We start from the raw sequence: 57,671 nt of genomic DNA, 5'->3' as shown, positions 1-57,671 counted from the left end.
GGGAGGAAAAAGCAAAAATTATAATAAAAAAACGCAATTTTCGTTATTCTTTTTTCTCTTATCACCATTTTTCTTATATGCTTTTCTCGTATAAACTGGGGGCAACCGAGTACGAAGGGAGGGACAAAATGTTTAATCAGATCATGCTGGTCGGGCGTTTGACGAAGGACCCGGAGCTTCGGTACACACCGGACGGCGTCCCGGTGGCGAACATTACCTTGGCTGTCGGCCGGTATTTCAGAAATGCAGCCGGCGAAATGGAGACGGACTTTATCAATTGCACACTGTGGCGCAAAACGGCTGAGAACACGGCTGCATATTGCAGAAAAGGCTCGATCATCGGGCTGGCTGGAAGAATTCAGACCCGAAATGGGATTGATTCAGAAGGAAACCGGTTCTTTAAAACCGAAGTCGTTGCCCGTTCAGTACGATTTATAGGCGGAAAGGCCCGTGAACCAGCCGATGCCTAGGAAAGCAAAGCCCCCCTTTTACCCCTTTTTATAAAAAATCAATCAACCTCCCCGTTTTACCCCTCTTATGGCCGGTCTTACACGACCGGCTTTTTTATTTTAGACATAAAAAAGACAAATTTAAATTGACGGGGAAAAACCACATCTGTATAATGAAAGCGAATACACAACAAATGATCAATGTTTGCTCAAATGTGCAAAGTGAAGGGTGATCTCAGGTGGAGATGAAGGAAGATAAGCGTCTGTTAATCAAAATCTGCAAGATGTACTACGAAGAAGATATGACACAAAGCCAGATCGCAAAAGCGACAGGGATATACAGGACAACTGTCGGACGCATGCTGAAAAAAGCGCGGGACGAGGGGATCGTCAAAATTACCATTGATGACCACATCGGTGCGCACTATGATTTGGAACGCGAGCTCGAACAGCTGCTGGGTCTCAAAGAAGTATACATTTGCGAGACGAGTCCCGGCCAAACAGAGGAAGAAAAGAAGAAAGCCGTCGGCAAAGCAGGGGCCGATATGTTAAAACGCATCGTTAAAGACGGGGATACCGTCGGCTTCGCATGGGGAACGACGATGGCGGGAATGATCGGCGAATTCCACGGCGTGAAAAAGCGGAGCGCTTCTTTTGTTCCGCTTGTCGGCGGTCCGGGCGCAATGGACACGAAATATCATGTGAACAGCATCGTCTACTCCATCGCCAGCGATTTTGGCGGCACTCCCTATTTTATTGATGCGGCGGCCGTCGTTGAAAAAAAGGAAACGAAGGATGAAATCGTGAAATCCCACTATTTCAAAAAAATCGAAGGTTTATGGAACGACCTTACCGTTGCTGCTGTGGGAATCGGAGCCCCGCTCAGCTCATCCAATATGATCTGGACCGGATTTTACGGTGATCAGGATATGGAGCGCTTGGAAGAAAAACAGGCAGTCGGGGATATATGCTCCCGTTTTTTTGACCGTCAAGGAAGATTGGTAGAGACGGAGATTAATGATAGAACGATCGCGATCGACATCAATCGGCTCAAAAGTCTGGAGTATTCGATCGGTCTCGCCGAGTCCCATGAAAAGGTCCCTTCCATTATAGGTGCAGCTAAGGGCCGATACATCAATATTTTGGTGACAACTGCCGAAACAGCGAGGGAAATCGCCGAGGAGGTGAAAAATCAAACATGATCATTTATTTTATCATCGCCCTCGGGCTGGCCTGGCTTCTCCAAAGCATTTTTGGTTTTTGGCAGATCAGGCATTTCAATCGAACATTTGCGGAATACAGACGTTTGGGAAGGGTAGCGGTCGGCAAGCGGACCGGTTTATTCCGAGCCGGCACGGTCGTTTTGTTTGTCATTGATAAACGGAACAAAATTCTTAAGGCCTCCAAAATGCAGGGAGTGACGGTTTTTTCAAGGGTCAGGCCATTACCGGGCTTTGAGGGAAAATACTTGCTGAAAATCGGTCCTGAGGAGCTTGCCCCGCACGACCGTCTGACCAAGATGGCGATCGAAGATGCCTTAAGAACATTTGACATCGTCACGAAAGGGGGTGATATCCCGCCGAAGAAAACGCCGCTTCAAAAACTGATGAATCTTTATACAAAAAAAAGAGGTGAAACATGAAAAACGTAACATGGCTTGCAGAGAAGTTTATGGATTTGTTCAGACACGGCGGAGAAGTTTTTGTCAGCATGCTTACAGACATCGTTCCTTTACTGATCATGCTGCTTGTCGCCATGAACGCACTCATACGTCTGATAGGAGAACAGCGCGTTGAAACGCTTGCGAGAAAGTCGGGAAAAAACCCTTTGACAAGGTATCTGGTTTTGCCTGTCATCGGTACGTTTATGCTTGCCAATCCGATGACGCTGTCGCTTGGAAGATTTTTGCCTGAAAAATATAAACCGAGCTATTATGCGGCCGCTTCCTATTCTTGTCATACTCATAACGGACTCTTTCCCCATGTGAATCCCGGCGAGCTTTTCGTCTTTCTCGGGATCGCCGCCGGCATCACGACATTGGGGCATGACACGACAGAGCTGGCTTTGCGCTACTTTTTAGTCGGAATTTTCACAAACTTTTTGCGAGGCTGGGTGACCGATTTCACAACAAACTATGCGGCTAAACAGCAGGGCATTCAATTGAAAAACTCGGTGGATCTTAAATAAGGAGGGCGTGAAACATGAGTTCCTATCGTTCAGTTGTCGTTTCAAGAGGACAGGGAGGATTTGGCGGACCGCTTGTGATCACCCCTGATGGAGAGAAAAATAAAATCGTTTATATCACGGGAGGAAACAAACCGGAGATCGCCGACCGTTTGGCGGAGCTGACAGGCTGTGAGCTTGTCGACGGCTTTAAGACGACGGTTCCCGAAAAAGAGATGGCCGCAGTGATCATTGACTGCGGAGGCACGCTTCGCTGCGGTCTTTATCCGCAAAAACGAATCCCGACAATCAACCTCATGGCAACCGGGAAAAGCGGGCCGCTCGCCGCACATATTACGGAAGATATCTATGTTTCAGGCGTAAAAAAAGAGAATATTAAACTGCATGAGGCTGAAGAGGAGCCGAAACAGTCCAATATTCTAAAAGAAAATCATATTGAAAATAAACAAAACCATTATAGCACAGAGAAAAAAATTAGTGAACAGCAGGCGCCTAAAGGACTGATGGCAAGAATCGGGATGGCGATGGGATCTGTTGTCAGCGTCTTTTATCAGGCTGGCCGGGATGCAATTGAAACCGTTATCAAAACGATTCTGCCTTTCATGGCATTTGTCGCCTTGTTGATCGGCGTCATTAAAGAGTCGGGAATCGGCGATATTTTTGCCAAATTTCTGTCTCCTTTTGCAGGCTCTTTGCCGGGCTTGCTATTAATCTCGCTCGTCTGCTCATTTCCGCTGCTTTCCCCGTTTCTCGGACCTGGGGCGGTGATCGCCCAGGTTGTCGGTTCATTGATCGGGGTGGAGATTGGCAAAGGTAATATTCCGCCGAATTTGGCGCTGCCGGCCTTGTTCGCGATCAATTCACAAGCTGCCGCCGACTTTGTTCCCGTCGGTCTCGGACTTGCGGAAGCGGAAGTCGAAACGGTTGAAGTCGGAGTGCCATCCGTCCTTTATTCGCGTTTTTTGACGGGGGCGCCGACCGTTTTCATTGCCTGGCTGGCAAGCTTTGGACTATATGACAGCTAGATTTTTTATGGAGGGGAAATAGATGGTAATGCTCTATAAAACGACGGTAAACAAGATCGGAGTCCTCTCATCCGCTTTTGCAGATGAGAACATGCTCATCCTGTTCGGCGAAGGAGCGCCGGAAGAATTGGTAGACTACTGTTTATCTATAGATATCAATCCTGTGGAAAGTGACTTTAAAGAAGGCGATGAACTTTTGCTGGGCGGAAAGTCTTACAAAGTGACAGCCGTTGGAGGAGCCGTTGCCCAAAATCTGGCCAGCCTCGGCCATATCACGCTGAAGTTTGACGGATCCCACGCTGCTGAATTGCCCGGGACACTGTATCTTGAAGAAAAACCATTACCTGAAGTATTGGTCGGAGACACCATTCAAATTCAAAGATGGTCATAAGGAGCGCATGCGATATGAAAATAAATGAACGAAAAACTGCATTGATTTGCGGCGGAGGGCAGAGCCTTGGCGAAGCCCTTTCCTACCGCATGGCCGAAGCCGGTTATGATGTTGCGGTTGCAGATATCAACGGTGAAAACGCGAAAAAGACCGCTGAAGAAGCGGCTGAAAAATATGGCGTCAAATCATTGGCGGTCCAAGCCGATTTTACCAATGAAGCCGATGTCAGACAGATGGTTGAAAAAACGGCTGCGGAATTCAAGACGATCGATGTCATGGTGTACAGCGCCGGGGTCGCAAAAAGCAATAAAATCACAGACTTTCAGCTGAAGGATTGGGAGAAGACGCTTGAGGTCAACCTTACGGGATACTTTCTCTGCGCGAAAGAAACGGCAAATGTCATGATTAAACAAGGAAGCGGGTCGATCATTCAAATCAATTCAAAATCCGGAAAAGTCGGCAGCAAACATAATACGGCTTATTCGGCTTCAAAGTTTGGCGGGGTCGGGCTCACCCAAAGCCTCGCACTTGATCTGGCAGAGCACAATATCCGCGTCAACAGCATTATGCCGGGGAACCTGTTGAAATCTCCGATGTTTCAAAGCTTAATTCCGCAGTATGCGAAGAAGCTGGGCATCCCGGAAAGCGAAGTCGAGCGCGTATATACGGAAAAAGTTCCGCTGAAGCGGGGCTGCACGTACGATGATATCGCCAATGCCGTTTTATTTTATGCATCCGACCAGGCGTCCTACATGACGGGCCAATCAATCAATGTCACCGGGGGACAGGTCATGCATTAAGCGGAGGGAGTGATCAGGAATGAAAATGCTGGTTGATACAGCCGATATAGCAAAGATTGAACATTTGCTGGGTTCCTTTCCCATTGATGGAGTGACGACGAATCCTGCTTTAATTGCGAAAGAAAAACGCCCTTTTAAACAGCATATTCAAGAGATTCGCCGGCTTCTTCCAAGCCGCCTGCCCCTTCATGTGCAAATCATTGCCGAGGATTGTGCAGGCATAATAGAGCAGGCGAAATATGTGCATGACTGGCTGGACGGTAACGTGTGGATTAAAATTCCGGTAACGAATGAAGGTCTGCATGCCATTCAGAAGCTTACAGCAGACAACATCAAAACAACAGGGACAACGGTTTATACCCCTTTACAGGCGGTTCTTGCAGCAAAAGCCGGAGCCGGATATGTCGCGCCATATGTCAATCGGATTGATCAAGAATGCGGCGACGGGGCAGGTGTTGTCAAAACGATTGCCGAAGTATTTCATACTTACCGATTGAACTGCAAAGTGCTTGCGGCAAGTTTTAAACATAACGGCCAGATCATTGCCGCCATGGAGGCGGGGAGCCATGAGGCGACGATCAGTCCGGAGCTTTTGGCGAATATGCCTGGTCTGCCGGCTGTCAAACGTGATCTTGAAGGATTTCGCGACGTGTGGCAGTCTCAATATGGAACATTTTCACTTTAGTATGAAAGCCTGAGTGACGCTGGAAAAAATCCGGCCCTCAGGCTTTTTTTTGCTTAAAAACACTTATTTATTCTTGATTTATTAGCTGTATAAACTTATAATCACTTATAAATGATGAAATTCACTTAAGAAGGAATGATTCAGTGTATCAAGAGGAAAGGCTTATTTCTATCATTGACTATTTAAAGGAACATAAACGGATTTCCGTTGACCAGATTTGTTCATTATTTCAGGTTTCAAGGGATACTGCAAGGCGCGATCTCGTCAAGCTGAATGAACAGGGAGCGATTATCAGAACAAGAGGCGGAGCGATTCTTCCGACAATTCATGATGAAATCAAAGATTACTCAGGACGGCTGAATATCGTGTCTGAAGAAAAAAGCTTGATCGGCAAAGCGGCCGCTTCACTGATCAGGGAAGGCGACCGCATCATCTTTGACGCATCCACCACCGTTCAAGCATGTGCCGAGCATTTGCCTGATCTCAATTGCACAATCATTACCAACTCGATTAATCAGGCGGAGGTTCTTTCTGCAAAACCGGGGGCCTGTATCCACCTGCTTGGCGGAAAACTGCAAAAAGAGCACCGGTTTTTATACGGCGCTTCCGTGATTGAAAAGTTGTCGTGCTATCATGTTGATAAAGCGTTCATCGGAGTTGTGGGGATTTCTGAGCACGGGCTTACGATCGCCCATGAAGAGGATGGGATGGTCAAACGAAAAATCATTTCCCAGGCGAAACAAGTGATTGCGCTCGCCGACCATTTGAAAATCGGAAAATCGGATTTTTATCGATATGCTGAGTTAAGCGATATCGATCTCTTGATCACAGACCGGCTGCCGGGGGAAGCTTTTCAGAAGCTGCTCGATGAGAATGGAGTGGAGCTCGTCGTAGCGGGGCATGAAGGAAATGAAGAGGGGGAGTTTACGAGATGAGAATGATTGCGTTGGATTTGGATGGAACGCTTTTAAATAGTGGAAGCAAAGTCGCCGAAGAAAGCATAGATGCGATAATAAAAGCCAGGGAGCATGGGATTGAAGTGGTGATTGCCACAGGAAGGGCTTCATTTGATGTAGAGGCGATTTTTAATCCGACCGGCTTGAAGACATGGATCATCAGCGCAAACGGTGCGGTGATTCACGATCCAGAAGGCCGCCTGTACCATGCCGTTCCGATTGATCGGAACAAGGCGGAAGGAATTCTTCAGTGGCTTGAAGAAAAGAATTACTATTATGAGGTATTCAGCGATGATGCGATCTTTACACCGCAAAATGGAAAAGAGCTCCTTGAGATCGAATTGGACCGCTTAAAAAGTGCAAATCCCGAAGCCGACTTATCCAGGCTGCAGCTGGCCGCCGAACAGCAGCTCAGCCAGCATGGATATGCCTATATCGGCTCCTATCGCGAGCTTTTTCAGCCTGACCGGAATGTGAATGTATACAACATCTTGGGCTTTTCGTTTGATCAAGAAAAGCTTAAGAAAGGCTGGCAGCGATTTGAAGGTGAAAAAGACCTCACACTTGTCACTTCGGCAGAGCACAACTTTGAGCTGGAACACCTTCAGGCATCAAAAGGACTCGCTTTGGAAAAGCTTTCTCAAAAACTCGGCATTCCTCTTTGCGAAACAGCAGCCGTCGGTGACAGCCTCAATGATTATTCCATGCTGAAAATAGCGGGAAAAAGCTTTGCCATGGGAAATGCCCGTGAGGATATTAAAGAGATGGCGGATGAAGTGGCGCCGACAAACGATGAAAATGGCGTGGCTTGGGTGATCCATCAGCTGATTGAACAAGTAAAATCGGTTTAATTCGCATATCCCTTTAATCGGCGTGATGCCTTGTCAAAACGGCAGCGTAACGATGAGGGAGTGCGGTTAAGCAGCGGATTCATTTGATCCGCAGGCTGTCGACAATGTCGGCAGCCTTTATTTATGTGAAAACATTAGACAAATATACCTGTGAGCCAATATTTTTTGTTGCTTTTTATTCATTGTTTGCCCTGGTGATCTTTGTTACTATTTAACTATTATTTCTAGTTATTTAATAGATCTTGCCCTGAATCAGCAGGATCGCATGAAGAAGGATAGGCAATCAGAAGGAGGGCGAAAGAGATGGAAAAAGCGTTTCCATTACCTGAAAAAATGGCCGGATTCCGCGGACAATTTGAAAAATCAGCACGTGACTATTTGAATTTAAAAGTGAAAAAAGCAAAAACCGGCCGATATGACAGCAAACTGGCAGGTGATCCTTATTTTCCGAAATCTGAGCGCTATCCTGTAGACAGCCAGGGAAAACCGATGAAATTGCTTGCACAAATTAATTTTTCCGAAATGCCTCAGCTCGAACATTTCCCGGATTCAGGAATTCTGCTTTTTTTCATTTCTGTCAGCGATGATGTTTACGGTTTAAATTTTGACAATCCGTGTGAACAAACGAGTTTTTGCATTAAGTATTTTGAGGATCTGATTGACGATGAAGCCGAGCTTGTCACCGACTTTTCATTTGTCAAACTTGAGGACGAGCTGCAATTTCCGATTGGATGTGAGGCTTCAATTATACCTGAAAAGCGGTCTGAGTTGGTCTCTCCTGCTGATTTTCAATTTGAACAATACGCCGGACTGGATGTGTGGTCATTTTTTGAACAATTCGGAGATCAAGAGGAAGCGGTTTTCGAAGAGTATCATGACATGCACGGCGATTTCTCCCATAAAATCGGCGGCTATGCCTGTTTTACACAAACAGACCCGCGGATCTATGATAATGGGGAACATACGATGCTTCTATTGCAAATTGATTCGGATGATGACATTGACGCGATGTGGGGAGATGTAGGGATCGCCAACTTTTTCATTCGGCCCGATGATCTGAAGAAAAAAGATTTTTCAAACGTATTGTATCATTGGGATTGTTGTTAGGAATAAGCGGAAAAAAACAGCTGTCTTCGCAAGACAGCTGTTTTTTTAAGTTAACCCGTAATCGCCGAAGCGTTCAGTGTGAATAATTCTTCAAGCTCATCTTCAGAAAGCTCGGTGATCCAGTTTTCGCTTTGAATGATCTGATCATTCAATGATTGCTTGGATTCGAGCATCCGGTCGATTTTTTCTTCAATCGTACCGGTGGTAATGAGCTTATGGACGTGTACAAAGCGTTGTTGCCCGATTCGGTATGCCCGGTCTGTGGCCTGGTTTTCAACCGCCGGATTCCACCATCTGTCATAGTGGACGACATGGTTGGCGGCCGTCAGATTCAGTCCTGTTCCTCCCGCTTTTAAGGACAAGATCAGGATAGGGAACTCCTTATTTTGAAACTGTTCCACCATCTTGTCCCGTTCAGGTTTTGACAGGCTTCCGTTTAGAAACTTGACCGGTTCGCCCAACGATGTTTCAAGCTGGCGCTTCATCATGTCGCCCATTCCGATGTACTGGGTGAAAATCAGGCAGCTTTCATCGCTTTCACGGACGGTTTTCGCCAATTCGAGCAGTTTTTCCAGTTTGACGGATCTGCCGTGAAGAAGTTCCGATCCGAATTCCTTTAAGTAAAGGGCCGGGTGGTCGCAGATCTGTTTCAGCTTGCCGAGCATGCTGAGGATCAAAGCTTTCCGCTGCATGCCGGCAAGGCTTGTCATATGTTCGAACGTATCTTTGACGAGCTGCTCGTAAAGGGAAGCCTGCTCGGCGGAAAGCGGCACGAATTCTTTTTCCTCCTGTTTTTCCGGCAGGTTGAGCGCGACCTCCTGATCCCGTTTTGTCCTCCGCAATAAAAACGGCTTAATCAGCTGCTGGAGCTGCTCGATCCGCTTTTCATCACGATCTTTTTCAATCGGCAGGACGAAGCGCTTGTGAAAGCTGCCAAGACTTCCGAGGTAGCCTTTATTCATAAAATCGTAAATCGACCAAAGCTCTGTCAGACGATTTTCCATCGGTGTTCCGCTCAGCGCGATATGGTGAAGGCCGTTCAGCTTTCTGATCGAGCGGGATTGCTTCGTATGCGCGTTTTTAATGTTTTGCGCCTCGTCAAGGCAGATGCAGTTCCACGTCACAGAAGCGAGTTCGTCAAAATCGGACTGTGCAAGGCCGTAAGATGTCAAAATAATGTCCTGATCTTTGCAAAACTCGAGAAACGCTTCACCTTTCGGGCGTTTTGGCCCGTAGTGGAGCGCGGCCGACAAGCCGGGGGCGAACGTCTCAAGCTCGCGCTGCCAGTTGCCGAGGACGGAAGTCGGCGCGATAATCAGAGACGGCGCTTTTTGCCCCTGTTCTTTTAAATAGGCGAAATAAGCGATCATTTGAATGGTTTTTCCGAGTCCCATATCATCGGCGAGGCAGGCGCCAAAGCCGCAGTTTCTGAGAAAAATCAGCCAGTTTACGCCATCCTCCTGATAGGCTCGGAGCTTGCCTTGAAAGGTTTTGCCGATGGGATAGGCGGGAAGCTCGTCCCTGTGGCTCAGCTTTCTGATCATATTTTTGAGCTGATAGGACAGTTCGAAACGAACCTCGCTGAAAGCGGATGCGTCGAACAGGCCGTCTTCATCCGGCATGTCGTTTTTGTCCGTCAGTTCGCGCGCCAGAATATCTGACATATGAAGTCCTTCAGTTTCCGCCCGCTCCATCAGCTTTTTCATTTGTTTGATAAAATTCGGATCGATTTTAATCCATTGGCCGCGGATATTGACGAGCCGCCTTTTATTGGCGACAAGCTGATGAAATTCCTCCTCCGTCAGTTCAATTCCATTTGTCGCAAATCGCCAGTTGAAGTCCATGAGCGCGTTCATCCCGACAAAAGATTCTCCGCGGGGAGCCTGCGACACCTTCGCCTTCAGCATCATATTGCTGTCTTTAACAATTTGCCACCACGACGGGAGGAGGATTTCGATCCCCATATTGACGAGTGTTTCACTTGCCTCTGATAAGAAGATCCAAGCTTCTTCTTCTGACAAAAGCGTTGTACCCGATTCGATTGAAAGCCACGGCACGATTTGGCGGAACCGGTCCTGCTCACGGGCGATTTTGTCCGCGTAGGTTTTCCATGATTTTTTCAGGCTGTTCAAACCGTCAAAAAAGCGAATATCGCCGCTTTTTTTATCGCGCAGAAACAATTCGATTTTCCAATCGTCGCCGTCAAACTCAGGTTCGTTTAAACGGAGCCCGACGGTGAACGGCGCGGGATTTTCACGCCAGCCGATCGTTTCAAGAAAGTCTTCTTCATCAAGAAAATGCCCCTGGAATGTGGTGACCGCCGGGGAATGCGCCACGATCTCTTCCCATTTCGCTTTCAGCTCGTCATGATAGTCGATGTAATCTTCCACAGCGCGGGAAAACCATTCCGCCGTATAGCCCTCCAGCAGCCCTTCCTGGTCCTTAAAGCGTATAACACCTTGCTTCCATGCTTCATAGTCGGGGAGGAAATCTTGATCTTCGATGAATTCATAAATGGTTGAAGCGGTTTTCATTAAAGGCTCCGTTTCCTCGGTCAGGATGATCTCGCTAAAGGAATTAAACGAGTTTTTCCCGAGGAATTCGGCCGCCATCCAGGGAGACAGAACAACGGCCGGTGTTTCCAAACCGGCATCTTCAAGGAAGGTGCCGTAAAAGGATGATTCATGCCACTGGAATAAATGCCTTTCCATCTCACTTCGTGAGAGCTGCTGCTGCTGCTGATCATAACAAGATAAAATGAATGTGCAGTCTTCAGACTGTTCGACATGGATTACGATTTCTTTAAGACTCGCCATCAATCAACTTTCCTTTCTTTAGCTCCTCCTGAAATGCCCGCAGCCTTTTATAGCGGGCTGAAAGCTGTGCCATAAACCGGTCCCAGACAGCCTGTTTTTTCAACTTCTTATAAAACGTGCGCAATTTTTTTAAATATTTGACGGCATCTTTATAAGCGGAGCGGTTTTTCTGCTCAATCAGCTCGACAATTTCCCTGTGATAGGAAGGGATCAGCGCTTCAGGCGCTGCCGCCGCGATATCCTTTAAGGCATTTTGTCCGATTTCTGAAATGGAAAAACCGACGAGGCTGTGGATCTCCATCCATTCCATAAACCGCTGTTTGCCATAAAGAAATTGGCTGTACTCTGTAAATGTATATGGAAGACATTTTCGGCAATACCTTTCAAACACATGCTCGTCCTTTGTATGATGGCTGTAATCTCCGAGAAACAGGAAAAATTCGCTTAAGACATCTCGTATTTCCCGGTACGGTTTGTCGAGTCTGCAAAAGCCTTCCACAAGGTTTTCCAGCTGTTCATACCATTTTTTTAGACGCTTCCAGTCTTTTTTTGCCGTCATGATTCCGAGCCATTGAAATGTATACGGAAGGATTTCAGGAGAAAACGCGGCCGATTTTTCAAAAATGGCATCATCGTTTTTCAGCAGAAACTCAAGATGAAGCCGGCCGAATTGAACTTCGGGAGACGCCTTCAGTCCGCTTAAGATGTTCAGCTCTTCTTTCAGCCATTTCGGGCGTGAAAGGAGTGCGCTCCATACCTCTCCGAAAATCCGCAGTCTTTCGTATTGGAAAATGTCCCGTTTTAGAAGCAGTTCCCGCAGGACGGCGGGCGTCTTTTCCAAAAACGGGTCTAGGGAAAAGGACAGCGCATATGTCTTCAGTTCATCGATCGCGCTGTAGATCGTATCCATCAGCTGTTCGATGTAAGGGTTGAGCGAATAAAAATCTTTCTCCGGGTCGATCCGGCCTTTTTCAATTAATGTATGCATGGCCAGCCATGTCGCAAGGGCCGCATGGATCTGGTACATTTTTTTTAGTTCCGCCTCAGCCGGTGTCCGCTTTTTTAAACTTGAAAAATAGCCGTAATACAGGTATTGCATCGTCTGCTGGTTTTTCGGCGTATACTCCTCCCAACGCCTGAATTCGCTTTTGAAAAAGCTGATCCAGCTGTGCAGCGAATCTTTCCCAGACTTATGATGCATTTGCCCAACCAGCATGTCCTGGCGCTCGCGCCGTTTCTCTTCTTTCCAAAATTCCGTGAAAGTGCCCAATCGTTCATATTGTGCATATATATATAAGTAAACGGCAAGCACATGGCGGCAGATGTTTTGGGCAGGGCATGTACAGGTGCTTTTTTTGATATCGGATAGGTCGATTTCAACCTTAACCGGGACAACATCCTGAACGTAAGCGGAGACTGTATGCCCGTTCAGCGGCTTGACTCTGTAAACGGAATCTTGTCTGTATAAGATCAGCGCTTTTTTCATCAGCTGAATGTTCTCAGCAGTGCACGGCAGTACATGCTTAAACTGTTCAGCCGCTTCCATTACAACTGTCTTTGGGATCATACTTTGAAGCATGTCCATCGCTCCTAACCGAATGACTTTTAAAAAGTTTCCAATCTCTCTATTATAGCTTAATCCGTCAATCCAAAAAAGATTTTCCGGGGAAATGGACATAAAAACGAATCGGTGTCGAATAATGTAATAGACTATGGCAAATTGAATCCTTACATCATATAATTTGAAGTATGATCCGAAATATTTTTAATTCATGGAAGCTGAGAGGAAAAGGATATGGATGACAAGGAATTGAATCAGGAAGAATTTTTGAAAATTCTTATGCATGCTTATGATATTGGCGAGAAGTCGAAAGATATTACGACGAAAGAACTTCTTGAAGATTTAATTCTTCATATCAAAAATGGATATACAACGTAAAAAGTGCGATAGACTTGGTCTCTCGCACTTTTTCGTTCAGCAAAAAGCGCGCAGGTCCTGCAAAAGTCGATCTATAACACCATATAAAGACGAAAGATTCCCGCTATCTCCCGCTATTTGTCAAGAAGTTTCTTCCCTGAAACCGAACCATTATATGTATAATTAAGGTAGTTGTACAATTTGCTGAAAATTACAACAAATCCGCAAATCGTGGGGGGCTTCTATGGAAGATAAAATCGGTTTTAAAGACGTGTTCCTCGTGTTGAAAAAAAGGTTTGTTCTCATCACCGTGATGACCATAACGGCAGCTTTGTCCAGCGCCGCCGTCAACTTTTTTTTCCTTACACCGGTTTATCAGGCATCTGCTCAAATCCTCATCAACGGCCGTCAAACCTCTAATTTCGCCGACATTCAGACCAATCTCGAACTCATCAACACCTATAACGCCATTATGGAAAGCCCGATCATACTCAATCAAGTCAAAAAAGACCTCAGCCTGCGGGAAACGGCTGAAGAGCTGAAGAAAAAAATAACGGTTGTCAGTGAAAACGAGTCGCAGATTGTCAGTATATCCGCCACTGACAAGGATTATTCCAAGGCGGTGAATCTCGCCAATACCGTTGTTTCCGTTTTTAAGAGAGACATTCAAAATATCATGGGCGAAAAAACCGAAGTCAATATTGTGGCAAAAGCCATGCCAGACGCTTCACCGGTTCCGATCAGTCCGAATAAAACGTTTAATATCGCCGGATTTACAGCATTCGGTCTGCTGTTTGGAGCGGGGCTCGCGTTTCTTTTTGAACTTTTGAAAAACACCGTCAAAAACGAAGAGGACATTGAAAAGGAGCTGGAGCTGTCCGTCTTAGGAAACATTTTGTATATGAAGCCGAAAAAAGGCCAGGCTGTAAATCCGCATATCTTCAGCGGGAAAGATCAGACGTTTTAAATGCCTGACAGGAGGTTCGATTATGATCGATATTCATTGCCACATTCTTGCGGATGTCGATGACGGTGCAATGAGCATAAATGACAGTTTGGGAATGGCGAAAAAAGCCGTTGCTCAAGGGATACATACCATTATCGCAACCCCTCATCAAAACCGTCGATACAGGAATCAAAAAGAGAAAATCCTTGCCGGCGTCTCAGCATTAAGAGCCAGAATAGAGCAGGAACATATCCCGCTAAACATCACACAAGGACAGGAAATCCGTTTATACGGGGAATTGAAGGATGACCTCCGCCGCGGCAGACTGCTCAGCCTCTCTGATACGAAGTATGTGCTGATCGAGCTGCCTTATCATCATGTGCCGCGCTATGCGGAAAAACTGCTGTTTGATCTTCAATTAAACGGATATATTCCGGTTATTGCCCACCCTGAGAGAAACATAGAAGTAATGGAAAACCCCGGTGTATTGCACCGCCTTGTTAAAAATGGCGCATGTGTCCAGCTTACATGTTCAAGTCTGGCCGGACGCTTCGGCAGAAACGTTAAATGGCTGTCCCGCCGCTTGATCGAAGCAAATCTCGCCCATTTCATCGCCTCAGACGCCCACAATCTCACGACACGCTCCTTCTTATTTGATGCCGTAGAAAACGAATATGGCCGCGACTTCTTGAGTATGTTTATAGAAAATGCCGGGCTTCTTTTACAAAACCGGGTGATTCCAAAAGAGCCGCCGCTTCCCATCAGAAAGAAAAGGCTGTTGGGCCTGCTCTGAAAAATCCCGGGATGCTCCGTTTAAGCCGGCATTTTACTCAGTCAGAGGAGGAGCAGCATGCATATTTCGATTGTTGGCACAGGCTATGTCGGTCTTGTGACAGGCGTCTGTTTAGCGGAAATCGGCCATCATGTCACATGCATTGATATTGACGAAAAAAAGATCGCTTCCTTAAGAAATGGAGTGTCGCCAATCTATGAGCCGGGGCTTGAAGAGATGATTGACAAAAATATGGCCCGCGCCAGGCTGGCATTTGAAACAAGCTTTGAAAAAGGACTGTCAAAGGCCGAGGTGATATTCATTGCGGTCGGCACCCCGCAAAAGGAAAACGGCCAGTCCGACCTCCGCTACATTGAAGCCGCGGCGGAAATGATCGGCCGCCATGTGAAGCGCGATTGCCTTGTGGTGACGAAAAGCACGGTACCCGTCGGAACAAGCGAGTTGATTTCGGCGATCATCAAGCGGCATTTAAGGGAAGGGGTTCGCCTCACGATGGCGTCCAATCCCGAATTTTTGCGGGAAGGGTCTGCCGTCTATGATGCGTTCCACGGCGACAGAATTGTGATCGGCGCGGAGGACGAACAAACGGCTGACCTGCTTGAACAGATTTTTAAGCCATTGCGCATTCCTGTTTTTAAAACGGATATCAGAAGCGCAGAAATGATCAAGTATGCCTCCAATGCATTTCTTGCTACAAAAATCAGTTTTATTAATGAAATATCGAATATTTGTGAGAAGCTCGGAGCTGATATTGAAGCCGTCGCCTATGGAATGGGACGGGATAAAAGGATCGGCCATCAGTTTTTAAAAGCCGGCATCGGATACGGAGGCTCGTGTTTTCCGAAGGATACAAACGCGCTCGTCCAGATTGCCGGCCATGTCGAGCATGATTTTGAGCTTTTGAAATCGGTCATTAAAGTGAATAATGTGCAGCAAACCCTTTTGCTTGAAAAAGCCGTCAGGCGTTTCGGCGAATTAAAGGGCAAAAGGGTTGCCCTGCTGGGCCTTTCCTTTAAACCGAATACAGACGATATGAGGGAGGCGCCTTCCATCATCATCGCCGAAAAGCTGGTTGAAATGGGCGCATCGGTTAAAGCGTTTGACCCCGTTGCGGTAAAACACGCAAAACAGATGCTGCCCGGCTCTGTGCGATATGCGGAGACGATTGAAGACGCGGTTAAAGGAGCGGACGCGGTGATGATTTTGACAGACTGGGAGATCATTAAATCCTTCCCTTTAGCTTCTTATAAAACGCTGATGGATGAACCGGTTATTTTTGACGGACGAAATTGCTATCCGCTATGGGAAGCGGCTGAAGCGGGCGTTGAATACCATTCGATCGGCAGGCGGCAGGTTGTCCCCATCCATATTTAGCAGCATTTTGCTCAAAACAACGGCATGACAAGACCGCCGTAAGCGAATGCCGCAACAATGAGAAATGCGGGGTGGATGCGGAATTTCGTCAATGCCGCCCATGATAGCAATGCAATCACCAGCGATTGGATCCAACCGATCGATTGAACTGCGTTCCCGCCGATTTCCCATGTCAACAAAAGCATCATCACGGCAATGACCGGCTGAACGGACAATGTCATGCCTTTGATAACAGGCGACTGGCGAAAGCGGCGGATCAACTTCAGCAGCAAAATGAGCGCAATCGCCGAGGGCAAAACAGTGGCGGCGAGAGCGATGATGACGCCCGGCCATCCGAGTACACTGTAGCCGACGTATGCGGCAATTTTCGTGGCGATCGGCCCGGGCAAAGCGTTCGCGAGCGCAAGCATGTTTGAGAATTCGTCTTTTGACAGCCAATGAAAGTGCTGAACGACTTCTTCGAAATTGAGAGGAATTGAAGCCGGACCGCCGCCGTAGCCGAGCAGGTTTGCGATGAAAAAGGCCCAAAACAAATAAAAAAAGATCATGAGGCGGACACCCCTTTATCCTTTTTCTCCGGCAGTTTGCGTTTCAGTTTAAAGTGAAATGCGCCGTAAGCCAAAAAGATGATCACGATCACCCCGGGGTGTATCGCAAACACTTGAAGCCCCAAAAACGCAAGAATGAAGAAAAGGATGCCTGCTGCCGCTCCAAAGCCTTTCAATGCTTTTTGTCCAAATTCATATGCCATGATCCCAAGCATGACGGCGATCACAGGGGTGACCGCGCCGATCATGCCGCTGACGATTGTTGAATGGCTGAGCACGTTGACGGCCGCAAGCAAAGCGGCCATTGCGATGCAGGTCGGCAAAATATGGGCTGTTGTGGCGACGACGGCGCCCGGGACGCCTTTTACTTTATGTCCCAAATATGCCGACATTTTCGTGGCGATCGGTCCCGGCAGCGCATTGGCGATCGCCAAAATTTCTCCGAATTCATCATCATCTATCCATTTAAATTTCGTGACGGCTTCATGCCTGATCAGCGGAATAACGGAAGGCCCCCCTCCAAAGCCCAATATGCCCGTTCTCACCATGGCGACGATCAGCTCGCGGTAAGGGTGTTTCATAAGCATGTCTCCTCCTGTATTAAAGCTTCATACCCATGCGGCTTTTATAACGTTTGATCAGCATCTGGCAGTCAACGCTGACAACCCCCTGCAAAGGATAGAGCCGCTTTGTCAAAAATTCCTCCATCTCCTGATCATTGGCAAAGATTCCGTGCATATGGAGTTTGCTTGGGCCCGTCATATGATAGAGGCTTGTAACGGCGGATTCTTTTTCCAATGCGACGGCTACCGTCTCCAAGTATTGGGGCTCGACTTCGACATTAAAAAAGACGGATACATGAATGCCCACCTTTACCGGATTAATCACGGCTGTGAATTTTTCAATGATTCCCTCCTCCATCAGGTTATTGATTCGCGTCTGGACAGCGACCCTTGATAAGCCGACGCGCTTTCCTAAATCCGTATAGGAGATTCTCCCTTCTTCATGCAGGATCGATAGGATTTTCTTATCTGTTTCATCAAGGGTTAAATTTGGCATATGGTAATTGATACTCATCATCGGCACCTTCCTTGGATTTTTCTAGGTTGTTAAAAACGCAATGTGTTAATATTGATATGAAACGTTTTGTAAATTGTATCATAATTTTGATTGCGATATGAATAGTTTTTCTTGTTTTCTTCATCTTAATGAAAATGAATGGGAGCTTTTCTGTCGCAGAAGTAGCGTTCGGGAAGCCGAGCCGCTATACTTCAAAACACGAACAGGGATATAAAAGAAAGGAAGGGCGTATGGAGAAATTAAAAATCGGTACAAAACAAATGGTTGTCAGTCCTCATTATCTTGCTTCTCTGGCTGGGCACAGCATGCTGGAGAAAGGAGGGAATGCATTTGACGCGGCGGTGGCGGTCAGCGCCTGTCTTGCCGTTGTCTATCCGCATATGACCGGGCTTGGCGGAGATTCATTTTGGCTGATGTATCATCAAAAAAGCGGAGCTGTAAAGGGGTACAATGGAAGCGGAAGGTCAGGAAGGCTTGCCGTCCGTGAGAGATACGCAGGCGAGGCTGCAATCCCGGCCAGAGGGGTGCGGAGTGCGATAACCGTTCCGGGAATGGCCGACAGCTGGTGCGAAATAGTGGCGGCCTTCGGGCGCCTTTCCCTCAAAGATGTTCTCGAACCGGCGGTTATGTATGCTGAACAAGGATTTCCCGTCTCGCGCGATCAATGTGAAAACACTGAAAAAAACGCTCACTGGATGTGTGAGATACCGGTGACATCAGACATATACCTGCCCGGGGGAAAACCGCCTTCCCCTGGTGAGCGTTTCGTGCAAAAAGAACTTGCCGCATCATTAACGATTCTTGCAGAAAAAGGGAGACATGCTTTTTATCAAGGGGAGATCGCTCAAGTCTTAGCCGCTTATCTGCAAAACAACGGAGGTCTTTTGACCCTTGAAGACTTCGCCCGCCATAAAGGGGAATGGGTGGACCCCATTTCTACTACATACAGAGAATATGACATCTATCAAATGCCTCCCAATTCCCAAGGTTTCACAGGCCTCATGACGCTAAACATCCTGGAAAACTATGATTTTACCAATATCAAACACGGTTCTTTTGAATATTATCATCTGTTGATCGAAGCATTAAAACGAAGCTTTGCCGACCGCAATCAAGTATTAACTGACCCGGATTTTTCGCCGGTGCCGCTTGACCGTTTGCTTGACAAAGCATATGCCCGCAAGCTGGCAGCGGATATAGGGGCGCAGGCGATGCCTTTGGAAAGCCCGCCGGCCGGAAGTGATACAGCATATGCTGCTGTCATGGATGGAGAAGGGAATGCCGTGTCTTTTATTCAAAGTCTGTATTTTGAATTTGGCTCAGGTGTGACAGCTGGAGATACGGGAATCATCCTGCAGAACAGAGGGTCGTTTTTTTCACTTGATCCAGGACATGTCAATACGCTGGAGCCGGACAAAAGATCGTTTCATACATTGATGCCGGCGATGGCGTGCAAGGACGGCAAACCGAAAATCCTCTACGGAACACAGGGTGGTGAAGGGCAGCCTCAGACGCAGACGGCTCTATTGACGAGAATGATAGATTACGGGATGGATCCGCAGACAGCCGTCAATGAGCCGAGATGGGTGTGGGGCAGAACATGGGGGGATCAGGTTGAGGGTTTGAGAATTGAAAACAGAGTCGCGCCCGAGGTGATTCAAAAGCTGAGAGAGAACGGACACCGGGTGACGGCAGTCAATGATTATGACGGGATCGTGGGACATGCGGCGGTTATTCAAATGGATGATCACGGTTTCCTTCGGGGTGGAACAGACCCGAGAAGCGATGGCGCCGCCATCGGTGTTTGAACACAAGGCTGTTTTTCGAGACAACCCCCTTTGGCGAGGGTGTTGTCTCGTTTTCTGCCAGTCTATTGATTGTTTTGCTCGTTTGACACATCGATAAAATGCTTCAAAGCGGGATTTCGGTTGTCTTTTCTATGTGCGGTTATCCATTCTGCGTGAAGCGGCATGTCTTCGATTTCTTTGTAGATCACATCGAGATTAAAGAGCCGTTTGGCCGCCGCCGGCACGACCGCAACTCCCATTCCAGCCGATACGAGGCCGATCACCATCTGGTATTCGGTGGCTTCCTGGGCGATGTTTGGGATAAATCCGGCTTTTTCACACAAAAAGTTGAACTCTGTATACAAAGAGGGCCACGATTCTTTAGCGATGACAATCAGCGCTTCATCTTCAAGGTCTTTCAATTGAACCCGGGCTTTTTCGGTCAGCGGATGATATTTCGGAAGCGCGAGAACGCAGCGGCTTTTCTTCAATGTGTTTGTTTTCAGTTCATCGTTTCCCAGCGGGGGGTGCAGTACACCGATGTCAATATGCCCGTTTAATAAAGCTTTGATTTGATTGGGGGTTGAAAGCTCCCTCAGCTCAATTTTAACGGAAGGAAACTGGTTACGGTATTCCCTGATGATCGGTGGCATGATCTCAAACGTTGCAGAACCGACAAAGCCGATCACGAGTCTGCCAAGCTCCCCCCGCGCCGTACGCTGGGCCATGTCGACCGCCTGGTCAATCTGGGAGAGGCCTTCGGTGATTTGCTTTAAAAAAACACTGCCTGCTGCCGTCAGTTTGACGGCTCTTTTTGATCTCTTCAGCAAGGTTACGCCAATCTCACTTTCAAGCTGTTTTATTTGCTGGCTGAGCGGAGGCTGTGTCATTTGCAGCCGAAGAGCTGCTTTTCCGAAATGCAGCTCTTCGGCTACAACCATAAAATAACGAAGGTGGCGCAGCTCCATCATTCACTCATTCCTTTCTGAATGCGATTTCAGTCGTTTTACATATTAATTGTAAGACAAAGAAGTATTGGAAAACAATTTCCACAAGATGTATATTTAATAATACAATAAATTTATTAAAAATTCATTGTAAATGAATGAAAATGGAGGAGTGAGGGCTTTGAATAATCTAGCCGCTAAAAATGAAACTCTTACTGTAAGAGGAGCAGAGCTTGTGGTGGACAGTCTCATTCAGCAAGGTGTCACTCATGTTTTCGGTATTCCGGGAGCAAAAATCGATGCGGTTTATGACGTGTTGAAAGACAAGGGGCCTGAATTGATCGTTTGCCGTCACGAGCAGAATGCAGCATTTATGGCGGCGGCAGTCGGACGATTGACTGGAAAGCCCGGTGTTTGCCTGGTGACTTCAGGTCCGGGAGCGTCTAATTTAGCTACCGGTCTTGTAACAGCCAATACAGAAGGAGATCCGGTTGTTGCCCTGGCGGGTGCTGTAAAAAGAGCGGATCGTCTCAAGAAAACGCATCAATCGATGGATAACGCGGCGTTGTTTCAGCCGATTACAAAATACAGCGCAGAAGTAGAGGATTCTAATAATATTCCTGAAGCCATGACCAATGCGTTCAGAGCGGCGGCTTCTGGACAGGCCGGCGCAGCCTTTCTCAGCCTTCCGCAGGACGTGACGTCCGGCCCGGCAACCGCCAAACCGGTGGGAACCTTGCCGGCGCCGAAGTTGGGCGCGGCTCCGGATGAACTGATCAGCGCGGCCATCGCCAAACTTCATAATGCGAACCTTCCCGTCGTGCTTGTCGGCATGAAAGGAGGAAGACCTGAAGCGGCAGAAGCGGTCCGCCGTCTGCTTAGAAAAGTGAAGCTTCCGTTCGTTGAAACATATCAGGCGGCAGGAACGCTTTCCCACGATCTCGAAGACCAATACTTCGGCCGCATCGGATTATTCCGCAATCAGCCCGGTGATATGTTATTGGAAAAAGCGGATGTCGTCCTGACGATCGGCTATGATCCGATTGAATATGATCCGGTCTTTTGGAATGGAAAAGGTGAGCGCAGCATTATTCACCTTGATGAAATTCAAGCTGATATCGATCATGACTACCAGCCTGAAATTGAGCTTATCGGTGACATCGCAGAGACTTTAAACCATATTGAGCATGACTCTCTGCCTGTTTCAATCGACAAACCGCTCGCGCCTGTTCTTCAATACTTAAAGAAAGCATTGGCGGAACAAAGCGAACCGCCTAAAGAGAAAAAAGCGGATCTTGTTCATCCGCTGCAAATCATTCAAGATTTGCGCCAATTGCTGAGCGATGATTTGACGGTGACCTGTGACATCGGTTCCCATGCCATTTGGATGTCGAGATATTTCCGTTCCTACCGTCCGCTTGGCCTCTTGATTTCAAACGGTATGCAAACGCTCGGTGTTGCTCTGCCTTGGGCGATTGCGGCAACCCTTGTCAATCCGGGGCAAAAAGTCGTATCTGTTTCAGGAGACGGCGGCTTCTTGTTCTCAGCGATGGAATTGGAGACAGCGGTCAGATTGAAAGCGCCGATTGTCCACCTCGTCTGGAATGACAGCACATACGACATGGTGGCGTTCCAGCAGGAAATGAAATACAACCGGACGTCAGGAGTCGACTTTGGCAATATCGATATCGTAAAATATGCTGAAAGCTTTGGAGCAAAAGGATTGAGAGTCAATTCTCCTGATGAGCTGCAGGATGTGCTTAAAGAAGGTCTTGATGCAGAGGGACCTGTCGTTATTGATATCCCGGTTGATTACAGTGATAACGTGCATTTGGCAGACCAGCGTTTTCCAAAAGCATTTGAGGAACAATTCAATAAACAAACCTCTAAGCAATCTTGATCACACCATGTCCAATCACAACGAAAAAATCAAGGGAGTGAAAAGAGGAGCATGAAAAGTATAAGCAAGCAGAAAGTCATTTCATCGATCGATAAAAATCTTGACCAAGTCTATCAGGTCTCGACGATGGTTTCCCTATTGGACGGTATTTACGACGGGGATTTTTACATGTCGGAGATTAAGGAGCACGGAGACTTCGGGATCGGTACGTTTAATCAGCTTGACGGAGAACTGATCGGGTTTGACGGTGAGTTTTACCGACTCCGTTCAGATGGAAAGGCCTATCCCATTGAAGAAACGGACTGTTCTCCTTTTTGTTCGCTAACGTTCTTCCGTCCGGACATTTACCATGAGATCAATCAACGAATGACGCTTGAACAGTTTGAAAAAGAGATGAAAAAGGTCATGTCGAGCGAAAATCTGTTTTATGCGATTCGCATGGACGGTGTCTTTAAAAAAGTGAAAACGAGAACGGTGGAATTACAGGAAAAACCGTACGTCCCGATGGTCGAAGCGGTTAAATCCCAGCCGATCTTCGATTTTGACGACATTAAAGGCACAATCGTCGGCTTTTGGACGCCTGGGTTTGCTCACGGTATCGCCGTATCAGGCTTTCACCTTCATTTTATTGATGAAGAACGCAATGGCGGCGGGCATGTATTTGATTATGAAATCGAAAAATGTACGGTTCAGATTTCGCAAAAACTGAACATGAACCTCAGATTACCGAATACGAAGGATTTCTTTAAAGCGGATTTAGCAAGCCACGATCTTGTGGCAGGCATTGAAGCGACAGAAGGAAATCCGGAACAATGAAGAAAAGCCCTCTTTCAAAAAGAGGGCTTTTTCAGCCATTATCGCTTCTTTCCTAAAATTAAAATCCCTTTAAGGCAGAAAGACAGAGGACGGCCGTTTTCGTCCAGGACAATTTGAAATTTATCGCGGCATGCCTGCGATGATCCGGTCAAATGGGCGGCAATGTCCGGCCTTTTTTCCTCAGGCACGGCTCCCCGGTCAATCCAGCTGTCGTATTCAATGGGGATATTCCACTTTCCCTGTTCCATATAATCCAGCCCGTGTTCTTCAAACCATTTGTTCCATTCGGCAAGCGAATATTCGCGGACGTGCGACGGATCTCTCATCTGATTGAGCCGGTTGATAAACTTGTCGAGGGCCTTATTTTCAGGCGCGTGATGGTCCACGAGGATAAAGCTTCCGCCCGGCTTCAGAACGCGGGCGATTTCGGTCATCGCCCGGCGGATCAGGAAAATGGTGGGCCGCAAAACGGCATGTGACGATATCAAAGGAAGCGTCGGGAAAATCGAGGTTTTCTGCATCCCCTTGAAGAAATGTCACATTGCGGGCATTTTTTTCTTTGGCAAAAAGAGCGGCGGTCTTCACCATTTCTTCTGTGACATCGATCCCTGTGCACTGTTTGACAAACGGTGAAAAGGCAATCGCCGTATGGCCCGCACCAGTCCCGACATCAAGCAAGGTTTCATTTCCTTGCAGAACGGTGCTGTCGATCATTACATCAAGATCCTTTCCTGCTGAAAATATCGGTTCATCGCGATACTGGTCAGGGTTTTTTGAAAATTGCTGCTGAGCGCTCGTTTTCATGAACATCATCCTCCCATATGGTTATGGATTCATGGTATCGAAGTGACATATATAAGTCTAAGATATAAAATATATGAAAACGATAGTCTGAAACTATGGAGGACTTAAGGAACATGGAGATGAGACTTTTTGAATATACCGTTGAAATCTATCAGCAAGGCAGTTTTACGAAAGCTGCTGACAGCCTTCATATCGCTCAGCCATCGCTGAGCCAGCAAATCAAAAAACTGGAGTTCGAGCTTGGCTTTCCCCTCTTTTACCGGAAAAGGGGGGGCGTGTCTCCGACTCCCCAAGGAAAACGGTTTATTCAAAGGGCACAGGAGATGCTCAGGGCGAGAGATGAACTGCTGCGCGAAATGCGGGATCAGCGGCTGGAAATGGGGACAGAGCTGTCGATCGGGATGCCGGCTGTTACGGGAGCCTATCTGTTGCCCCCGCTGTTAAAAGCGTTTTTGGACAAACATCCGAATGTACATGTCCAGCTGATCGAAGAATCGCCAGCAGTGTTGGAGGAAATGACGGAAAATGGTGAAATTGATTTGTCAATTTTGCCGCTGCCGATTGAAAATGAACGGCTGGCAACCGTGCCAATCTTGACAGAGCCGCTTTTTCTGGCCGTCCCGTTTGAAAAGCAGAGCTGGATGACGGAGCCATTGCAGACGTTTATTTATTCCGTCCGAAACGAAGCGGAAAAAACGGCCGTTCCATTAAAGGCGGCTGAAGCTGTTCCGTTTATTTTATTAAAAGAAGGGTACGGGTTCAGAAGGACTGTGCTTGATCTCTGTGCAGAAGCCGGGTTTAAGCCGCGGGTGACTTTCAAAACAAGCAGCATTGAAACCGCACAGTCCCTTGTTGAACATGGAATGGGTGTCACCGTGGTGCCCCGGATGGTGATGAGGGAAACATCCGGCAAAATGATCTATGCCCCTTTAGATACGGGATCGTCCCGAACCCTTGTGTTTGCCTATTCGGAAAACTGTTATGTAAGCCGTGCTGCTAAAGCGTTTATGGAGGCAGCGAAAAAAATGAACCGGACCTCCTTTTGATTGAGGTCCGGTTCATCCGCTTATTTTTTGGCTTCCAGCTTCAGCGGGGCCGGGATCGTTTGCTCGACCTTTTTCCCGTTTAAAATATCCTTGGCGGCCTGAACTGCGAGCTTGCCGATCAATTCCGGCTGCTGGGCGATCGTGGCTGCCATATCTCCCGCTTTCACCGCTTTGACCGCATCTTCATTTCCGTCAAAACCGACGACAAGGATGTCCTTGCCAGAGCTTCTGATCGCTTCGATCGCACCGAGCGCCATCTCATCGTTATGAGCGAAGACGGCTTGAATATCCGGGTGTCCTTGAAGGAGGTTTTCCATGACGTTCAGCCCTTTTGTCCGGTCAAAGTTGGCCGTTTGCTTGGCGATGACATCGAGTTTTTGATCCGCCGTTTTGTGAAAACCGGAGCCGCGCTCCCTTGTCGCCGAAGCGCCGGGAACACCCTCCAGCTCAGCGACTTTGGCGCCTTTTCCAAGCTGTTTCACGATGTAATCGGCTGCCATTTGTCCGCCTTTTACATTATCTGAAGCGACAAGCGTTTCCACTTTTCCTTTATCAGCTGAGCGGTCAAGGGTGATGACCGGGATGCCGAGCGAATTGGCGGATTGGACGGCCGTGGAAATCGCCGAGGAATCCGTCGGATTGATCAAAAGAGCATCCACACCTTGCTGGAGAAGGTCTTCTACATCATTGATCTGTTTAGCTGAATCGTCCTGTGCATCAACGACGATCACTTCGATTCCCCGTTTTTTCGCTTCATTGACAACACCGTTTTTTAAGGAAACGAAAAACGGATTTTTCAGAGTGGAGACGGATAAACCGATTTTGATATCAGATCCATTGTCTTTTTTTGGTTTGGCCCATTCCGGCGGCTCCAACGAACAGGCTGACAAAAACAGAAGCATGAATGCCGTAAGCAGCGTCAGTATGTTTTTCATCAATAATAGCCCTCCTTATGCGGATTTCTTGCGGTCAAGCAAGACTGCGATCAAAATGACGATACCTTTGACGACCATTTGGAAAAACGAGGAGACGCCGATCAGGTTCAAACCGTTATTTAATGTTCCGATGATGAGCACACCGATCAGTGTGCCGACGATCCGTCCTCTTCCTCCGGCAAGGCTTGTTCCGCCCAAAACGACGGCGGCGATGGCGTCAAGCTCATAAGAGGTGCCCGCCGTCGGCTGGGCAGAATTCAAGCGCGACGTCAAAATGGCTCCCGCCAATGCGGATAAAAGGCCGGAAAGACCATAGATCATCACTTTGATCCGCGGTACTTTAATTCCAGAAATCAGCGCCGCTTTTTCGTTACCGCCGATCGCGTATGTGCGGCGTCCGAACGGTGTTTGATGAAGAATCGCCCAAAGGATGACAAAAGCTGCCGCCATGGTGACGGCGGGGACGGGAATGCCCAACAGGTAGCCGCGGCCGAAAAGCTGAAAGCCGTAGCTGGTGCCGAGCCCTGTAATCGGGTTTCCATCCGTATAGACCATCGTCAGTCCGCGGAAAATCGTCATTGTCGCAAGCGTTGCGATAAATGGAGCCATCTTGCCTTTTGTGATCAAAAGCCCGTTTACCATCCCCAGCACAGCCCCGATCAGACAGCCGATGATAATGGCGAAAATAGGGTCGATGCCGCCGACGATCATCCCGGCGATTAAAGCGCTTGATAATGCGAGAATCGCGCCGACGGAAAGGTCGATACCTCCCGTCAGAATGACAAAGGTCATGCCAAACGCGATCAGCGCATTGATCGCGACCTGACGCAGCAGGTTTAAAATATTTAACGGCTCTAAAAAGCTCGGATTTAATACCGAAACGATGACAACGAGAATGATCAGCCCGAGAAGCGGGCCGAGTTTTTGTAAAACAGAGTCGATATTAAGGCTTTTTTCAATATGTTTAGCCGGTTGCTGATTCATGTTACCGCCCTCCTGTAGCGAGTGTCATAATCCGTTCTTGTGTCGCGTCTTTTCTTGACAATTCTCCGCTGAGCGTTCCTTCATGGATGACAAGGACCCGGTCGCTCATCCCGAGGATCTCGGGGAGTTCTGATGAGACCATTATGATCGCGACGCCGCGGTCTGTCAGCTCATTCATCAGCTCGTAAATTTCCCTTTTGGCTCCGACATCGACGCCGCGCGTCGGTTCATCCATAATCAGAACTTTAGGGCCGATGCCGATCCATTTGGCAATGACCACTTTCTGCTGGTTTCCCCCAGAAAGGCTGCGCGCATCGGTTTCGCGCGAAGCGGTTTTGATCGTCAGCCGTTTGATCAACAAGTCGACGAATTCCTGCTCGCTTTTTTGATCGATCCATCCTTTCGGAGAAAAGCTGGCGAGGTTTGGCAGTGCAATGTTGTCCCTGATCGACGCATCGAGCACAAGGCCTTCGTCTTTCCGGTTTTCAGTGATAAAGCCGATACCTCGTTGAACGGCGTCGCTCGGCTTTTTGACAGCCGTTTTTTTGCCGTTAATCAAAATCTCTCCTGAATCAAGCGGATCGAGTCCGAAAATGGCTCTCATCATCTCCGTGCGCCCCGCTCCCATCAGGCCGGATATCCCGACGATCTCACCGGCATGGATGGTGAAGCTGATATTTTGGAAGATTCCTTTTTTTGAAGCATTCTTGACTTCGAGCACGGCTGCACCCGGGTTTGGATTCCTTGCGGGATAGCGTTCCGTCAGCTCCCGGCCGACCATTTTTTTCACAACTTCATGAAAGTCGGTGTCTGGAATTCTTTTTGTATCGACCGTTTTTCCGTCGCGCATAACTGTAATCCGGTCGCAAATCGTAAAAATCTCCTCCATGCGGTGGGAAATATAGACGATGGACACGCCATTTTTCTTCAATGCTGCAATGACTTCGAACAGCTTCTTGATTTCTCGCTCTGTCAAAGCCGCTGTCGGTTCATCCATGATGATCACCTTGGCGTCTGTCATCAGCGCTTTGGCGATTTCAATCATTTGCTGCTGGCCGACGGAACAGTGGCCGGCTTCTTGATCGAGAGAGATGGAGACGCCCAGTTTATCAAGTTGGGATTTTGCTAGCGCTTTCATTTTTTTGTTGTTTAAAAATCCGAGTGTTAAAGACAGCTCCCGGCCGATAAATAAATTCTCCAAGACGGTCATTTCCGGCCAAATGTTCAGCTCTTGGTGGATGAAGGCGATGCCGTTTTGTTCAGCATCCTTCGGATCGGAAAAATACGTTTCCTTCCCGTCGATCTTGATCATTCCGCTGTCCAGCTTGTGAAGGCCGGTCAATAGATTCATCAAGGTTGATTTTCCCGCTCCGTTTTCTCCCATTAAGGCATGGATTTCACCTTCCTGAAGTTCGAAGGAAACACCGGACAAAACCTGGTTTTGTCCAAATGCCTTATAAATGTCTTTCATTTCAATATGCATAGGCTACCCCTTCTTTCCAGATGTGAGGATATGAACATCTAAAAGATCACTCCCGCGTGCAGGATGCAGTTAGCATAAGGTGTCGCTTCACCTGTGCGAATCACGGCTTTCGCCTTTTCCGCTGCTTTTTTCAATGCTTCGTGGGGAACATGTTCGATCGGCTGTTCAGAGAAAAACGTTTTTAAAAATTCGGCTTGTTCCGGATTGGCGGTTTCAATTTCTTTGGCAGCGGTGACTTTTTCCACAACCATTTCGCTGGCAATGAGCCGCGTCACCTCCTGAAAGCCGGGAGTCCCCAGCTCGAGAGCAAGGTCTATCTTTGGGACGCCGGAAGGGACGGGCAAACCGGCGTCCGCGATGACGATGGTATCGGTATGCCCGATGTCGGCCAGCACTTTGGCGATATGGCTGTTTAAGATGCCGTGTTTTTTCATGACAGTTCACGCTCCACTTCTTCTCTGAACGGCATCCCGCCTTGAGCGCCGAATTTTAATACGGATAAAGAAGCGGCCCGGTTTGCAAAGCGTAAGGCGGTTTCAATATCTTTCCCTTCGGACAGGGCGACAGCAAATCCCGCATTAAAGGTATCTCCCGCTCCAGTGGTGTCAATCGCTTCCACCGGAAATGAAGGGACGAGCTTTTCTTCATTTCCATTATGGTAGCGGACTCCGTTTTTGCCCTCTGTAATGAACAGTTTTCCGGGGTGGCGCTTCAGCGCATCCTCTTGGGAAAGTCCCTGAAACAACATGGCCGCTTCATGTTCATTCGGTGTCAGATAGGACGCGTTTTCAATGGTTTCCTGACGGAGTGGTCTGGCGGGAGCGGGATTGAGCAGCAGGGGAGTGCCGAGCGTTTTGCAGAGCCCGCTTACATAATCAACCGTTTCCTCGGGAATTTCCTGTTGAATGAGGATGATGTCCGCCTTTTTAATGGCGGGGAGCGCCTTTTGAACGTATTCCGGTGTAACCTGATCATTTGCGCCTTTGACGACGATGATGCTGTTATCTCCCTCTGCCAGAACGATATGTGCGGTGCCGCTTTCCATATCTGTAACCGGTTCCACATAGTCTGTCAAAACCCCGTTCGCTTCAAAGTTTGCGAGGATGGCTTGACCGTAATGATCATTCCCGACACGGCCGATCATATAGACTTCCGCTCCCAGTCTCGCGGCTGCGGCAGCCTGGTTGGCGCCTTTTCCGCCGGGAACGGTTTGAAAGGAATCGCCAAGCACCGTCTCGCCGGCTTTCGGCCGTTTTTGCGATGTGACGACTAAATCCATTGAAGAGCTGCCAATTACACATATTTTACTCATTGTCATCCGCCTTTCTAGTCGTTTGTCTTTCGATAAAAGCGACCGGCATTTTAACAGCCGGCTGTTCAATATATTCATGCTTCAAGATTCTAAGCAGCAGTTTTGCCGCTTCTTTTCCCATTTGATATGCAGGCTGCCTGATTGTTGATAAGGAAGGAAAAAGCAATTCGCTTTGCGGAATATCGTCAAATCCGATGATCTGCAACTCGTCGGGCACTTTGATCTTCCGCTTCAACGCCTCATGCAAAACCGCGGTTGCCGCAATATCATTGCTGGCAATGATGCCGTCTGTCTCCGGATAGGCGGAAAATAACTCAGCCGCCCGTTTTTGCGCTTCCTGAAAAGAAAATGTTTCGGTTTTCATGACATGAAAATCAACATCGGCTCCGCTTAAGATGTCAAGCGCGCCGTTGAACCGGTCTGTTGCGGTCTGCAAGTGGCCGGGCCCTTTGATTAAGGTAATGCGTGATGAATGTCGTTTGATGATCTCCGAAGCTGCGATCCGTCCGCCTTCCTTGCTGTCCGCAAACACGGCGGGCGCATGTTCCCCGGTTCGGTCGAGAAAGACAATCGGCATCGGCAAATCTTTGTAATTTGATGCTTCAGGGTAATTTGTTGCAGAGATGACGCCGACGACATGATTTTGCTGAAATGTCTGGAGATAATCGAGTTCTTTTTCAAGATTTTCATCACTGTTTCCGAATATCAGCCTGAAGCCGTGTCTGTGAATTTCGTCTTCAACTCCCCGGGCCAGCTGAGGGAAGAATGGGTTTGTGATGTCGGGCAAAAGCAGCCCGATTAATCTTGATTCCCTTTTATAGAGAGATCTGGCCACTTCATTCGGGCGGTAATTCAGCTCTTCCATCACCTTCATCACGCGTGACCTGGTCTCCTCATGGACGTATCCCGTCTCATTCAACACGCGGGAAACCGTAGCGACAGATACTTTTGCCGCAAGTGCAACGTCTTTAATCGTAGCCAACGGGACGTTCTCCTTCCTTGTGTAACCGTTTACATAAAGATTATCATGAACTTCATGAAATCACAATCAAAAAAATCATCCCATGGATTAGAAACGAATCGGGATGTTCAGGCAAGCCTGCCCCCCTGAGGCGCTTCTAATAGAAAAAAGTCCCGCACATCTGTTGATTTATTATAAATTTGTCGGATTCAGTAACAATAAGAATAGTAAGAAAAATTAAAAATGTTAAAGTTTGATGAATTCTCGTTGAAAAAAATTAATGGCTGTTTAAATCCTAGGATTATAACCTATAAACGAAAAAAAGAAGCTGAATCGAACGGCTTAAAAATTGTTTGGATTTACTAATGAATCCCGCTTGATGGTGAAGCGGATTTTCAAGTTTTGCAATGTAGTCTGGAGGTCATGGGACTCCATGATTTTTCACAGCGGCAATTGATGACTTTTTGACCCGTTGCAAAACGGTGAATAAAGCGTGAATCCGGCGGTTTTTCCGTAATTACGGCGAAGTCCGGAACATAAAGGGCTGACCCGAAACCCATCTTTTAGCCTTTCATAAATAATAGGGAGAAAAGTATAGAATCGAATTTTTCGATTTTTGAAAGCGTATTCTTAAAAATGATGCAGAAAATTTGTAGGAGATAAGGACTCCGGATTTCCATAATTATCAATCGATGGATAGGAAATAGTATCGGAAGTGAGGTGAGCTTTGTCACGGAAAATTTCGTCGTCTTCTGTTACATAATGCCGATTGTGATTTCATAGTGAACCTATATACTGATGAATGAATTTACATATCAGATTCCAAGAAGGAGATGTAGACAAACAATGTGGGTAATGCTATTAGCCTGTGTGATCGTTGTTGGGATCGGCATTTATGAAAAAAGGCGCCACCAGCAAAACATCGACGCCCTGCCAGTCCGAGTGAACATCAACGGGATACGCGGAAAGTCCACGGTGACCAGATTAACAACAGGAATATTAATCGAGGCTGGCTACAAAACAGTAGGAAAAACAACCGGGACTGATGCAAGGATGATTTATTGGGACACACCGGAAGAAAAGCCGATTAAGAGAAAGCCGCAAGGACCGAACATCGGCGAGCAGAAGGAAGTCATGAAAGAGACGGTCGAAAGAGGGGCCAATGCGATCGTCAGTGAATGTATGGCCGTTAATCCTGATTATCAAATCATCTTTCAGGAAGAATTGCTTCAGGCTAATATCGGCGTGATCGTGAACGTGCTGGAGGATCACATGGATGTGATGGGACCGACTTTGGATGAAATTGCAGAAGCTTTCACAGCAACCATTCCTTACAACGGACATTTGGTTATTACTGATAGTGAGTATACCGATTTCTTTAAGCAAATTGCAAAAGAAAGGAACACAAAAGTCATCGTCGCAGACAATTCTAAAATAACAGATGACTATCTCAGGCAGTTTGAATACATGGTATTCCCTGATAATGCGTCCCTTGCACTCGGGGTTGCTCAAGCGTTGGGAATTGACGAAGAAACCGCCTTTAAAGGCATGCTGAATGCGCTGCCTGATCCGGGAGCGATGAGGATTCTGCCGCTGATGAACGCCAAAAACCCGGGACATTTCGTCAACGGTTTTGCAGCGAATGACGCATCTTCCACTTTAAACATATGGAAGCGCGTAAAAGAAATAGGCTACCCTACAGATCAGCCGATCGTCATTATGAACTGCCGCGCTGACAGGGTGGACAGAACACAGCAATTTGCCGAAGATGTCCTTCCCTTTATTGAAGCAAGTGAACTTGTGCTGATTGGAGAAACGACAGAGCCGATCGTCAAAGCATATGAAGCAGGCAAAATTCCTGCGGACAAGCTGTTTGATTTTGAGCACAAAACGACGGAAGAAATCATGTTCATGCTGAAAAACAAGCTGGAGGGCCGCGTCATTTACGGCGTCGGAAATATTCACGGAGCAGCGGAACCTCTTATCGAAAAAATACAAGAATACAAGATTAAGCAGCTCGTTAGCTAGGAGGAAGAAAACACAATGTTTGGATCAGATTTATATATCGCCCTCATTTTAGGAGTTTTACTCAGTTTGATTTTTGCAGAAAAAACAGGAATTGTACCGGCCGGACTTGTCGTACCTGGTTATTTGGGACTCGTGTTCAATCAGCCGATCTTCATGCTGCTGGTTCTTTTCGTCAGCCTGCTGACATACGTCATTGTGAAATTCGGACTTTCAAAAATCATGATTCTATACGGACGCAGAAAATTCGCAGCGATGCTGATAACGGGAATTCTCCTGAAAATCGGATTCGACTTCATATACCCGATGATGCCGTTTGAAATTGCCGAATTCAGAGGAATCGGGATCATCGTTCCGGGGCTGATCGCAAATACCATCCAAAGACAAGGATTAACGATTACGCTGGGAAGCACGCTTTTATTAAGCGGAGCAACATTCGCCATTATGTATGCTTACTATCTAATCTAAAGTTAGGTGTGTCAAAAAGATGAAAAAACAACTGAACTTTCAGGAAAAGCTGCTAAAGCTGACAAAGCAGGAGAAGAAGAAAACCAATAAACACGTGCTTATTGTATTGCCCGCGATCATCTGTCTCATGTTTGTCTTTACTTGGGTCGGAAGCGCCAAAACTCCTTCAAAAATGGCCAAAAAAGAAGATGCCAAGCTGACAGCTACTTTTGTCGGCGATATCATGATGGGCAGAAACGTAGAGAAAGTCACAAATTTGTATGGACCGGAAAGTGTTTTTAAAAATGTAAAGCCTTACTTTAATGTGTCAGATTTTCTAACAGGAAACTTCGAAAACCCTGTCACAAATAAAAAAGACTACCAGCAGGCAGAGAAAAATATTCATCTGCAAACAAAGCAAGAATCTGTTGAAACATTGAAGAAGATGAATTTCAGCGTGCTGAATTTCGCCAACAACCATGCGATGGACTACGGACAAGACGGTTTGAATGACACGCTGAATAAGTTTTCACAAGAAAATCTCGATATAGTGGGAGCCGGCAGCAACTTGAGCGATGCCAAAAAGCACGTTTCATACAAGGATGTGAACGGTGTAAAAATCGCAACGCTCGGTTTTACAGACGTCTACACGAAGAACTTTACAGCCAAAAAGGACAGGGGAGGAGTGCTGCCGCTGAGCCCGAAAATCTTTATTCCGATGATAGCGGAAGCATCCAAAAAAGCGGATCTTGTCGTGGTTCACGTTCACTGGGGACAGGAATATGACAATGAACCGAACGACAGGCAGAAGGATTTGGCGAAAGCCATCGCTGACGCCGGAGCCGATATTATTTTAGGTGCTCATCCTCACGTTCTTGAGCCGATCGAAGTATATAAGGACACCGTTATTTTCTACAGTCTTGGAAACTTCGTCTTTGATCAGGGCTGGTCAAGAACACGCGACAGCGCGCTTGTTCAGTATCACTTAATGAACGACGGCAGAGGCCGATTTGAAGTAACGCCTCTCAACATTCGCGAAGCAACGCCGACACCTTTGGGCAAAAACGACTTCTTACAGCGAGAAGCGATTTTCCGCCAGTTGACAAAAGGCTCAAACCTGAATTGGAAAGAAGAAGACGGAAAACTGACTTTTGAAGTCGATCATAAAAACAAACTAAAAAACAATGAAAACGGAGTGACGAAAAAATGAGATTTATCAGAGCGGTCTGGCCGTTTGTAGGATTGGTTCTCATCATATCGTTCATGTCGGCTTTTAAATACTCCGATGAACTGTCAACCGATGAAAAAGCCAAAATATCAACTGAGATTCAGAAAGTGAAGCAGCAGGAAAACACGGCCGACGGCCGGCAATAAACCGAGAAAAGAGAGCGCGGAGGGCGCTCTCTTTTTTGTTTACTGATCAATTCCTATGAACATTTTGCCAGATTGGTCTATTGAAATCGCGATGTGCGACAAATTCCTTAACCATTCAAGGCAGAAAGGTTTAGAGAAATTCAGGAGGATTTATGTACGGTTTTGGGGTTGGTTAAAGATAGCGTTTATTGTATTCTTTTTAAGGGATTGAAGAAATTGCGGCAAATGCCGGGATTGCAAGAGATGAAAGCAGATCGGGATGGAATGAAACCTCATGATTACCGCCTTCTATGAATTTATCCCTTCGTAAACTTTCCGTTATGTTGGATTGCCCTGCGTTTCTTCTCGTCATTCGCTCGATATTGTTGTAAAATCCGCCCTTTAGATATCTCAGGTCACTGCCGATGAAAGAGGAAAGAAGAGGAGGAACAGATCAATTGAAGAAAAAACTGGCAATGTTTTTGCTACTTGGAGCCACATTGTTTTGGAGCGTGTCGTTTTTGACCGGTGACAAGATCGCGCAGGCCGATACGATCGGCGAATCTATCGCTGAGACGGCTAAAAAGTTTGCAGGCACGAAATACAGCTATGGCGGAGAAAGCCCGCAAGACGGCTTTGACTCGTCCGGTTTTATCCAGTATGTCTTTGAAGCGCTTGATATTTCACTGCCCAGAACAGTTGAAGAACAATCGAACATAGGGACAAGCGTCAGCAGGAACAGCCTTGAAAAAGGAGATCTCGTCTTTTTTAAAAACGCTGCTCTTGAATCGGACGGGCCGACACATGTCGCGATTTACTTAGGGGATGATCAAATCATTCACAGCACGAAATCGAGCGGGGTTGCCATTACAAAGCTGGAAGGCAGCAAATACTGGAGTTCAGGCTATTACAAGGCGAAAAGAATCACGAAAGAACCGGCCGTCTCCAAAGACCCGGTCGTTCAAAAAGCGCTTGACTACATCGGGGTTCCGTATGTGTTTGGCAGCGCCTCACCTGATGTTGGCTTTGATTGTTCAGGATTGACGCAATATGTTTTTCGCGAGACGCTCGGGGTCTATTTGCCGAGATCGGCAGAACAGCAATGGGCGGTCGGCCGAAAGGTGAAGCTTGAGGATATACAGCCCGGAGATGTTGTTTTCTTCAGCAACACCTATAAGCCGGGAATTTCCCATAACGGCATTTATGCCGGAGGCGGCAGGTTTATTCATGCGAGCCGTTCAAATAAAGTGACGATTTCCTATTTATCAGCTTCATATTGGCAAAAGAAATTTACGGGCATCCGCCGCTTTGACAGTTTGTCTCTTGCAGATAACCAGATTGTGACTGAAGCCATCAAATATATCGGTGAAGTCGGCTACCAAAAAGGCGGAACGACGCCTAAGGACGGATTTGATACGTCAGGCTTCATTCAATATATATATAAAACGGCCGCCGGAGTCGAGCTTCCGCGTTACGCCGATAAACAGTACGAAGCAGGCGAGAAAATCGCAAAGGATGAATTGGAGCCTGGGGATTTAGTCTTCTTTCAAGGGACGAGCGTCCTTATTCCTTCCATTTACATCGGAAATGGACAAGTCGTCCTTGTCACATTGTCTTCAGGTGTGACGACAACGGATCTGGAGACGAGCGAATATTGGAAAGATAAGTATGTCGGAAGCGTCAGAATCCGATAAGGGAAAAAACCGCTTCAGGCGGTTTTTTCTTTTTATTCGTATTCATTCTCGAGGAGCTTGTTGATAAAATAGGCTACACCGTTTTCATCATTGCTCTTTGTGATAAATGTGCTGATATGTTTTAATTCATCGATCGCATTCTCCATCGCAATTCGGTGTCCGGCTTCTGCAAACATCGACAAATCGTTCGGACTGTCGCCGATGGCGTAGATGTCTTCTTTCTTAATTCCATAATGGGCGGCAAGCTTTCTTAAAGCGCGCCCTTTTCCCGATTCAGCGGGCAGAATTTCAATGATGTGCCTTCCGGAAGACGTGAGCCCCAGTTTGGCGAAGGCGGAAAGATCTTCTTTCGCTTTTTTTAGTTTCTCCATATCAAATGAAAAGCACAGCAGCTTATAGATATTTTCGCTTCCGTCAAACACTCTGCGAATATCGGGAACCGGTTTAATGCCGAATTGCTTGAACTGAGTCAGCGCACCCTGCCAAAGTGTCTCCCGGTCTTCATCCGGATTGGCGCTCGTTACGATATCAAGCTCGGCTTTCAGCTTCTCTTCGCCGTCAAAAGGAGATAACAGCGCATCATCCGTATACACTTCAAAATAAATATGGTGGTCTGTTAAGTATTCAGCCGCTTTTTTCCCGGCCTCCCGATCCATTAAGGTCCGGCTTAACGGCTTATAATTAAAATCGTGGACCGTTCCCCCGTTGGCGGCGATAATCGGAATGTCCAAATCATTCAGAAGCTCCTTTACGTCAAAGGTTGCTCTTCCTGTACAAATTGTCACAATGCAGTCGGAGATGAGCGCTTTTTTGATAGCGGCCCGATTTTCTGCAGAAATTTTGCTTTCCGTATTTAAAAGGGTTCCATCTAAATCGATCGCAATTAATCTCATTATGTAAATATAACCTCCTATAAGAGCAGTTTACCGTTTTTTGAAGACGAAAAACAACTCTCTCTGCAGTATGGTCTCATTTATGTAAAAGGCTAAACCTAAATTTAAATTTTTTCAATAGTAAATATAGAACAGAAAAAAGGATGATCCGCGATCATCCTTTATCAAATCAATAGTCCAGCTGCTGTTTTAATTCTTGTTTGATTTCCGCAAGATTTTCTTGATCAAGCTGGAAATAGTAAACGTTCCCCGGTTTATAATCGCTGCCTTTCAGCTGCAGGGTATCGACAGATTCGAGTGATGTGACGAACGGAATCAGTCCGATCAGGTCGTTCAGCGACAGGTTCATCGACACGTTTTTCCCGATCGTATCCAGAATGTCGTCGTATGCAGGAATTGATGTCAGCGATTTGGATTTATTGATGACCGCTTTGATCACTTCCATCTGCCGCTGTCCGCGCATTAAATCAGTGTCGGCTTTTCTCGTTCTGACGTATGCCAGGGCTTCTTCGCCGTTTAGCGTCTGTTCGCCCGTTGTTAAATGAACCTTCCCTTTTGTATCTTTTGTAATTTGTTTCACGATATATTCCTTTTTAATGTTAACCGGAACACCGCCCAGCTCATCGACGACTTCTTCAAAAGCGGAAAAGTTTCCATCAATAACATAATCGACAGGGATGTCGAGCAAACCTTCGACGGTCTCTACGCTGAGATCCCTTCCGCCAAGCGAATGGGCATGGGTGATTTTATCAAAGCCATGGCCGGGGATATTCACATATGAATCCCTTGGAATGCTCAAAAGCTTGACCGATTTGTCTTCTCGATTGAACGTAGCCAGGATCATTGCGTCGCTTCGTTCCTTATCCATGCTTTGTCCCGGACGGGCATCAATTCCCATCATCAGGATCGAAAAGTTGTCTTTTTCAGGATTGAACTCTTTGATCCGTTTGACGGATTGTTTTCCTCGGGAAAGGCTGACCTGCGCATCATTTGAAGCACTGGCAATTTTATAGTAGGCGTAGCCGCCTGCGGCCGCTGTCGCCGTTAAAAGTAAAACAATGAAAAACAATGAGTATTTGACCCATTTTCTTAACCTTTTTTTCTTCGTTCGTTGCGATCGTAGCATCTGACAAACTCCTCTTTCGATTTATTAAAAAACGCACCATTATTACTAAAGTTAGTGAAATTTCTGATATAAAAGTTAATTGATTCCTAGTCTTGCATTGTACTAGATTATTTGCATTTTGACCAGGGGAAGTCATTGGAAACTGCTTGGCTGTTGGTTTTTGGCCGTCCTTAATATGACGATGCCCGGGCCCTAAATGTTTCATTTATTTTAGTTTCCTTTTAATGGTACAGGGAGTCTGATGTTTAAGGAATCCGAGATAAGGTAAAAGATTCATAAAAAGCTTGAGCTGTTAAAGGAGGATCATTGATGAAAAAACAGAAGGCGAATGCCTGGCTTTATTTTTTTGGAGCCTTGGGCGGACTGATTTACGGATATGATACGGGCGTGATATCCGGGGCGATCCTCTATATCAAAGATGAGTTTGACCTGAATGCCTTTACAGAAGGACTCGTGGTCAGCTCCATTTTAATCGGTGCGATTTTCGGCTCGGGGTTATCGAGAAAGCTGGCCGACCGCTTTGGCAGACGTAAGGTGATGATGTCCGCCGCGGTGCTGTTTTGCATTGGCGGGTTTGGTACAGCACTTGCGCCCGACACGGAATATATGGTGGCTTTCAGAATCGTTCTGGGCCTTGCAGTGGGCTGTTCGACGACGATTATTCCTTTATATCTGTCAGAACTGGCGCCTAAGGAATCCCGCGGGGCCCTTTCATCATTGAATCAGCTGATGATCACGACGGGTATTCTGCTTTCCTACCTTATTAATTATGCTTTCAGCGGGTCAGGGGCCTGGCGCTGGATGCTTGGGCTGGCGCTTGTACCGTCTATCAGTCTTTTGATCGGCATTTTTTTCATGCCGGAAAGTCCGCGCTGGCTTTTGTCAAAAGACAAAGAGAAAAAAGCGAAAGCGGTTTTGAGCAGAATGAAGAGGGGAAACGTGCTTGAAGAGATCAAAGGAATGAAAGAAGCGGAAAGACAGGAGCAGGGAGGTTTGAAAGAACTGCTGGAGCCGTGGGTGCGTCCGTCGTTGATCGCCGGCCTGGGACTCGCTTTTCTTCAGCAGTTTATCGGGACAAACACGATGATATACTACGCTCCGAAAACGTTTGCGAATGTCGGATTTGAAAAGTCGGCGGCTATTTTAGGGACCGTCGGGATCGGGACGGTGAATGTGCTCATGACATTAGCAGCGATGCGCTTGATCGACCGGGTAGGCCGCAAACCGCTTTTATTATTCGGAAATGCGGGAATGGTCATCAGTCTGATCGTGCTGTCTGTGACCCATATCTTTTTGGGAAATACCGTTGCTGCGGCATGGACGACGGTCGTTTGTTTAGGTGTGTTCATAGCGGTGTTTGCAGTCAGCTGGGGGCCGGTTGTCTGGGTGATGCTGCCCGAGCTGTTTCCCCTTCATGTCAGAGGAGCCGGAACCGGAGTATCGACGCTTTTGCTCCATACAGGAAATTTAATTGTGACCTTGAGCTTTCCGGTGCTTCTCGATCTGATTGGCATCAGCTATTTATTCCTTTGCTATGCGGCAATAGGGATTATGGCGTTTTTGTTCGTCTTCTTTAAAGTAACTGAAACAAAAGGGAAAAGCCTTGAAGAAATTGAGCTGGATTTAAAAAGAAAACACAAAAACAACCGGAATACAGAAGCGCGGACAGCCGGGCCATAAGGGGAGGGGAATCCCCTTTATGCCCTTACATCACATGCTACTTCGACTCGTCATTTCTTCCCTCATCCTCGGGCGGAATCTCATCATGTCGGGGCAGATGGCCTGATCTAATCCCTCTGAATACAATAAAGAAAACGGCAAAAACAAATAAGCCCCCGACCAATATTTGCAGCAGCATTAAAACACCTCCGTTTCTTTTATTTATGTCTGTCAGTCTCCGATGATTCAGTTTTTTATATGAACTAATGAAACGTTTGTTTAAAAAAGATGAATCAAGTTTTCAGCCTTGTCCACACTATCAATAACCTGTAAAAAATGGGAGTGTGGACGATTGAAGGCTGTAACGTTTCAAGGGCCTAAGCATATTGAAGTCAGTCAAGTGGAGGACGCTAAAATTGAAAAGAAAGACGATGTCGTCGTCCGAATTACCTCTACCGCGATTTGCGGCTCTGATTTGCATCTCTACCAAGGGAATTTTCCGCTTCCGAAAGGCTTTCAGCTTGGACATGAACCGATGGGAATCGTAGAGGAAACAGGGCCTGAGGTGACAAAGGTGAAAAAAGGCGACAGGGTTGTCATTCCGTTTACCGTCGCCTGCGGACATTGCTATTATTGTGAAAACAAGCTGGAAAGCCAGTGCGACAATTCCAATCCGCATTATGATTCAGGCGGATATTTCGGCTATTCGGAGAAATTCGGCAATCATCCGGGCGGCCAGGCGGAATATTTGAAAGTGCCGTTTGGCAATTTTACGCCGTTTGTCATCCCGGAATCATGCGAGCTTGAGGACGAATCATTGTTATTTTTGTCAGATGTCCTGCCTACTGCCTACTGGAGTGTCCTTCATGCGGGCGTCAAAAAAGGGGACACCGTCATTGTGCTCGGCTGCGGTCCGGTCGGATTAATGGCGCAGAAGTTTGCCTGGATGGAGGGCGCCAAACGGGTCATTGCCGTTGACTATTTGGATTACCGTTTAAAACAGGCAAAAGCTTTAAACCGTGTCGAGGTGTTTGATTTCACAGAATATCCCGACATGGGAGAGCATTTGAAGGAAATCACAAAAGGCGGCGCCGATGTCGTCATTGACTGCGTCGGAATGGACGGGAAAAAATCGCCGCTTGAATACCTTGAACAAAAACTAAAGCTGCAGGGCGGGACGCTGGGGCCGATTCAGATATCGACAAAGGCGGTTCGGAAATGCGGAACGGTGCAGATCACCGGTGTATATGGAAGCAACTACAACATGTTTCCCCTGGGGGCGTTTTTCACCAGGAATATCACGCTGAAAATGGGGCAGGCACCGGTTATTCATTTAATGCCGGAGATTTTCAAAAAAATTGAAGGCGAAGAATTCGATCCGAAAGAAATCATTACACATCAGCTTCCGCTTGGAGAAGCCGGACGGGCGTATCATCTGTTCAACGACCATGAGGATGACTGCATCAAAGTCATTTTGAAGCCGTAGAGAAAGGCGAGAGAGCAAGAAAGGCCGCCGGACAACATGCTGGCAGCCTCGGAACATTCATCTTGCGAGCCATCCGCCATCAACAGCTAAAACATGGCCGTTCATATAATCTGAAGCCGGGGACGAAAGGAACAATGCCGCACCGGCAATATCAGCCGGCTCCCCCCAGCGCTCCGCCGGGATCCGTTTTAAAATTTCGGCGTTCCGCTTTTCATCGTCGCGGATTTGCTTTGTATTGTTGGTTTTAATATAGCCTGGCGCAATCGCATTGACTTGTACATTGAAAGCGGCCCATTCATTGGCGAACGATTTGGTGAGTCCGGCCACTGCGTGCTTGCTCGCCGTATAAGCCGGTACGAGAATGCCTCCTTGAAACGAAAGGAGCGAAGCGATGTTGATGATTTTTCCTTGCCTGTGTTCGATCATCTGCCGGCCGACGGCCTGTGAGAGCAGAAACAGGCTGTTCAAATTGACATTGATGACCGTTTCCCAGTTGTCCCGGGAAAACTCAGCCGCTTTCTCCCTGCGGATCGTTCCGGCGTTGTTTACGAGAATATCGATTTGATGACGGGCAAGGACTTCTTTTGTAAAAGATTCAACTTCATCAAGGCTGCTCATGTCGAGCTGATATGATGTAAACGTCCTGCCGGCTTCTTCAATGAGCTGTTTTGTTTCTTCAAGCCCGCTCGCATGGGCTGTGCCGATCACATCGGCTCCCGCTTTTGCGAGCGCTGCGGCGATGCTTTGGCCGATGCCTGTAGCGGGTCCTGTGACAAGCGCCGTTTTGCCTTCAAGGGAAAAATACGATTCAAGATATCCCATCTTCTATCACGTCCTTACCGTATGACATTCATCGGGACAGCGTCCATGTCCTTAAATGTGTAGTTTTCACCGGCCATCGCCCAAATAAAGCAGTAGTTGGATGTGCCTGAACCCGAGTGGACAGACCATGCCGGAGAAATGACGGCCTGTTCATTTCCGACGACAAGGTGCCGGGTTTCCGTCGGTTCGCCCATGAAGTGGAACACTTTTTCCGATTCATCAAGATCAAGGTAAAGGTAAACTTCCATCCGCCGGTCATGCACATGGGCCGGCATCGTATTCCATGTATTATGAGGCTCAAGAAACGTAATCCCCATCATCAGCTGACAGCTCTGGATGCCGTCAGCATGAATCACTTTATACAGATTGCGGACATTCGATGAGGCCTCCTCCCCCAAGTGGTCGTACGGGAGCTCAGCAAGCGAAGCTTTTTGTACAGGATAATTTTTGTGCGCGGTCGCGGAAACGAAATAAAACTTTGCCGTTCCTTCATCCAAGCTTGAAAAGGAAACGTCTTGATTTCCCAAGCCGATATACAGAAAATCCTTATGCCCCATCACATGTTCCTCGCCGCCGATCTTAACCGCGCCGGGCATTCCGACGTTCACAATGCCGATTTCACGGCGCTCAAGGAAATAGTCCGTTTTTAAGAAATCGCCCGCATCAAGCTGTATCGATTCATTGACCGGAACAGCACCGCCAATCACGACCCTGTCTTCATGTGAATAAACCATTTTCAGCTGATTTTCGGCAAACAATGATTCTATTAAAAAATGCTCGCGAAGCTCTGCGGTTGTGAATCGTTTCGCTTGTTCAGGATGAACAGAATAACGATTTTCCATACATTCTCCTCCTTGGATTGGACGTTTTGACTTGAATGAAGCATCAAAGTTTTTGGTAACGGTTTCAAACATGAATTTTAAAGTAAATAATGGAAACCGTCAACCGGATTTTTCGTTTTTTCTTAGGATTGTCAATCTGATTCTTAAAAACTTAAAAATCCCTCTTCCAAAATTTTTATGATGTGATATGCTGATGATATAAAGTTTTTGAAATCGGTTTCAAATTTAAGGCGTATAGGAGTACTTGAATGAAGGATAAACAAACAGGAAAAGTAACCATCAACGAAGTAGCCGCATATGCAGGCGTTTCAAAATCAACGGTTTCCCGGTATATCAATGGGAAGCTCGATGCCATTTCACCGCAAAAGGTGAAGAGCATCAAAAAAGCGATCGCGGAGCTGAACTACCGTCCCAGCCAAATGGCCCAGGGCTTAAAGGTGAAAAAAAGCAAGCTCATCGGCTTTTTAGTGGCCGATATCACCAACCCGTTTTCAGTCGCCACCTTAAGGGGAGTAGAAGAGGTTTGTGATCAGTACGGATACAGCATTATGGTCTGCAACACCGACAACAGTCCTGAAAAAGAAAGAGAAATGCTGCACAAGCTGAATGCGCATTACATTGAAGGGCTGATCATCAATACAACCGGCCGGAACAACGACGTACTGTTGGATCTGATCGATCAGGACGTATCGATTGTGCTCGTTGACCGGAAAGTGCCAGGTCTGAAGATTGATGCAGTCACAACAAATAACCGCGAAATCACCGGTCAAATCGTCAACATGATGTATGATAAAGGCTACGCTCATGTCGGTTTGTTTACAGAACCGATGAAAGGCATCAGTCCGAGGGAAGAGCGGGTATCAGCCTACACTGAAATTGCGCTTGCACGCGATGCCGGGCGCACTCCTTTTGTCCATGAAGTGGAGGCCAAAGACAAAAAAGCTCTGATGGAATCGGTGAAAAGCTTTTTGGCGGTCAGCGAGGGGGAGAAAAAAGCGATCCTCGGAAACAACGGCCTTCTGATGCTGAAAATCATCAGCTGTCTGTATGAGCTCGGTGTATCGATTCCAGAAGACGTCGGAATTGCAGGGTTTGATGATACGGAATGGTATAAATTAATCGGTCCGGGCATCACGACCATCGCCCAGCCGTCTCATGAGATGGGCAAGGTCGCAATGGAGCGCATCATTAAACGGCTTGAAGGAGACGAAAGCGCCCCGCAAACAATTCAGCTTGAAGCGGAATTGGTTCTAAGACATTCATTATAGCGTTTGACAGAAAACACTCCCTCACGGAGAGAGTGTTTTTTGAACACCATGTTTGAAACCGGTACCATTTTGAAAGGGGGAAGATGAGAATGGCGTTAGACGTCATGACCTTCGGCGAATCGATGGCGATGTTTTATGCAAATGAAACAGGTGAGCTCCACGAGGTTTCTTCTTTTTCCAAAGCGCTCGCCGGAGCCGAAACAAACGTTGCCGTCGGGCTGGCCCGCTTAGGCTTTCGGGTAGGCTGGGTTAGCAAGGTTGGCGCTGATTCGCTCGGGACCTTCATTTTAAATGAATTGAAAAAGGAACATGTCGATATTTCAGCAGTCAAACGCACAGCAGGAAAACAGACGGGAATATTGCTTAAGTCAAAGGTTGAAAGCGGTGATCCTGATGTGACTTACTACCGGAAAGGGTCGGCCGCAAGCACAATGGGCATCGAAGATTACCCATCCGGTTACTTCAAACAGGCGAACCATCTGCACATGACAGGGATACCGCCTGCCTTATCAAATAAGATGAAAGCATTTTCTCATCACGCTGTTCAGCAAATGAAAAAGGAGGGAAAAACGATTTCGTTCGATCCGAACCTTCGTTTTCAGCTTTGGCCCGATCAGGAGACAATGGTGCATACGATCAACGAATTCGCATCACAGGCGGACTGGTTTTTTCCCGGAATCAATGAAGGCAAGCTGCTGACAGGCTTTCATACCCCTGAGAAAATCGCGGCGTTTTATTTGGAGCAGGGAGTCAAGCTGATCGTCGTCAAGCTAGGAAAGGAAGGCGCCTATTACCGGACGGCGGAAGAAGAGGGCTATGTGTCCGGATATCCCGTTGAAGTGGTCGACACCGTTGGAGCGGGGGATGGTTTTGCCGTCGGAATGATCAGCGGACTGCTGGACCGGCTGCCATTGGAAGAGGCAGTGCAGAGGGCAAATGCCATCGGAGCGCTCGCGGTTATGGCGCCGGGTGATATGGATGGCCTTCCGTCAAGAGAACGGCTTAAAAGTTTTATGGCGGCTATGAGAAACAATCAAAAAATAGGGGGGTAACCATAATGGGAATGTCCATGATGGAAAAAGTGCAGGAACATCTGGCAGAAGCCGGGCTGATCGCCGTCGTCCGGGCAAAAGACATGAAAGCGGCTGAAGACAAGATTCATCGCCTGATCGAGAAGGGAATTACCGCGATTGAAATCACATATACCACACCGGGAGCGTCCGAACTGATCGAAACATTTGCAAAAAAAGACGGCCTCTTAATCGGGGCGGGAACGGTCACAGAGAGCGGACAGGCGCGGGAAGCCGCCGCCCGGGGGGCTCAGTTTATCGTCAGTCCCGGTTTTTCCAGTGAACTGGCTGATGAAATGGCTTCCATGCATCCATTTTTTATTCCGGGGGTTTTGACGCCGAGCGAAATAATGGAAGCGATATCAAAGGGGTTCCGCACATTGAAATTGTTCCCCGGCGGGACATCAGGGATTCCCTATATGAAAAATCTAGCCGGGCCTTTTCCAAACATCCGCTTTATTCCAACCGGGGGTATCCATCCGGGCGATGTAGAAAAGTGGCTTGATGCCGGAGCATTGGCTGTAGGGGTGGGAAGCCAGCTCGAAAAAGCCTCTGCAGAGGATCTCGAGCGCATTTTTCACAGAGGCATCAAACATCAATAAGGCATTTCTAAAGATCAATAGCTTTGTGTTTTCATTAACCTGAGAATAGGAGATTAAATGATGAAAATTAAAGCAACGATTGAACGTGTGCCGGGTGGTATGATGATCATTCCGCTGTTTCTGGGCGCAACGCTGAATACGTTTGCCCCTGGAACGGCAGAGTTTTTCGGCGGATTTACGGGCGCCCTGATTACCGGAACACTGCCGATTTTAGGCGTGTTTATCTTTTGTGTGGGAGCGACCATCGACTTTCGCTCTTCAGGCTATATCGCCAGAAAAGGATTGACGCTTTTGATCGGCAAAGTTGGTTTTGCCGCTGTATTGGGGTTGATCGCTTCGCAATTTATCCCTGATGAAGGGATAAAATCGGGCTTTTTTGCGGGGCTCTCCGTTTTAGCCATTGTAGCGGTCATGAATGAAACAAACGGCGGACTGTATTTGGCTTTAATGAATCATTTGGGACGAAAGGAAGACGCCGGTGCTTTTGCTTTTATCAGCACGGAGTCAGGCCCGTTTATGACGATGGTTACGTTTGGTGTGACAGGACTCGCGGCATTCCCATGGGAGACGCTCGCTGCGACGGTCATCCCGTTTTTACTCGGCTGTATACTGGGAAACCTTGACACAGAGCTGCGCGATTTATTCGGCAAAGTCGTCCCGGCGATTATTCCGTTTTTTGCATTTTCCTTAGGAAACACGCTCGATTTTAAAATGCTGATCAAATCGGGCCTGTTGGGGATTTTTGTAGGAGTGGCGGTCGTCATATTATCCGGAAGCTCACTTTATCTCTTGGACAGATTCATTGCAAGGGGAGACGGTGTGGCAGGAGTCGCGGCATCATCGACCGCCGGGGCGGCCGTAGCCGTTCCATACGCCCTTGCTGATGCAAACCCGATGTTTGCACCCGTAGCGGAATCCGCCACGGCGATCATTGCCACAAGCGTGATTGTCACCTCGCTCTTGACGCCGCTCGCGACAGTTTGGATCGAAAAAAGGACAAAGCAGAGGAAGCCTCCAAAACAAATAACGATTGACTATAAATGATTCAGGCAAAAAGCGCCGCGGATAGAAAAGGTCCGCGGCGCTTTTTGTTAACGTGTTGAATGAACGTCACCAAATTGTTGAAATTCACCAATGAAATCCATGCTAATATCAATATATAGTGTTTGTTTGAAAAATGAACACAATATATGGTTTTAATAGGAGAGATCAGGATGACAACAGGCAGTAAAGAACAAGGATTATCACAATTGACAGAAACGTTTCATGACATCGTAGGGTATGGAAACCATGATATTATGCAGGAAAATGCCAATGTGGACGGCCGATCCCCGATGGGGCAAATGAGCCGGTTTGCATCCGAGAGCTCCAGACATTATGCGCTCCATTACTTAATGTCGCCGGAAGTGAAGAAGGCGGTCGATGACAATTTTTTATATCCGCATGATTTGGATTTTATGGCAAGCGGAACGACGACCTGCTGCCAAATTCCTTTAGGAAAGCTGCTGAAAGACGGATTTAACACAGGCCACGGATCCTTAAGAGAACCGAAAGACATTATGAGCGCGCTATCGCTTGCATCCATCATCTTTCAATCGAATCAAAACATGCAGCATGGAGGCCAATCGTTTCCGATGTTTGATTATGACTTGGCGCCCTATGTCCGCAAAACGTTTGAAAAGCATATGAAGAGAATCAAAGAATATCCGACTTCATGGTCTGAAGAGGAAATCGCCGAAAGGGCGTGGATAGAGACGGATCGGACAACCTATCAAGCCTGCGAAGCATTTATACATAACGCCAACAGCATGCACTCCAGAGGCGGAGGGCAGGTTCCGTTCGTCTCCATTAATTATGGAACGGACACCTCAAAGGAAGGACGCATCCTCATCAAGAACATTCTCAAGGCGACAAAAGCCGGTTTGGGCAAAGGGGAGACGCCGATTTTTCCGATTCAAATTTTCAAAATGAAAGAAGGAACCAACGTCCGCCCGACAGATACGAACTATGATTTATATCAGCTGGCTTTAGAAACGAGCGCTGAAAGGCTGTTTCCCAACTTCAGCTTCATTGATTCTCCCGTAAACAAGCCTTTTTATGACGGGACACCGGAAAGCGAAATCGCTTATATGGGCTGCAGAACCCGCGTCATGTCGAATATCAATGGGAAAGAAAACAGCATCAGCAGAGGAAATTTGTCATTTACATCGGTCAACATCGTCAAAATTGCCCTGCTTAGTGAAAGTATTGACCAATTTTTCACTTCTTTAAATCATTACATCGATCTAACCATTCAGCAATTGCTGGAACGTTACGCCTTTCAATGCAAAAAAAGGGCAAAAGACTTCAAATTTCTTTATTCGCAAGGCATTTGGCATGAAAGTGAGAAGCTTGGCCCAGATGACACACTTGAAGACGTCCTGAAGCACGGAACGTTGAGCATCGGTTTTATCGGACTTGCCGAAGCCTTGACGGCATTGATTGGCAAACACCACGGAGAGAGCGATGAAGCATTTGAACTGGGAAAAAGAATCGTTCAATTTATGAGGGATAAAGCAGACGAAGCCACTGAGCAGCACAAGCTGAACTTTTCCCTGATCGCGACACCTGCGGAAGGACTTTCAGGGAAATTCGTGAAAAAAGACAGCGCTCAATTCGGCTCTATCCGCAATGTAACAGACCGGATTTATTATACGAACTCATTTCACATCCCTGTTCACTATAAGCTGACAGCAATCGAAAAGATCCGGAAGGAAGCGCCTTTCCATCTGCTGTGCAACGGCGGGCACATCAGTTATATCGAATTGGACGGAGATCCGAAGAAGAATATTAAAGCGATGGATACGATTGTCAATGCGATGCGCAAAGAAGGCATGGGATACGCATCGATCAATCATCCCGTCGATCATTGCAAAGCCTGCGGCTTTACCGGGATTATCGATAATGAATGCCCGCAGTGCAAAAACCGTGATGAAGCATTCATCGAACGGATCAGAAGAATTACCGGATATTTGGTCGGGGATATGTCAAAATGGAATTCCGCGAAAAGACAAGAAGAAAAGGACAGAGTGAAGCACCTATGAAAGTGATGAATATTATCCATGACAGCATCGTAGACGGAGAAGGACTGAGGACAGTCGTCTTTTTGGCCGGCTGTCCGCATATGTGTGAAGGCTGCCATAATAAACAGAGCTGGAATATCAATAACGGATTTGATATGAGCGTTGACGAAGTGTTTGCAGAAATTATGAAAAACCCTCTCACAAACGTGACATATTCAGGAGGGGAACCGCTTTTGCATGCAAGCGAGCTGATCGAGCTCTCGAAGAAAATCAAAGAGCATTCTGATAAAGATATATGGCTGTACAGCGGATACACGTATGAGCAGATTTTAAGCAATGAAAAGCACAGCGCGCTGTTAGCCTGCTGTGATGTATTGGTCGATGGTCCGTTTGAGATTAATAAAAGAGATTTGACACTGCTTTACAGGGGAAGCTCCAATCAAAAGATTATCGAATTAACATGAACAGAGGCCTGACAGGCTTCTGTTTTTCATTGACTTCTATTGAGATAACGTCATAATTGAATATGAAAAGGTTATCCTTAAAAAGGACTGCCAACGATAAAAGAAAGCGTTTTATTTACATAGCCCTGCATGGAAAAGGATATGGATAACAAAGGGGGTAACGGCTTCATGACGCAATCACCGATTTTTTTGCAGCCTGAATTCAAGGAAAGAATATGGGGAGGAACAGCCTTGAGAGAACGATTTGGCTATGACATCCCTTCTGATTTGACAGGTGAATGCTGGGCGATTTCCGCTCATCCAAATGGGCCGAATCTCGTGGCTTCAGGACAGTATAAAGGAAAAACGCTCGCAGAGCTTTGGAATGAGCATCGCGAACTGTTTGGCGGCATAGAAGGCGACCGCTTTCCGCTTCTAACAAAAATTCTCGACGCGAACAAGGATCTTTCCGTTCAGGTTCACCCTGACGACTACTATGCGGGAGAACATGAAAACGGTGAACTTGGAAAGACGGAATGCTGGTATATCATCGACTGCAAAGAGGGGGCGGAAATCGTCTACGGCCACACGGCAAGAACGCGGACAGAGCTTGTCACGATGATCAACAGCGGGGATTGGGATAATCTTTTAAGGCGAATTAAAATCAAACCGGGCGATTTTTATTACGTTCCAAGCGGTACGATACACGCTCTTTGTGAAGGCACGCTTGTCCTTGAAACCCAGCAAAGCTCTGATACGACATACCGGGTGTACGATTATGACCGGACTGACCAAAATGGAGAAAAGCGCGAGCTTCACCTTGGACAGGCGATCAATGTCACAACCGTGCCACATGTTGACGGATACGCTGACGAATCAACAGAAACAAGAAAAGGCATCACCATTAAAACATTTGTTGAAGCGGAGTATTTTTCAGTATACAAATGGGATGTCGATGGACTTGCTGAGCTGACTCAGGATCACCCTTTCCTTCTGTGCAGTGTCATAGAAGGGGAAGCCAAGCTCATTCAGGGCGGTGAAACGTATTTGATCGGCAAAGGAACAAACTTTATCCTGCCTGCGGGAATCCATGACTTTACAATAGAAGGAACATGCGAACTCATTGTATCGCACATATAAAAAAGCTTACCGGTCTTCAAAAAAAGGCCGGTAAGCTTTTTTATTGTGAAAAAACATCTCCACAGTGCCGATAAAAAGAGAAAGCAAGATCAAGAACCTAGGAAGCTCGAAAGGGCGAGGGGAGAAGAGAATGTGAACAAGACTATCAAAAAAGCCGTCTGTTTCACTGCGATGATGTTATGCATACATGCGGCAGTTCCGGCAATTCCCGCTTTTGCAGCATACACGGACACTTCCGTCTACAAAATTGAAACAACAAAAGAGTTTAATAGTGAAAACGAAGCTGTAAAAGCAGTTGAACAACTGAAAAAAGACACGGGATGGAAAGCCGAGTATCAACCATCAGGAAAAAACGGTACAACATACGTCTTGATGACAGGCGGGATTGAAGGGGAGAGCAGAGCCAAAAATCTGCTTGAGCAGCTTCAAAAAGAAACGGCCTTGAAAGCATCCTATGGTACGATCGGTCAGAAAGAACCTTTAGCAAAAGCGGTGTCAAAGGAATTTGCCGGTGAAGCAAAAGCCAAGGAATGGGCTCTCCAATTTGAAAAAGAAACCGGCCTGAAGGCAGCTTACACAATCGCTGGAAAACGAGAGGCTTACGTTAAGGTGACCACAGAGGGAATTGAGGGGGAGAAGCAAACAAAAGCCATCCTCAGCCGCTTTGAAAAAGAGACCGGCCTAAAGGCGTCATACGCTCCATACGGAACCGGAAAAAATACAGTAAAGCTTTATTCGGGTGAAATCGCAGACGGAAACAAAGCGAAAAGCCTGCTTTTGCAATTTGAAAAAGAAACCGCCCTTAAAGGCTCTATAGAATCGATAAGAAAACAGCAGCCCCGGTATAAAATTGTCACCGGTGTGATACAAGGTGAATCAAACGCGAAAAATCTGCTGAGGCAGTTTGAAAACAAGCTTAAGATGAAAGGCAAATATGAAGCCGCTGGGAAGCCCGGACAGCTATATCATATCAAATCGGGATATTGACGAAAAGAGCGCGAAAAATGCCGCCAGCCAAATGAAAAAGAATACAGGCGTGGCCTCTGCCGCAGAAAAGGTGAAAGGGACGCGCTTCTGGATGATCAGCACGAAAAATGTGGACAGTCAAAATCTCAAAAAAATAGATGTCTTTTTCAAAAAGAAAACATGGCGCTATACCGCCTCTAAGGCGGGAAAAAAGCAAACATCTTTCCGGATCGTTTCCAGCGCGGTTTCAGAACAAAGGAAAGCGAACGATGGCATTCTGTTCTTTAAGAACAAAAACATTCAAGCAACGGCTCAACATGCAGGAAACACGACCGAGGTCCGCTACAGGATCGCATCAAAAGAAACCGCCGAACAAGGACAAATCAATAAAGGATTGAATGTCTTTAAGAAAAACGGTGCAGCCGGTAAAGCAGCAGCAACAGGGAAAAAAATTCACAGTCATTATCAGCTGACAACGGCATCTATTTATGAACAGGACAAGGTGAAAAAAACGCTCCGTTTCTTTGAAGAGCTCGGCCTTCATGCAGCAACCGAAAAGACAGGTCAATATGACAGCCGGTATACGCTAAGTTCAGAGGCTGTGCTGAGCACGGACAAATTAAAGCAAGCGCTCGAATTTTTCAGCAAGCGAAATATACCAGGTAAAATCGTAAAAACCGGTGAATACGGCTACAGACAGTACCGGATTACAGCAAGCCGGATCACAAGCAAGACAGATCTTGACCGGGGGCTGAATGTCTTTAAGAAAAACGGTGTCAGTGCGACATATCAAACGAAGACGACCAGCCTTTTTCACATCTTGATCAATGAACAATTTACAGGAAAAATCCGCGCAGAGGCTGCAGCCAATCGGATCAAAACAAGTTACGGATGGCCGGTGACGATCATCAAAATCAAAAATGGCCCGCAAATCACCACGACCGATTACGGGATCACGCTAAGCCAAATGGTAGACAAGCAGATGAAAGTCAGTCCGCAAACGGATGCGCCTGCATATGTATCATTAAGCTATATCAATACTGCCAACCAAACCGTAACCGCGGATCTGTTGAATGTCAGGTCAAGTCCGCGCGTCGTTAGCGGAAATATCATCGGACAGCTGCAGAAAGGGAATAAAGTCAGCATCATCTCCCAAGAAAACGGCTGGGCTAAAATCAGAATGAACTGGCGCAATGCCAGCAGAGAAGAAGTCGAGAAATATGTCAATCCGGAAAATTTCACAAAGGACAGCTCGGCGTACTTTCAATTTTTAAAACTTTCGCAAACAGCCGGATTGAATGCTGCCGAAGTCAATAGAAAAATTCTTTATCATAAAGAAATTTTGACAGGCAAAGGACAGGCGTTCATCGATGCCGCGAGAAGATACAGCATCAATGAACTGTACCTCATTTCGCACTCCCTCCTTGAGACGGGCAACGGAACTTCCGAGTTGGCCAAAGGAACGATGTTCAACGGCAAAAAGGTTTACAATATGTACGGAGTCGGTGCCTATGACAGCAATCCGCTCTACTATGGCGCCAAATACGCCTATGAACAGGGCTGGTTCACACCGGAGGCCGCGATCATGGGCGGAGCTAAATTCATCGGTGAAAAATACATTCACCACCCGACTTACAAACAGGACACGCTCTATAAGATGAGATGGTCGCCGAATGCCCTTCATCAGTACGCGACAGATGTCGGCTGGGCTTACAAGCAGGTGGGGAGAATGTACGGCCTATATGTATTGCTTGAAGACTATACACTGTATTACGATGTGCCGGTTTATCGGTAGATATAAAAAGAGACTCGAAATATGTTTTCGAGTCTCTTTTTTTATAAAAGAAACTATATTCTATTTTTATGACAGGTCAACTTAAATCAAATCAAGCTATATTAATCATTGATCACGCCGATTTCACTAAGTACTTTTTTTGTACTTCTCCCCCGATTTCCTTCTATATAATAATGGCAGAAATTAGCCAGTTTTTCTAAGTCAAAATTATGATTTTGAATGATTTCTATAATTTCTTTAGTATTTTCAGCAATTGGACCGGGCACATGAGTTCGATAATCAAAATAGAAGCCTCTTTCTGATAAATAATCATCCAAATCATATGCATAAAATATTATGGGCTTTTGTAAAATGGCATATTCAAAAATAACCGACGAATAATCAGTTATCATGAGATCAGACACGATCATCAGATCATTGATATCCTCGACCTCGGACATATTAAAAACAAACTTTGAATTGATGAAAGATTTATCCTGAACAGAAACTTGTTTGACGCTTGGATGAAGTTTTAAAATTAAAACGTATTCGTGGCCTAATTCTTTTTCTAAATAATCAAGGTCCATTTTAAAAGTAAATGCTTGTCTTTGTTTTAAATCACCTCTAAAAGTAGGTGCGTATAAAAGTATTTTTTTGTCTGATAAATGGCTGTATTTTTTATGAAATCTCTTTTTCACACTATATTTATAGTCTTCATCAAAAAAAACATCAGTTCTAGGAAGTCCAAATGGCAAAATTTTGTTTTTTGGTGCATTAAATGCTTCGGCATACTCGTTTACTATATTAGAGGAGCTGGCCAAGATTTTGGTATAAATCGAATGTGCATTGGTTTCAAACTTAAACGTATTTGCTTCCCTGTATTCAAGTGCACTGAACCCAAATTTTTTAAAGGCCCCTGCAGCATGCCATGTTTGAATAACTTCTGTTTTTTTGTTTATTTTTAGTCCATATAATTGATAATAATAATCATCAAGGAAAATCCACTTTGACCTTCCAAGTATATAATATTGTTTGATAGACTCGGCAAAGCTTCTATTTTTCTTCAAAAATATATTTACTTTTAAGTGTGGGTGATTATTTAACTCTTTATAAATAGCTAATAGATTTCCTTTTAAAATAGAACTATTATTTGTTCCAAGAGATAAATAACGTCCGTTCGGAAATGCATTTGCAAATTTAAAAACGATTCTTCTTAGAATGAAGTTTTTAAACTTTTTTCGATTGAGCCGTTTTCTAACTTGTTTTAATAAGGAATAGATATAAATGCTGGCCAAAGATTTGGTTTTCAAACTGATGTTTACAGCTTTATAACAATTGGTTTCTATAATTTTTTCTTGTTTTAACGTTTTTTTATCCAGTCGTTGCAATGCAGTGTTCATTAATTGTACATACTTTATCCTAGCAGCCGGTTTAATTAGAATAGCTTTTTCTGTGAGTTTTAAAATTAACGAACGACTAATTGCCGGTGTAGCATCAATTAAGTCAGTTTTGAGATTGGCCAACCATGAATTAAGTGTAGTGAATACATGTGCTTGAGTACGGTGGTTCTTGGATAATAAGGCTGCATTAATAATGCTCCAAATCTCATTTTGTACTACTCGTTCTAAATAGCTGCTTTGTACAAAACTGGGACCCCTGTAATTTGAAAAATATGTTTCAGCTATCTTTAACATTTTTAATAAATCATTTAATATCTCAATAGGTTTCTGATAGATTTCTTGTGTAAGAGAGGCAACATTACCTTCTCTTAATCTGTATAAATATACGGTTTCATTTATCGTGTAAATATTTTTTGCGTGTAAATAAGCATAAAGAACCAGGGGCTGATCTTCACCAAACCGGAGTTCTTCAGGAAAGAAAATTCCTTTTAATAATGTTCTTTTATACAATTTTGCACAAGGTCCTATAGAGTAAAAGAGTTCTGGATTAGTTTCAATAGTTTTTTTACCGGATTTCATAATATTATGTTGTAAATGTGATTTAATGTACCATTCCTTTTCTGAATTAAACCGTTTTGAAGCTCCGGTTACAAGATCAGAATCATATTTTACTGCAGTATTGTACAATTTCCTCAGTGCGTCCGTAGGCAAAATATCATCAGAATCAACAAAACAGATGTAATCTCCCTGCGCCTCTTGAAGCCCGCGGTTTCTTGCTGCGGCTGGCCCCTTATTGGCTTGGGTGATAACCTTCATATGTTTATTGTCTTCTGCAAATGTTCGAATAATGGAGAGGCTGTTATCTGTGGAGCCATCGTCGATGATGATATATTCTACGTCCTGAAGTGTTTGATTGTTCAAGCTATTTAAAGTGTGGGAGACGATGTCTTCCACATTGTATACAGGTACAATAACACTTACTTTAAGCTTTTGGTTCATGTTTAAACCCCATAAAATGAAATTGAAATAGTCGACATAATTGTATATCATTATTACAGCTAGGTAAACACACATTGGTTAATTTGATCTGGGAAAATTGCACCCTTTTTGGATGGGTGGGGTGAATTTCCTATACTTTATACTTGATTTGGCGTTATTCTTTTTGAAGAATAGCAACAGGCATAATTATATCAGGGTGTAAAGAAGTTTGAATGAAAATATCCAAAAGGAGAGTTTATATTAATACGGTTAATACCAAGTAAACTTAGATATTAAGTTAGGATTATAGCAAAAAATTAAGGAGAGAGTTTTATAATGGAATTTTACTATGATATGTCGGTGATTGTTCCAGTTTACAATGCTGATAAGTACCTTAGGAAAACAATTGAATCAATTTTGCAGCAAACATACCCACTTGATAAAATCGAAGTCATCCTAATCGACGATGGTTCATCAGATGACAGTTTAGAAATTTGCTATGAATTCGAAAGGCAGTTTGAAAATATTAAAGTTATCCAACAACAAAACAGCGGGGTGTCCGCTGCGAGAAATAATGGAATGAAGGCTGCTAAGGGACAATATATTATGTTTCTTGATTCCGATGATTTGATTGGAAGAAACACAATTGAAGAGCTTATTTTATTTTTTAGAAATGAAGATAAAAATACGGATATTGTAGCATATCCGTTATACTCTCTTATAGGTGAAAAGGTCAAGGAACATGCAAGAACGAAAAATTATAGAAAAACAGGCGTATATGATGTTTCAATTCATAATAATATCAATCAAACAACAATTAATGTATGCGTAAAGAATCTGCCGGAATCCGAAAAAATTTATTTTGATACGTCTCTTCATTATGCTGAAGATGCTACATTTAATACAAGTTATATTATGCGAACTGGAAAAATTGGGATTTGCTCTAAAGGGCGGTATATTTATAGGACGCATAAAGAATCTGCTGTTTGGAAATATCGAAGTCCGGTACAATCATACTCTACTTTATTAAGTTACTTTGAGAAAGTAATTTGGAATAATCGATTTGGTGATAAAGCTCATCCTTATGTACAAAGTAGTGTTTTATATGAATTAAACTGGCGTTATAAATCTAGATCTCTCTTTCCTTTTCATTTAGACGAAAAAAAGTACCGCGAATGGTATGAGCGTTTTTTAAATATTATAGATGAGATTGAAGATAAGGTGATCTTAAGTCAGCCGCATATGGATTTATACCATAAAGCAGCCTTTTTAAAAATGAAAAGATCTCCGATCAAAATTAATCAAGATTCATTAGGTGTTTACGTCTCAAGAGAAGACAGACTGCTCTTCAAAGAAAACAAGTTTGAGATTGTACTGACACAATTTAATATAAAAAATAGCGTATTACAAATTAACGGCTTCATTAAAAGTGTTTTATGTGAGTTTATTGATCTTAACTTATATATTATTGTCGACGGCGTGCCTCATAAATTAGACTTAGTGGAATCCAATCATGGTTATTATAAAGTTAGATTGAAGACAAACGAATTTAAAGCATTCAGCTGGAAGAAAGACATTGAAAATATTTCTAAGTTAGATATTAAATTTGAGTTGAATTACAATCATTATCAATATCCTGTTTCATTCTTTTTTATGAATGATGTTTTATTTAATCGATTTATCAATAGTCCAAAAGTGATTAAAGACAATGTAATGGTTACTA

The 57,671-nt window shown here is 45.9% G+C and carries 55 protein-coding genes and 1 pseudogene (2 of these 56 cut by a window edge); 37 read left to right on the top strand and 19 right to left on the bottom strand.

Annotated features, from left to right (window positions below):
* From P3X63_RS20165 to P3X63_RS20110, 12 genes are all read left to right on the top strand, one after another.
* On the top strand, positions 1–24 hold the 3' portion of the coding sequence (locus P3X63_RS20165) for a hypothetical protein (RefSeq protein ID WP_077736055.1). The gene continues 348 nt to the left of window position 1, outside the view; the window shows 24 of its 372 coding nt (coding positions 349–372); its start codon lies off the left edge, out of view; the stop codon is at positions 22–24.
* Positions 25–128: 104 nt separating this feature from the next.
* Positions 129–470, top strand: a complete 342-nt coding sequence (locus P3X63_RS20160) for a single-stranded DNA-binding protein (protein ID WP_077736056.1) — start codon at positions 129–131, stop codon at positions 468–470.
* Between the two features lie 224 nt (positions 471–694).
* The gene (locus P3X63_RS20155) at positions 695–1,651 is read left to right on the top strand and encodes a sugar-binding transcriptional regulator (protein WP_026589028.1); all 957 of its coding nucleotides are present in this window, start codon (positions 695–697) and stop codon (positions 1,649–1,651) included.
* Positions 1,648–2,091: a transcriptional regulator GutM gene (locus tag P3X63_RS20150; RefSeq protein WP_077736058.1), complete on the top strand. Its 444-nt coding sequence runs from the start codon at positions 1,648–1,650 to the stop codon at positions 2,089–2,091. The genes P3X63_RS20155 and P3X63_RS20150 overlap by 4 nt, the downstream gene beginning before the upstream one ends.
* The gene (srlA, locus tag P3X63_RS20145; protein ID WP_026589026.1) at positions 2,088–2,636 is read left to right on the top strand and encodes a PTS glucitol/sorbitol transporter subunit IIC; all 549 of its coding nucleotides are present in this window, start codon (positions 2,088–2,090) and stop codon (positions 2,634–2,636) included. The genes P3X63_RS20150 and srlA overlap by 4 nt, the downstream gene beginning before the upstream one ends.
* Positions 2,637–2,650: 14 nt before the next feature.
* Positions 2,651–3,658 carry a PTS glucitol/sorbitol transporter subunit IIB gene (srlE, locus tag P3X63_RS20140; RefSeq protein WP_077736059.1) on the top strand — a complete coding sequence of 336 codons (1,008 nt, stop codon included), beginning with the start codon at positions 2,651–2,653 and terminating at the stop codon, positions 3,656–3,658.
* A gap of 22 nt (positions 3,659–3,680) precedes the next feature.
* Positions 3,681–4,049: a PTS glucitol/sorbitol transporter subunit IIA gene (locus P3X63_RS20135; protein WP_026589024.1), complete on the top strand. Its 369-nt coding sequence runs from the start codon at positions 3,681–3,683 to the stop codon at positions 4,047–4,049.
* A gap of 14 nt (positions 4,050–4,063) precedes the next feature.
* Positions 4,064–4,849, top strand: coding sequence for a sorbitol-6-phosphate dehydrogenase (gene srlD, locus P3X63_RS20130; protein WP_026589023.1), 786 nt, complete (start codon positions 4,064–4,066; stop codon positions 4,847–4,849).
* A 19-nt stretch (positions 4,850–4,868) separates the two neighbouring features.
* Positions 4,869–5,534, top strand: coding sequence for a transaldolase family protein (locus tag P3X63_RS20125; RefSeq protein ID WP_026589022.1), 666 nt, complete (start codon positions 4,869–4,871; stop codon positions 5,532–5,534).
* Positions 5,535–5,677: 143 nt separating this feature from the next.
* Positions 5,678–6,469: a transcriptional regulator GlcR gene (locus tag P3X63_RS20120; protein ID WP_026589021.1), complete on the top strand. Its 792-nt coding sequence runs from the start codon at positions 5,678–5,680 to the stop codon at positions 6,467–6,469.
* On the top strand, positions 6,466–7,341 hold the full coding sequence (locus P3X63_RS20115) for a Cof-type HAD-IIB family hydrolase (protein ID WP_077736060.1): 876 nt from the start codon (positions 6,466–6,468) through the stop codon (positions 7,339–7,341). The genes P3X63_RS20120 and P3X63_RS20115 overlap by 4 nt, the downstream gene beginning before the upstream one ends.
* A 303-nt stretch (positions 7,342–7,644) precedes the next feature.
* Positions 7,645–8,448 carry a YwqG family protein gene (locus tag P3X63_RS20110; RefSeq protein ID WP_026589019.1) on the top strand — a complete coding sequence of 268 codons (804 nt, stop codon included), beginning with the start codon at positions 7,645–7,647 and terminating at the stop codon, positions 8,446–8,448.
* Positions 8,449–8,498: 50 nt separating this feature from the next.
* Here P3X63_RS20110 and P3X63_RS20105 read toward each other — a convergent pair whose 3' ends face one another.
* Both P3X63_RS20105 and P3X63_RS20100 read right to left on the bottom strand, forming a co-directional pair.
* The gene (locus P3X63_RS20105) at positions 8,499–11,264 is read right to left on the bottom strand and encodes a DEAD/DEAH box helicase (protein WP_277691758.1); all 2,766 of its coding nucleotides are present in this window, start codon (positions 11,262–11,264) and stop codon (positions 8,499–8,501) included.
* Positions 11,251–12,843, bottom strand: a complete 1,593-nt coding sequence (locus P3X63_RS20100; RefSeq protein ID WP_277691757.1) for an SWIM zinc finger family protein — start codon at positions 12,841–12,843, stop codon at positions 11,251–11,253. The genes P3X63_RS20105 and P3X63_RS20100 overlap by 14 nt, the downstream gene beginning before the upstream one ends.
* Before the next feature lie 216 nt (positions 12,844–13,059).
* On the opposite strand from P3X63_RS20100, the gene P3X63_RS20095 reads away from it, so the two are divergent.
* From P3X63_RS20095 to P3X63_RS20080, 4 genes are all read left to right on the top strand, one after another.
* Positions 13,060–13,203 (top strand): YwzD family small protein, encoded by a 144-nt coding sequence (locus P3X63_RS20095; RefSeq protein ID WP_142246073.1) that lies wholly within the window; start codon positions 13,060–13,062, stop codon positions 13,201–13,203.
* A 223-nt stretch (positions 13,204–13,426) separates the two neighbouring features.
* On the top strand, positions 13,427–14,149 hold the full coding sequence (locus P3X63_RS20090) for a YveK family protein (RefSeq protein ID WP_277691756.1): 723 nt from the start codon (positions 13,427–13,429) through the stop codon (positions 14,147–14,149).
* A gap of 22 nt (positions 14,150–14,171) precedes the next feature.
* Positions 14,172–14,921: a tyrosine-protein phosphatase gene (locus P3X63_RS20085; RefSeq protein ID WP_277691755.1), complete on the top strand. Its 750-nt coding sequence runs from the start codon at positions 14,172–14,174 to the stop codon at positions 14,919–14,921.
* 57 nt (positions 14,922–14,978) lie between these two features.
* Positions 14,979–16,295, top strand: a complete 1,317-nt coding sequence (locus P3X63_RS20080) for a UDP-glucose dehydrogenase family protein (RefSeq protein WP_026589014.1) — start codon at positions 14,979–14,981, stop codon at positions 16,293–16,295.
* A gap of 11 nt (positions 16,296–16,306) precedes the next feature.
* On the opposite strand, the gene chrA is transcribed toward P3X63_RS20080, so the two are convergent.
* Genes chrA through chrS form a run of 3 tightly spaced genes read right to left on the bottom strand, consistent with a single transcriptional unit; the run spans position 16,307 to position 17,920 of the window.
* Positions 16,307–16,843: a chromate efflux transporter ChrA gene (gene chrA, locus P3X63_RS20075; protein WP_026589013.1), complete on the bottom strand. Its 537-nt coding sequence runs from the start codon at positions 16,841–16,843 to the stop codon at positions 16,307–16,309.
* Positions 16,840–17,430 carry a chromate efflux transporter ChrB gene (gene chrB, locus P3X63_RS20070; protein WP_236251195.1) on the bottom strand — a complete coding sequence of 197 codons (591 nt, stop codon included), beginning with the start codon at positions 17,428–17,430 and terminating at the stop codon, positions 16,840–16,842. The genes chrA and chrB overlap by 4 nt, the downstream gene beginning before the upstream one ends.
* 13 nt (positions 17,431–17,443) lie before the next feature.
* Entirely contained in the window at positions 17,444–17,920 is a 477-nt protein-coding gene (gene chrS / locus P3X63_RS20065) for a chromate efflux transcriptional regulator ChrS (protein ID WP_277692952.1), read from the bottom strand.
* A gap of 233 nt (positions 17,921–18,153) precedes the next feature.
* Here chrS and ggt point away from each other — a divergent pair, with 233 nt between their 5' ends.
* Positions 18,154–19,731, top strand: a complete 1,578-nt coding sequence (gene ggt / locus P3X63_RS20060) for a gamma-glutamyltransferase (protein WP_277691754.1) — start codon at positions 18,154–18,156, stop codon at positions 19,729–19,731.
* A gap of 62 nt (positions 19,732–19,793) precedes the next feature.
* Here ggt and alsR read toward each other — a convergent pair whose 3' ends face one another.
* Complete coding sequence (gene alsR / locus P3X63_RS20055) at positions 19,794–20,678, bottom strand: acetoin biosynthesis transcriptional regulator AlsR (RefSeq protein ID WP_026589009.1); 885 nt, start codon at positions 20,676–20,678, stop codon at positions 19,794–19,796.
* Between the two features lie 133 nt (positions 20,679–20,811).
* Between alsR and alsS the strand changes: the two genes are divergently transcribed.
* Positions 20,812–22,557: an acetolactate synthase AlsS gene (alsS, locus tag P3X63_RS20050; RefSeq protein WP_372708859.1), complete on the top strand. Its 1,746-nt coding sequence runs from the start codon at positions 20,812–20,814 to the stop codon at positions 22,555–22,557.
* 51 nt (positions 22,558–22,608) lie between these two features.
* Entirely contained in the window at positions 22,609–23,373 is a 765-nt protein-coding gene (gene budA / locus P3X63_RS20045) for an acetolactate decarboxylase (RefSeq protein WP_277691753.1), read from the top strand.
* A 38-nt stretch (positions 23,374–23,411) separates the two neighbouring features.
* Here the strand turns inward: budA and P3X63_RS20040 are convergent.
* A pseudogene (locus P3X63_RS20040) lies at positions 23,412–24,177 on the bottom strand (class I SAM-dependent methyltransferase).
* A 113-nt stretch (positions 24,178–24,290) separates the two neighbouring features.
* Here P3X63_RS20040 and P3X63_RS20035 point away from each other — a divergent pair.
* Positions 24,291–25,223 carry a LysR family transcriptional regulator gene (locus tag P3X63_RS20035; RefSeq protein WP_077736065.1) on the top strand — a complete coding sequence of 311 codons (933 nt, stop codon included), beginning with the start codon at positions 24,291–24,293 and terminating at the stop codon, positions 25,221–25,223.
* A 20-nt stretch (positions 25,224–25,243) separates the two neighbouring features.
* Here the strand turns inward: P3X63_RS20035 and rbsB are convergent, their stop codons facing one another.
* The 6 genes from rbsB to P3X63_RS20005 are packed head-to-tail and all read right to left on the bottom strand — an operon-like array spanning position 25,244 to position 30,919.
* On the bottom strand, positions 25,244–26,158 hold the full coding sequence (gene rbsB / locus P3X63_RS20030) for a ribose ABC transporter substrate-binding protein RbsB (RefSeq protein WP_026589004.1): 915 nt from the start codon (positions 26,156–26,158) through the stop codon (positions 25,244–25,246).
* A 15-nt stretch (positions 26,159–26,173) separates the two neighbouring features.
* Positions 26,174–27,142, bottom strand: coding sequence for a ribose ABC transporter permease RbsC (gene rbsC, locus P3X63_RS20025; protein WP_026589003.1), 969 nt, complete (start codon positions 27,140–27,142; stop codon positions 26,174–26,176).
* A gap of 1 nt (position 27,143) precedes the next feature.
* Positions 27,144–28,625 carry a sugar ABC transporter ATP-binding protein gene (locus P3X63_RS20020; protein ID WP_026589002.1) on the bottom strand — a complete coding sequence of 494 codons (1,482 nt, stop codon included), beginning with the start codon at positions 28,623–28,625 and terminating at the stop codon, positions 27,144–27,146.
* A 38-nt stretch (positions 28,626–28,663) separates the two neighbouring features.
* Positions 28,664–29,059, bottom strand: coding sequence for a D-ribose pyranase (gene rbsD / locus P3X63_RS20015; protein ID WP_026589001.1), 396 nt, complete (start codon positions 29,057–29,059; stop codon positions 28,664–28,666).
* Positions 29,056–29,937 (bottom strand): ribokinase, encoded by an 882-nt coding sequence (gene rbsK / locus P3X63_RS20010; RefSeq protein ID WP_277691752.1) that lies wholly within the window; start codon positions 29,935–29,937, stop codon positions 29,056–29,058. Before rbsK ends, rbsD begins: the two co-directional genes overlap by 4 nt.
* A complete protein-coding gene (locus tag P3X63_RS20005; RefSeq protein WP_026588999.1) occupies positions 29,930–30,919 on the bottom strand; it encodes a LacI family DNA-binding transcriptional regulator in 990 nt (329 codons plus the stop codon). Before P3X63_RS20005 ends, rbsK begins: the two co-directional genes overlap by 8 nt.
* An 825-nt stretch (positions 30,920–31,744) precedes the next feature.
* Between P3X63_RS20005 and pgsB the strand changes: the two genes are divergently transcribed.
* From pgsB to P3X63_RS19980, 5 genes are all read left to right on the top strand, one after another.
* Complete coding sequence (pgsB, locus tag P3X63_RS20000) at positions 31,745–32,926, top strand: poly-gamma-glutamate synthase PgsB (RefSeq protein ID WP_277691751.1); 1,182 nt, start codon at positions 31,745–31,747, stop codon at positions 32,924–32,926.
* A gap of 15 nt (positions 32,927–32,941) precedes the next feature.
* Positions 32,942–33,391 carry a poly-gamma-glutamate biosynthesis protein PgsC gene (gene pgsC / locus P3X63_RS19995; protein ID WP_026588997.1) on the top strand — a complete coding sequence of 150 codons (450 nt, stop codon included), beginning with the start codon at positions 32,942–32,944 and terminating at the stop codon, positions 33,389–33,391.
* 19 nt (positions 33,392–33,410) lie between these two features.
* Positions 33,411–34,580 carry a CapA family protein gene (locus P3X63_RS19990; RefSeq protein WP_026588996.1) on the top strand — a complete coding sequence of 390 codons (1,170 nt, stop codon included), beginning with the start codon at positions 33,411–33,413 and terminating at the stop codon, positions 34,578–34,580.
* Complete coding sequence (locus P3X63_RS19985; RefSeq protein ID WP_179115681.1) at positions 34,577–34,744, top strand: hypothetical protein; 168 nt, start codon at positions 34,577–34,579, stop codon at positions 34,742–34,744. The genes P3X63_RS19990 and P3X63_RS19985 overlap by 4 nt, the downstream gene beginning before the upstream one ends.
* A 455-nt stretch (positions 34,745–35,199) precedes the next feature.
* Positions 35,200–36,417 carry a C40 family peptidase gene (locus tag P3X63_RS19980; RefSeq protein ID WP_035428666.1) on the top strand — a complete coding sequence of 406 codons (1,218 nt, stop codon included), beginning with the start codon at positions 35,200–35,202 and terminating at the stop codon, positions 36,415–36,417.
* 32 nt (positions 36,418–36,449) lie between these two features.
* On the opposite strand, the gene P3X63_RS19975 is transcribed toward P3X63_RS19980, so the two are convergent.
* A complete protein-coding gene (locus P3X63_RS19975; protein WP_026588994.1) occupies positions 36,450–37,310 on the bottom strand; it encodes a Cof-type HAD-IIB family hydrolase in 861 nt (286 codons plus the stop codon).
* A 169-nt stretch (positions 37,311–37,479) separates the two neighbouring features.
* Positions 37,480–38,436 carry an LCP family protein gene (locus P3X63_RS19970; protein ID WP_026588993.1) on the bottom strand — a complete coding sequence of 319 codons (957 nt, stop codon included), beginning with the start codon at positions 38,434–38,436 and terminating at the stop codon, positions 37,480–37,482.
* Positions 38,437–38,745: 309 nt separating this feature from the next.
* Between P3X63_RS19970 and P3X63_RS19965 the strand changes: the two genes are divergently transcribed.
* Entirely contained in the window at positions 38,746–40,116 is a 1,371-nt protein-coding gene (locus P3X63_RS19965) for a sugar porter family MFS transporter (protein ID WP_277691750.1), read from the top strand.
* Between the two features lie 37 nt (positions 40,117–40,153).
* Here P3X63_RS19965 and P3X63_RS19960 read toward each other — a convergent pair whose 3' ends face one another.
* Entirely contained in the window at positions 40,154–40,294 is a 141-nt protein-coding gene (locus tag P3X63_RS19960) for a hypothetical protein (protein ID WP_179115683.1), read from the bottom strand.
* A gap of 153 nt (positions 40,295–40,447) precedes the next feature.
* Between P3X63_RS19960 and P3X63_RS19955 the strand changes: the two genes are divergently transcribed.
* Positions 40,448–41,581: a zinc-dependent alcohol dehydrogenase gene (locus tag P3X63_RS19955; protein WP_026588991.1), complete on the top strand. Its 1,134-nt coding sequence runs from the start codon at positions 40,448–40,450 to the stop codon at positions 41,579–41,581.
* Positions 41,582–41,638: 57 nt separating this feature from the next.
* On the opposite strand, the gene kduD is transcribed toward P3X63_RS19955, so the two are convergent.
* Positions 41,639–42,403 carry a 2-dehydro-3-deoxy-D-gluconate 5-dehydrogenase KduD gene (gene kduD / locus P3X63_RS19950; RefSeq protein ID WP_277691749.1) on the bottom strand — a complete coding sequence of 255 codons (765 nt, stop codon included), beginning with the start codon at positions 42,401–42,403 and terminating at the stop codon, positions 41,639–41,641.
* A gap of 14 nt (positions 42,404–42,417) precedes the next feature.
* Entirely contained in the window at positions 42,418–43,245 is an 828-nt protein-coding gene (gene kduI, locus P3X63_RS19945; protein WP_026588989.1) for a 5-dehydro-4-deoxy-D-glucuronate isomerase, read from the bottom strand.
* A 248-nt stretch (positions 43,246–43,493) separates the two neighbouring features.
* Here kduI and P3X63_RS19940 point away from each other — a divergent pair, with 248 nt between their 5' ends.
* The 9 genes from P3X63_RS19940 to P3X63_RS19900 all read left to right on the top strand — a co-directional run bounded on the left by P3X63_RS19940 (position 43,494) and on the right by P3X63_RS19900 (position 53,591).
* Entirely contained in the window at positions 43,494–44,513 is a 1,020-nt protein-coding gene (locus tag P3X63_RS19940; protein ID WP_026588988.1) for a LacI family DNA-binding transcriptional regulator, read from the top strand.
* 89 nt (positions 44,514–44,602) lie between these two features.
* Entirely contained in the window at positions 44,603–45,565 is a 963-nt protein-coding gene (locus tag P3X63_RS19935) for a sugar kinase (protein ID WP_026588987.1), read from the top strand.
* Positions 45,566–45,570: 5 nt separating this feature from the next.
* The gene (locus P3X63_RS19930) at positions 45,571–46,185 is read left to right on the top strand and encodes a bifunctional 4-hydroxy-2-oxoglutarate aldolase/2-dehydro-3-deoxy-phosphogluconate aldolase (RefSeq protein ID WP_481748563.1); all 615 of its coding nucleotides are present in this window, start codon (positions 45,571–45,573) and stop codon (positions 46,183–46,185) included.
* Between the two features lie 60 nt (positions 46,186–46,245).
* Entirely contained in the window at positions 46,246–47,229 is a 984-nt protein-coding gene (kdgT, locus tag P3X63_RS19925) for a 2-keto-3-deoxygluconate transporter (RefSeq protein WP_026588985.1), read from the top strand.
* 170 nt (positions 47,230–47,399) lie between these two features.
* Positions 47,400–49,268: an anaerobic ribonucleoside triphosphate reductase gene (locus tag P3X63_RS19920; protein ID WP_277691748.1), complete on the top strand. Its 1,869-nt coding sequence runs from the start codon at positions 47,400–47,402 to the stop codon at positions 49,266–49,268.
* On the top strand, positions 49,265–49,711 hold the full coding sequence (gene nrdG / locus P3X63_RS19915; RefSeq protein WP_277691747.1) for an anaerobic ribonucleoside-triphosphate reductase activating protein: 447 nt from the start codon (positions 49,265–49,267) through the stop codon (positions 49,709–49,711). Before P3X63_RS19920 ends, nrdG begins: the two co-directional genes overlap by 4 nt.
* Positions 49,712–49,879: 168 nt before the next feature.
* A complete protein-coding gene (manA, locus tag P3X63_RS19910) occupies positions 49,880–50,830 on the top strand; it encodes a mannose-6-phosphate isomerase, class I (protein ID WP_277691746.1) in 951 nt (316 codons plus the stop codon).
* A 132-nt stretch (positions 50,831–50,962) separates the two neighbouring features.
* Positions 50,963–51,817 (top strand): SPOR domain-containing protein, encoded by an 855-nt coding sequence (locus P3X63_RS19905; RefSeq protein ID WP_277691745.1) that lies wholly within the window; start codon positions 50,963–50,965, stop codon positions 51,815–51,817.
* Positions 51,765–53,591 (top strand): N-acetylglucosaminidase, encoded by a 1,827-nt coding sequence (locus P3X63_RS19900; RefSeq protein WP_277691744.1) that lies wholly within the window; start codon positions 51,765–51,767, stop codon positions 53,589–53,591. The genes P3X63_RS19905 and P3X63_RS19900 overlap by 53 nt, the downstream gene beginning before the upstream one ends.
* A gap of 101 nt (positions 53,592–53,692) precedes the next feature.
* Here P3X63_RS19900 and P3X63_RS19895 read toward each other — a convergent pair whose 3' ends face one another.
* Complete coding sequence (locus tag P3X63_RS19895) at positions 53,693–55,969, bottom strand: bifunctional glycosyltransferase/CDP-glycerol:glycerophosphate glycerophosphotransferase (protein ID WP_277691743.1); 2,277 nt, start codon at positions 55,967–55,969, stop codon at positions 53,693–53,695.
* Positions 55,970–56,284: 315 nt separating this feature from the next.
* On the opposite strand from P3X63_RS19895, the gene P3X63_RS19890 reads away from it, so the two are divergent.
* Positions 56,285–57,671 carry the 5' portion of a glycosyltransferase gene (locus P3X63_RS19890; protein WP_277691742.1) on the top strand. It continues 1,226 nt past the right edge of the window, so only the first 1,387 of its 2,613 coding nucleotides appear in the window; its start codon is at positions 56,285–56,287; its stop codon lies beyond the right edge, outside the window.

Source organism: Bacillus sp. HSf4 (assembly GCF_029537375.1).
GTDB lineage: Bacteria > Bacillota > Bacilli > Bacillales > Bacillaceae > Bacillus > Bacillus sonorensis_A.
This window is presented reverse-complemented; position numbering and strand designations above follow the sequence as displayed.

Coding starts and splice junctions, on each gene's coding strand:
- P3X63_RS20160 (WP_077736056.1), top strand. CDS start 129: ATGTTTAATCAGATCATGCTGGTCGGGCGTTTGACGAAGGACCCGGAG.
- P3X63_RS20155 (WP_026589028.1), top strand. CDS start 695: ATGAAGGAAGATAAGCGTCTGTTAATCAAAATCTGCAAGATGTACTAC.
- P3X63_RS20150 (WP_077736058.1), top strand. CDS start 1,648: ATGATCATTTATTTTATCATCGCCCTCGGGCTGGCCTGGCTTCTCCAA.
- srlA (WP_026589026.1), top strand. CDS start 2,088: ATGAAAAACGTAACATGGCTTGCAGAGAAGTTTATGGATTTGTTCAGA.
- srlE (WP_077736059.1), top strand. CDS start 2,651: ATGAGTTCCTATCGTTCAGTTGTCGTTTCAAGAGGACAGGGAGGATTT.
- P3X63_RS20135 (WP_026589024.1), top strand. CDS start 3,681: ATGGTAATGCTCTATAAAACGACGGTAAACAAGATCGGAGTCCTCTCA.
- srlD (WP_026589023.1), top strand. CDS start 4,064: ATGAAAATAAATGAACGAAAAACTGCATTGATTTGCGGCGGAGGGCAG.
- P3X63_RS20125 (WP_026589022.1), top strand. CDS start 4,869: ATGAAAATGCTGGTTGATACAGCCGATATAGCAAAGATTGAACATTTG.
- P3X63_RS20115 (WP_077736060.1), top strand. CDS start 6,466: ATGAGAATGATTGCGTTGGATTTGGATGGAACGCTTTTAAATAGTGGA.
- P3X63_RS20110 (WP_026589019.1), top strand. CDS start 7,645: ATGGAAAAAGCGTTTCCATTACCTGAAAAAATGGCCGGATTCCGCGGA.
- P3X63_RS20105 (WP_277691758.1), bottom strand. CDS start 11,264: ATGGCGAGTCTTAAAGAAATCGTAATCCATGTCGAACAGTCTGAAGAC.
- P3X63_RS20100 (WP_277691757.1), bottom strand. CDS start 12,843: ATGCTTCAAAGTATGATCCCAAAGACAGTTGTAATGGAAGCGGCTGAA.
- P3X63_RS20095 (WP_142246073.1), top strand. CDS start 13,060: ATGGATGACAAGGAATTGAATCAGGAAGAATTTTTGAAAATTCTTATG.
- P3X63_RS20090 (WP_277691756.1), top strand. CDS start 13,427: ATGGAAGATAAAATCGGTTTTAAAGACGTGTTCCTCGTGTTGAAAAAA.
- P3X63_RS20085 (WP_277691755.1), top strand. CDS start 14,172: ATGATCGATATTCATTGCCACATTCTTGCGGATGTCGATGACGGTGCA.
- P3X63_RS20080 (WP_026589014.1), top strand. CDS start 14,979: ATGCATATTTCGATTGTTGGCACAGGCTATGTCGGTCTTGTGACAGGC.
- chrA (WP_026589013.1), bottom strand. CDS start 16,843: ATGATCTTTTTTTATTTGTTTTGGGCCTTTTTCATCGCAAACCTGCTC.
- chrB (WP_236251195.1), bottom strand. CDS start 17,430: ATGCTTATGAAACACCCTTACCGCGAGCTGATCGTCGCCATGGTGAGA.
- chrS (WP_277692952.1), bottom strand. CDS start 17,920: ATGAGTATCAATTACCATATGCCAAATTTAACCCTTGATGAAACAGAT.
- ggt (WP_277691754.1), top strand. CDS start 18,154: ATGGAGAAATTAAAAATCGGTACAAAACAAATGGTTGTCAGTCCTCAT.
- alsR (WP_026589009.1), bottom strand. CDS start 20,678: ATGGAGCTGCGCCACCTTCGTTATTTTATGGTTGTAGCCGAAGAGCTG.
- alsS (WP_372708859.1), top strand. CDS start 20,812: ATGAATGAAAATGGAGGAGTGAGGGCTTTGAATAATCTAGCCGCTAAA.
- budA (WP_277691753.1), top strand. CDS start 22,609: ATGAAAAGTATAAGCAAGCAGAAAGTCATTTCATCGATCGATAAAAAT.
- P3X63_RS20035 (WP_077736065.1), top strand. CDS start 24,291: ATGGAGATGAGACTTTTTGAATATACCGTTGAAATCTATCAGCAAGGC.
- rbsB (WP_026589004.1), bottom strand. CDS start 26,158: ATGAAAAACATACTGACGCTGCTTACGGCATTCATGCTTCTGTTTTTG.
- rbsC (WP_026589003.1), bottom strand. CDS start 27,142: ATGAATCAGCAACCGGCTAAACATATTGAAAAAAGCCTTAATATCGAC.
- P3X63_RS20020 (WP_026589002.1), bottom strand. CDS start 28,625: ATGCATATTGAAATGAAAGACATTTATAAGGCATTTGGACAAAACCAG.
- rbsD (WP_026589001.1), bottom strand. CDS start 29,059: ATGAAAAAACACGGCATCTTAAACAGCCATATCGCCAAAGTGCTGGCC.
- rbsK (WP_277691752.1), bottom strand. CDS start 29,937: ATGAGTAAAATATGTGTAATTGGCAGCTCTTCAATGGATTTAGTCGTC.
- pgsB (WP_277691751.1), top strand. CDS start 31,745: ATGTGGGTAATGCTATTAGCCTGTGTGATCGTTGTTGGGATCGGCATT.
- pgsC (WP_026588997.1), top strand. CDS start 32,942: ATGTTTGGATCAGATTTATATATCGCCCTCATTTTAGGAGTTTTACTC.
- P3X63_RS19990 (WP_026588996.1), top strand. CDS start 33,411: ATGAAAAAACAACTGAACTTTCAGGAAAAGCTGCTAAAGCTGACAAAG.
- P3X63_RS19985 (WP_179115681.1), top strand. CDS start 34,577: ATGAGATTTATCAGAGCGGTCTGGCCGTTTGTAGGATTGGTTCTCATC.
- P3X63_RS19980 (WP_035428666.1), top strand. CDS start 35,200: ATGTTTTTGCTACTTGGAGCCACATTGTTTTGGAGCGTGTCGTTTTTG.
- P3X63_RS19975 (WP_026588994.1), bottom strand. CDS start 37,310: ATGAGATTAATTGCGATCGATTTAGATGGAACCCTTTTAAATACGGAA.
- P3X63_RS19970 (WP_026588993.1), bottom strand. CDS start 38,436: ATGCTACGATCGCAACGAACGAAGAAAAAAAGGTTAAGAAAATGGGTC.
- P3X63_RS19965 (WP_277691750.1), top strand. CDS start 38,746: ATGAAAAAACAGAAGGCGAATGCCTGGCTTTATTTTTTTGGAGCCTTG.
- P3X63_RS19960 (WP_179115683.1), bottom strand. CDS start 40,294: ATGCTGCTGCAAATATTGGTCGGGGGCTTATTTGTTTTTGCCGTTTTC.
- kduD (WP_277691749.1), bottom strand. CDS start 42,403: ATGGGATATCTTGAATCGTATTTTTCCCTTGAAGGCAAAACGGCGCTT.
- kduI (WP_026588989.1), bottom strand. CDS start 43,245: ATGGAAAATCGTTATTCTGTTCATCCTGAACAAGCGAAACGATTCACA.
- P3X63_RS19940 (WP_026588988.1), top strand. CDS start 43,494: ATGAAGGATAAACAAACAGGAAAAGTAACCATCAACGAAGTAGCCGCA.
- P3X63_RS19935 (WP_026588987.1), top strand. CDS start 44,603: ATGGCGTTAGACGTCATGACCTTCGGCGAATCGATGGCGATGTTTTAT.
- P3X63_RS19930 (WP_481748563.1), top strand. CDS start 45,571: ATGGGAATGTCCATGATGGAAAAAGTGCAGGAACATCTGGCAGAAGCC.
- kdgT (WP_026588985.1), top strand. CDS start 46,246: ATGAAAATTAAAGCAACGATTGAACGTGTGCCGGGTGGTATGATGATC.
- P3X63_RS19920 (WP_277691748.1), top strand. CDS start 47,400: ATGACAACAGGCAGTAAAGAACAAGGATTATCACAATTGACAGAAACG.
- nrdG (WP_277691747.1), top strand. CDS start 49,265: ATGAAAGTGATGAATATTATCCATGACAGCATCGTAGACGGAGAAGGA.
- manA (WP_277691746.1), top strand. CDS start 49,880: ATGACGCAATCACCGATTTTTTTGCAGCCTGAATTCAAGGAAAGAATA.
- P3X63_RS19900 (WP_277691744.1), top strand. CDS start 51,765: ATGAAGCCGCTGGGAAGCCCGGACAGCTATATCATATCAAATCGGGAT.
- P3X63_RS19895 (WP_277691743.1), bottom strand. CDS start 55,969: ATGAACCAAAAGCTTAAAGTAAGTGTTATTGTACCTGTATACAATGTG.